We start from the raw sequence: 49,775 nt of genomic DNA, 5'->3' as shown, positions 1-49,775 counted from the left end.
GAGCGGAACTTGAGATTTACGAGCGGAACTTGAGATTTACGAGCGGAATTTGAGATTTACGAGCGGAACTTGGGATTTACGAGCGGAATTTGAGATTTACGAGCGGAACTTGAGATTTACGAGCGGAACCTTCCGCTTAATTCCCTTGACTTTGCACCACTTTCAGTAATTTCATGGAAACAAATACAAGTAACTGGAATTATTTCTGGCCGTAAACGACTCTTGAGACTGAAAATGATCATTTTTCTCCTAAAAAGGGTTATTTTTTTAAAAAAATAAAAATAGAGCTTTGATAGCCAAGTATGAGCGCCTCTCCCTTCACCATATTAAAAGAAAAACCCTCTTAAAATTCGTATTTTTGCCATAGACTAATAGGGAAGAATCATGTACAATGTTTTCAGAATATTGATTATCTTCATAAGACTCAAAAAGGAACAATCAGGGGGGAAAAAGATGAGAAAAAGAAAAGCAGCAGGAATTTTTATGTCTTTGTTATTAACGGCAGGAGTGATGGCCGGATGCGGCGGTGCCGGTGAGAAATCATCAGGTGAAAGCGGCGGAGATACAATTAAGATCGGTGCCAACCTGGAGCTTTCAGGAGGAGTGGCTTCTTACGGCCAATCGATTAATGAAGGCCTTAAACTGGCGATTAAAGAGATTAATAAAGAAGGAATTGACGGCAAACAACTTGAATTGGTGCCGGTCGATAACAAATCTGACGCTGCTGAAGCAACAAACGGAGCAATCAAGCTTGTCAGCCAGGATAAAGTTGCAGCCATTGTTGGAGCGGCCACCAGTACAAATACACTTGGCCAGGTGGAAATTGTCCAGGAAAACAAAATTCCTTTGATTACCCCAACAGGAACAAATCCGACGATTACCAGTGCGGATGGCAAATTGAATGATTTCGTGTTCAGAACATGCTTCATTGACCCGTTTCAAGGAACGGTTGCTGCTAACTTTGCTGCGAAAGATTTAGGCGTTAAAACAGCAGCTGTCCTGATTGACAGCTCAAGCGATTATGCCAAAGGGCTTGCTGATTCCTTTAAGGACGCCTTTAAAAAGAATGGCGGCGAAATTGTCGGAGAGGAAGCTTATGTTGCCAAGGATACGGACTTCCGTGCCACTTTAACAAGAATCAAATCAAAGAATCCGGAATTTGTCTTTTTACCTGGATACTATGAAGAAGTAGGCCTCATTGTCAAACAGGCACGCGAACTTGGATTGGATGTACCATTCATGGGCGGCGACGGTTGGGATTCCCCGACACTTGTGGAAATTGCCGGTGCTGAAGCACTTGAAAATACGTATATTACAAACCATTATTCTTCCAGCGATCCAGATCCAAAGATTCAAGACTTTGTAAAAGCGTTCCAGGCAGAGTATAACAATAAAAAACCTGATGCGTTCGCGGCACTTGGCTATGACACAGGGTATTTCCTTGCAGATGCGATCAAGCGCGCCGGAAGTGCCGATCCTGAAAAGATCCAGAAAGCACTTGAAGAAACAAAGGATTTAGCCCTTGTTTCCGGAACAATGAATCTTGATAAAAACCATAATCCGATTAAATCGGCGGCAATCTTGAAGTATGTAGGCGGCGAACAGCAGTTTGAAACAAAAGTAAACCCATAATAAATCAGCAAAAGCTGAGTTTCAGAGTAGGGGGCCTTGTCCCCCTATTCAAGTTTGTAGGGGGATTACAGTTTTTTCTAGAGGAGTGCGGTTATGGAAATCATTCAACAATTAATCAATGGTATATCACTCGGCAGTATTTACGCATTGATCGCTCTCGGTTATACAATGGTATACGGGATTGTAAAACTGATTAACTTCGCCCATGGTGATGTGTTTATGGTCGGTTCCTTTGTCGGCTTTTACTCGATTACGATTCTCGAGCTTGGCTTTTTCCCGGCGATGCTGTTATCGATGGTTGTTTGTGCTGTTTTTGGCGTATTGATTGAACGGATTGCTTATAAGCCGCTCAGAAATGCGACAAGAATCGCGGCGCTGATCACTGCAATCGGGGTATCGCTGCTTATTGAATATGGAGTCATCTACATACGCGGTGCCCAGCCTGAGGCATATCCGGGTACCGTTCTTCCTTCAACAAATCTTGAATTTGCCGGAATCACAGTCAGCAGCCAATCGCTGTTCATTCTCGCTGTCTCCGTTTTTCTGATGATTTTGCTGCAGTTTATCGTTCATAAAACGAAAATTGGAAAAGCGATGCGAGCTGTTTCCCATGATGCCGATGCCGCAAAGTTAATGGGAATCAATGTCGACCGGACGATTTCCGCCACGTTTGCAATCGGTTCTGCCCTTGCCGGAGCGGCCGGAGTCATATTCGGAACCTACTATACTAAAATTGAACCTTTAATGGGAATCATCCCCGGCTTAAAGGCATTCGTTGCTGCCGTTTTAGGCGGAATCGGCATTATTCCCGGGGCGATGATCGGCGGGCTTTTGCTGGGGGTAATCGAAGCGTTGGTAAGCGCCTCGGGATTTTCCTTGTTGCGTGATGGGGTCGCATTTATTGTGCTTATTCTAATCTTGATTTTCCGCCCGTCAGGCCTGCTCGGCAAAAATGTAAGGGAAAAAGTCTAGGGAGGACTGCACGATGGCAATTTTCAAACAAACAAAAGGCTTTTGGCTTTCAATGGCAGCGGCCATTGCCGTATTTGGCATTATTCAGTTCCTATTCATGAACGAACTTTTAAATATTTTTTATGAAAATACACTATTTACAATTGCGATTAATATTATACTCGCAGTCAGCCTGCACTTGATCATCGGGATTACCGGCCAGTTTTCAATTGGACATGCCGGGTTTCTCGCTGTCGGTGCCTATGCCTCGGCGATCATCACGATGAAACTGGGATTGCCATTTGGTCTGGCCCTGATCGTCGGTGGTTTGGCGGCAGCGGCTGCGGGGCTGATCATTGGCATTCCTTCCCTGAGGCTGAAGGGCGACTATTTGGCGATTGCGACGTTGGGGTTTGGAGAAATTGTCCGGATTTTCCTTTTAAACATTGACTATGTCGGCGGGGCCAGCGGAATGCGTGTTTCACCTTTAACGACATGGCCATGGGTCTTTTTTGCGATGTTGATTACCCTTTTGGCGATCAGGAACTTTACAAATTCAACCCATGGAAGAGCCTGCATCTCGATTCGCGAAGATGAGATTGCCTCGGATGCGATGGGAATCAATACAACCTATTATAAGGTAACTGCATTTGCAGTCGGTGCTTTTTTTGCCGGAGTCGCCGGCGGGCTTTTCGCTCACAATTTCTATATCATCCAACCGTCAAACTTTGGATTTCTCAAGTCATTTGATATTTTAATCTTCGTTGTACTCGGCGGCCTCGGCAGTATGTCGGGTGCGGTGATTGCAGCGATTTTGCTGACTGTCATTTCGACGTTCCTCCAGGACTACGCGGAAACAAGAATGATTATTTACAGCCTTGTTCTGATTGTGATGATGCTTTATCGTCCACAAGGGCTCCTCGGAACAAAAGAAATTACATCTTTCTTTAAAAAACGGAGATCTGTTGATGGGGGTGCGGGAAATGACAGCAAAAACACCGTTGCTTAAAGTGGACAATGCAGGCATCCAATTCGGCGGCTTGAAAGCTGTTTCAAATGTGAATATTGAAATAAGAAGCGGCGAGCTTGTCGGGCTGATTGGACCGAACGGGGCTGGGAAAACGACGTTTTTCAACTTGTTAACAGGTGTGTATGTGCCAACAGAAGGTGAAATCGTCTTGAACGGCGACAAGCTGAACGGCCTCCCACCGTTTAAAATCACGCGGAAAGGAGTCAGCCGGACCTTCCAAAACATCCGCTTGTTCAGTGAATTGTCGGTTCTTGATAACGTAAAGGTTGCCTACCATTCGCTCGCGAAGCATTCGGTTGCGGCGTCTTTGTTTCGCCTGCCTTCACACTTCGCCGGAGAAAAGGATATGGAAGAAAAAGCAATCGATTTCTTGAAAATTTTCAATCTTGAGCGCTTTAAGGATGAGAAAGCAAAGAACTTGCCTTATGGACAGCAGCGCCGCTTGGAAATTGCCCGGGCACTTGCTGCTTACCCGAAATTGCTTCTTTTGGATGAACCGGCAGCAGGGATGAATCCGCAGGAAACGAGAGACTTGATGAATTTGATTGCCTTTATCCGCGAGAAATTCAGCCTGACTGTATTGCTGATAGAGCATGATATGCAGCTTGTCATGGGAGTATGTGAACGAATTTACGTCCTTGACCATGGCCAATTAATTGCCGAAGGTGTCCCTGAAGAAATCCGCAATAATCCAAAGGTGATTGAAGCGTATTTGGGAGAGGAGGTTTCATAATGCTGAAGATTGACGACATCAATGTGTTTTATGGAAATATCCAGGCTCTAAAAGGAGTTTCCCTTAATATTCAACCAGGGGAAATTGTGACGTTGGTTGGGGCCAACGGAGCGGGAAAGAGCACCTTGCTTAAAACGATATCCGGTTTGTTAAAACCAAAACAAGGGAGCATCGTCTTTGAAGGACAATCGATTGTCGGCAAGCCGGCCCAGACGATTGTCAAAAGAGGCCTTTCCCATGTACCGGAAGGCCGCCGTGTTTTCTCCAACCTGACCGTCGAAGAAAATCTTGAACTGGGAGCCTATCTTCGCAAGGATAAAGACGGGATTCGCAAGGATTTCGAGCGCGTATACGATCTTTTCCCGCGCATGTATGAACGGAGGAAGCAGCAAGCCGGAACGCTCTCGGGCGGGGAGCAGCAAATGCTCGCGATGGGCCGGGCGCTGATGGCAAAGCCGAAGCTCCTCTTGCTCGATGAACCATCGATGGGACTTGCTCCTTTGCTTGTGAAAACCATTTTTAAAATCATTGAAGAAATAAACCAGAACGGGACAACCATCCTCCTCGTCGAGCAAAATGCCCATATGGCACTGTCGATTGCCAATCGGGCCTATGTCATCGAAACAGGAAAGGTAGTTTTATCCGGAACAGCGGAAGAACTCCACTCAAGCGACCAAATTAAAATGGCGTATTTGGGCGGGCATTAAGTTTGAACTACATTTACCTGGGATTAACTCCGTTTTTATTTTAAATGAAGTTCTTTTTTGAAAAAAGGAGATTAAAAGAGACAATCTAAGATAGCTTTGGTGATTTTTTTAAAAAATCCTTGATTTGCATTGGTGTATTCCACCAACATATTACAAATAATGAAAATATTATATTGTTAAAATACCCGGTACGGTATAAGAGGAAATTAATTAAGCGAAAAATCAAGGGAATTAAGCGAAACTTCGTGTTATTTAAGCGATAAAATCAGGAATTAAGCGAAAACCATCATTAATTAAGCGAAACGGTAATAGGCGAGATTTCCACCGTTCCAGAAATGTCATCCTACGTCTAAAAAAAAGTCTGGCATAACTTTTTTTCCCTGTTATAATGTTTTATGAAGAAATACAATTCATAAAAAGGTGGCCTTTATGGGGAATACTTGTAGGTTTGTTATTAACGCTGTAGGAAAAGGTGGAGAAACATACTATACCCACTGTCATGATAAACATGAGCTGGAAAAATGGATAGCAAACCATAAAGAGAAAATCATCATGGATGAATTAAAGATAACCGATAAAAAAAAGAATCCACTGTTAAAGTTGGTCTCTCTAATAAAATAATACAACTTAAACGTCATTCAACCACGGAATGGCGTCTTTTCATATTGCAAAGTTTTTAATGTAAACGGTCCCTTTCAAAGCAATATAGTAGTGATCAAAAGGATACCTCTTAAATGTTAGGTGGAGTTCATATTGATAAACAAAGAGTTGCAAAATGCCGGGGAAATGAAAATCTGCTAAAAATTAATCCCGCACAAACGCTATCAATAGGTTTTCTGTGCAGCACCTGGTGTGTACCCAGTGAAAAAGAGGCAGCACCCGCTGCCTCTTTAAACTCTTTAATGCGAAATATTGTGAATGCCGGTATTGGCTTTAACGAGAATTTCGTCAAATTTCTTGGCATCTTCCTTCTTCGAGGAGAGCAGTGTCCCGACAATGGCGCCGATAAATCCAAGCGGAATCGAGATGATGCCCGGATTTGTCAGGCTGATCAGCGGTTCGCCAACGAGGATGGCCGCGCCTTCCGGAGACCAAATGTTTGGACTGATCATCACCAGAAAAATAGAACTGAACAAACCAACCAGCATTCCGCTGACCGCCCCGGCTGTATTGAAGCGTTTCCAAAAGATCGTTAACAAAATAATTGGCAGGTTGGCACTGGCGGCAACCGCGAAGGCAAGCGCAACGAGAAATGCGACATTAAGCTTTTGGGCAAACAGCGCCAGTAGAATCGACAGAATCGCGACGCCGATTGAAGCCCAGCGTGCTGCGACAACTTGCTCCTTTTCGGTAGCCTGGCCGCGGCGGACAATATGGCTGTAGAAGTCATGGGCAAAGGCTGAAGCTCCTGATAGAACGAGACCTGCCACAACCGCCAAAATCGTCGCAAACGCAACTGCCGAAACAAACGCAAACAGAAAATCTCCACCCAGAGCTTTTGCCAGCAATGGCGCCGCCATATTACCGGCAGCATTGGCCGCAACGATTTCGTCATAACCGACAAACGCGGCTGCCCCGAACCCGAGGAAAATCGTCATCACGTAGAAAGCGCCAATAATCCACGTTGCATAAACAACGGACTTCCGGGCCGTAATCGCATCTTTTACGGTAAAGAAACGGATCAAAATGTGCGGCAAGCCGGCCGTTCCTAAAATCAACGCAAGGTTTAATGAAATGTTATCAAGCGGATTGGTAAATTTGTTGCCTGGATTTAAGTAGGCTTCCCCCAATGGAGTAGCAGATTTCATCTGTGTAAACATATTCATCACGCTAAAATCAAATTTGGCGAACACAATGACGGAAATAATGAAGGTTCCGATCATCAACAGCATCGCTTTGACGATTTGCACCCAGCTTGTTGCTGTCATTCCGCCAAATACGACATAAACGGTCATCAATATACCAACGATTAATACCGAATAAACATAGTCAATTCCGAGCAACAGATGAATTAATGCGCCAGCACCAACGAGCTGGGCAATCATATAAAAAATTGAAATCGTGATCGTATTGAGAGCCGCAACACCGCGTACTTTTTTATCGTCAAAACGAGCGGCAATCATGTCTGCCATTGTATATTTACCGAGGTTTCGAAGCGGCTCGGCAACAATATATAACACGACCAGATAAGCCACGAGAAAGCCGATGCTGTAGAAAAACCCGTCAAAACCGGAAAGTGCGACCATCCCGGCAATCCCGAGGAAAGAAGCAGCCGACATATAGTCACCGGCAATTGCGAGGCCGTTTTGCCACCCTGTTAAGCTGCTGTCGGCGGTGTAAAATTCACTGGTCGTCTTTGTCCGCTTTGAAGCATAATACGTAATGACGAGTGTCAAGCCAACAATCAATAAGAATAGTGTAAATGCCAGCATGTTCATGCGTTCTTCCTCCTTGCACCCCTTGTTTCTTCAATAACCTCTTCAACGATTTTGTCAAAACCCGCTGCTTTTTGGGAATAAATAATACAAAGAGTCCATGTCATGATGAATTGTGCAAAGGCGAACACCCATGCCCAGCTGATTGCCCCTACAGCAGGAGTGTTTAAAACCGTTGAATACGCTGTCAAAATTGGCAGAGTGAAATAAAAAGCGAGAAAAAACAGGGAAAAAGGCAAAATGAAATTCTTCTTGCTCTTTAGCAGCCTCTGAAAAGACGAGGATTGAGCAATCTTCGAGTAATCCAATGATGCAGCCCATTGTTCCATTTTTGGATCAGTTGTACTTTTTTGATTTAATCCCATATAAATCCCCCTTTGAAAGTAAAATGCGCAGGTATGTCCCCGGCAAATTAAATACAGTTCCTATTATATTATTATCTGAAAAATTTGTAAATTCTAAACCATATGAAACTTTCGAATGTAGCTAAAATAATGGTTAAAACAGCTTTAATTGCTAGTCTGATAGGTGTTAAAATATGATGGGAGCTTCAAATTTTGCTATGCTGCGATACGGTCTTTTCGCAACATTAATCTGCCTGGTAAGTATTTATGCGGATTTGTTTAAATTCAACGCGGATATTTTTCTTTAATATAGTATTTATAACGGTTATGATTAAATTAAAATGGAAAAATAATCATTTAGGAGTGGTTATGTGAACCAAACAGAAAATCCCGGCAAAGTCGTTACATTTTCGATACCTGTCGTAATGGTGGCTTCGCTCTTGTTATCGATAGTGATGATTATCATGACTGCAATTCTCCACAGTGCTTTTCACGGGACGGCCAACTTTACAGTCAATACTTTAGGATTTATCCTTTTCTTTGTTTGTTTTATGGTTCTTGTCATCGTCCATGAATTTTTCCATATGATTGGCTTTCACTTTGCTGGAAAAGTGCCGTGGAATGAGATAGCATATGGGGTAGACTTCAAAAAGGGGATTGCCTACGCCCACAGCAAGCAGATGATCACGGTAAAAGCGATGAAAATCGCTCTATGGCTGCCGTTTTTAGTAACTGGTCTGCTTCCGTTTGTCATCGGGGTCATGCTTGATGAAGTTTTTCTGACGCTGCTGGGTGCCTTTTTGATCGGCGGCTGTACCGGGGATTTTGCATTTATTTTTAAAATCCGCAAGTACTCCTCCAATACGCTCGTTAAAGACCATCCAACAGAACCGCAATTTACGGTTTATGAATAATAAGAAAAAGGGGACAAGGGCATGGATACAATTGAAACGATTACAACTGAAGAGCTGAAAAAGAAGCTTGAATCTGGTGAGAAATTGGAGCTTGTCGATGTCAGGGAGGATGAAGAGGTCGAGCAGGGAATGATTCCAGGAGCAAGACATATTCGAATGGGTACGATTCCAGACAACCTCGATAAGTTCGACAAAAATAAAGAATACATCTTCATCTGCCGTTCAGGAAGACGGAGCGAAAATGTCTGCTACTATATGCAGGACAAAGGCTACAAAGTCCGCAATATGGTTGGCGGCATGCTCGAATGGGAAGGGGAAACAGAATAATAAACGGAAAACCGGTTCTCGCTGTGAGGGTCGGTTTTATTTGCTTCAGTATCCTCATTAATAAAACCTCATCCAAAACTTCTTGAAATCTGCTGGTTGAAGTGAGCTCAGATCTATGCATGGATATTTCGACCATACCTTGAGAAAGCTATAGGAAACCGTCTTTTATTTTAAAGGAGAGCTTGCATATGTTGAGCTTTTGGGCTGTTTTATTACTGACGTTGCTTCTGTGTTACGCGTTGCTGAAAGATCCTGATATATATTTCTTTTTGGGAGTGACTCATTGGCTTTTTGTCTCGTTAATGGTCCAGCTTCCAATTTTTTTAATGGAATACACTTTTAATGTCATAAAAATTACGAATTCCCCACTCGTTTTTATTACCTACCATATTGCGCTAATCATTACGATTCCAGCTTTGTTTCTGTTCATTTATCTGCATTATAAAGAACAGGCAGCAAGCAAGAAGCTTATTTTGATACTGCTCCAGTTTTTGCTTTGCATTGCGGGCGAGAAGATGTTTGCTGCAGACGGTTTTATCGTATACAAGGAGTGGAATTTCCTTAAAAGCATGATTTATTGGATTTGCATGCTGGCCCTCTACTATATTTTTGCTTTCTTTGTTGAGAGGGCTATCCGAAAGGAGCGCACTCGAAATGCCGCTGATGCCGATCCGCTTTGATGAGAATGAGTGGTTTGTGATTATTACCGGTTTGGGCTTGCTCATTTGCTACAGATGGTTGAAAAAGCCGTTCCCGAAGCTGATACTCCTGACGAACTCTATATATTTCTTTTTTTTTGGATTAACTGTTGACCACACCATAGGGGCAGATTATCCATTTAATTTATACGATACGATGGATCGCTCTTACATTGATATTTTTGATTTAATCATTTACGGCTTGCATTATCCGCTCGATGGCTATTTCTTTTACCTCTCTGTTTACCGGTTCAGGCCCAAAGGTTTACGCACAGTGATATTTGTTTGTGGCTGGTCGATCGTATCAGTGATACTCGAAGTGATTGCCGTTTACTTGTCTGTGTTCCAGTACCTCAGGTGGAACCCGGTTTATTCCTTTTTCTCCTACCTTGTCATTTTTGGAATCAGCTATATTTTTATAAAAAAATTGTTTCATTCCTATCGATCGAAAATTGCTCCTTTTTAGTATAAAAGATGTACCGGCTGTTAATGCTGGTAAAAAAAAGAGATTGAAAGGGAGAGGACTTTGATACAAGTAAAATTGTTTGATCAGGAGCATGAAAAAGATTTAGAGTATGATATGAATCGTTTTTTGGAAAGATTGGATGAAAACAAGATTGTCGACATCAAGTATAACCTGGCAGCAATGCCTGAAGATGACGATGAAGAACAAATCTATTGCTTTTCCGCGATGGTCATTTATCGAGCCTGACATGGGTATCAGGCTCTTTTAATTTAGGTTCATTTTAAAAATTACTGTGTCATTTCTACGTTTCGCTTAATTATAGTGCTGAGCGCTTAATTATTTGTGTGAACGCTTAATTATTCGCGTGAGCGCTTAATTATTGGTCCTGAACGCTTAATTATTAATTGCGCGCTCGTTCCGCTTAATAGTTTCCAATCGATTTCCAGATTCAGACGATAATCAGGCACCTCATCTCGACAATGCGAATGCAGCGGCGTTTTTACCGGCGAGCCGGCCGGTAACAAGGGCGGAGGTGATATTATACCCGCCTGTATAGCCGTGGATATCGAGAATTTCACCGCAAAAATAAAGCCCATCCATCAGCTTGGATGCCATTGTTTGCGGTTCAACCTCCTTAATGGACACGCCGCCGCCTGTTACAAACGCCTTTTCGAGTGGAAGCGTTCCGTTAACTTTAAATTGAAACTGTTTAATGTTTTTCACAAAAGTGCGGATTTTTTCATGGGAAATGACCGCACCCTGTTCATTCGGATCAATTTCGCTAACCTCGAGCAAAAATAACAAATACCGCTCTGGAAGCAAGCCTTTTAAAATATTTTTGACCGCTTTCTTCGGTTCACTTTTGATAAGAGCGGAAATTTCCTGAAAAAGCGGCTCTTCTTTTTTATCAGGAAGTGCATCAAGATTCATCGTTACTTCATCCAGCTTCCATTTTTCCTTCGCTTTAACGACAAACTGGCTGCAGCGCAAAACCGCCGGGCCGCTAATCCCGAAATGCGTGAAGATCATGTCCATTTTATGCGTTACAAGCGGCTTGCCTTTTGGGTTGAGCACGCTTAATGCGATATCGCGCAATGACAAACCTTGCAAGATTTTTTCCTTGATAAATGGTTCTCTCGACGTGATGGGCACCTCGGTTGGAAACAGGTTCGTAATCGTATGCCCGGCTTTTTTAGCCCATGGATAGCCATCGCCTGTCGAGCCTGTATGGGGAACCGACTTCCCGCCTACGGCAATCACGGCTGCATTGGTGTGGATTTTTTCGCCGCTCATCAGCTCAATGGCCGCGGTGCGGTTGTCCTGATAATGAACATCCTTGACTGGAGAGTTCGTTTTGATTTCAACCTTTAATTCGTTCAGCCTTCTTAATAACGCGTCAACTACGGATTGGGCTTTATCTGTAACCGGAAACATCCGGCCATGATCCTCTTCCTTCAGCTTGACCCCAAGCTTTTCAAAGAAAGCAATAATATCTTCATTGTTAAAAATCGAAAACGCACTGTATAAAAAACGTCCATTACCGGGGATATGCTTGATGATTTCGTCGATCGGCAGCCGATTGGTTACATTGCAGCGGCCGCCCCCGGAAATTGCCAGTTTTCGCCCGAGCTTGTCTCCTTTATCGATAAGCAGAACTTTAGCACCCTGTTCGCCGGCCGCGATCGCCGCCATTAACCCTGACGGTCCACCGCCAATGATTGTAACATCGTATTTCATCATTCCACCAACTTCATCAAGATCTACATATTTAAACATTTCCATCTTAGCATGAAAAAAACCGGAAAGTAAAAACCAGCTTTTCCGGCTGCACTGGCGCGGAAGGCAAAAGAGATGTAAACTACTAATAGTGAAATTTTTTATAATATACCACAACTGGCTGATTTTTTTAGAAAAAACCGTTGTGTCATATACAGAGAGGGATTTTATGTCGTCTAAACTTTTACGGGGAACCTTTATTTTAACTTTGGGCACGATACTTTCCAAGGTTCTCGGTCTATTATATGTCATTCCGTTTTACGATATTGTTGGGAAGCAAGGAACAGTTCTGTACCAATATTCATATATTCCATATACCATTTTTATCAGCATTGCGACCGCTGGTGTGCCGCTTGCTGTTTCAAAATTCATTGCAAAATATAATGCACTGGAAGAATATGCGGTAAGCAGGAGGCTTTTTAAATCAGGTCTCGTTGTCATGGCCATCAGCGGTATCATATCATTTTTATTATTGTACTTCGGTGCGCCGGCACTGGCTGAAATGATTATTAATGATAAAGAATTGAATTCAAGTGTCGCCGATGTGGTTACTGTAATCCGGGCTGTCAGCTTTGCCTTGATCGTTGTGCCGTTTATGAGCCTGATCAGGGGGTTTTTCCAGGGCCACCAGTCGATGGGGCCTTCAGCAGTATCGACAGTGGTCGAACAAATTGTCCGGATCGTCTTTCTCTTGGCGGGAGCTTTTATTGTCTACAAAATCATGAAGGGGAGTCTCACATCTGCGGTTAGCGTTGCTACCTTTGCTGCCTTTATTGGAGCAATTGGCAGCCTGTTAGTTTTATTATGGTACTGGTACAAACGAAAGCCGTTTCTCGATGAGTTATTAACGCATGATAAGGGAACGGTGGACATCTCGCTCCCGGAAATATATAAGGAAATCATCGTTTACGCAATCCCGTTTGTCTTGGTCGGGATCGCCAACCCGCTCTTTCAATTTATTGATTTGCTCACCTTTAACCGGGCCATGGCATCTATTGGCCTGGCGAAACAAGCAGAAACTGCTTTGTCAATCCTAAATTATCAGACGCATAAATTGGTCATCATTCCTGTCTCACTGGCAACTGCTTTTTCATTGACACTTGTTCCGAGTGTAACTAAGGCCTTTGTCGAAAATGATCGGGCCAGTTTAAACCGCCAGTTGAATCAAACATTCCAGGTCATGTTGTATATAACTCTTCCGGCCGTTGTTGGTCTGGCCTTGCTCGCAGAACCAGCCTACACGCTGTTTTACCAACATGAACCGCTTGGAACGCAGGTGTTGATGACATATGCACCAGTGGCACTTTTATTTGCACTCTATTCGGTAACAGCCGCGATTTTGCAAGGCATAAATGAACAGCGTTTTACCTTGTTAAGCCTGCTTGTCGGCCTGCTGGTAAAATTAAGCCTAAATATCCCGTTAATTAAGCTGATGGAAACACGAGGGGCAGTTTTAGCAACGGCGCTTGGCTACACAGCAGCAATTTTAATAAATATGTTTGTGATCAAGGCGTTTGCCCGCTATCGCTTCCGGCTTGTATTGAGACGGGGGTTGCTGATCGTCTTGTTTACGGGGCTGATGCTGGCTGCTACTGCTGTTACTTACAATTTGGTGACGTTGGTGCTTAGTCCGGAAACAAAGATTCAATCGGTCATAATCGTAGCCATTTGTGCCGCCGTTGGAGCCGGGGTTTATTTTTACTTAGGCCTGCGCTCCAGACTTGTCTACTTTTTATTTGGCGAAAGAGTGGACAAGATAAAAGGGAAGCTGAGATTGCCGATGTGAATGGATTGCGCTTGACGGTGGGATTTAGATCCCAAGACAGAAAAAAACAGGTTCCCAAATCGGGAACCTGTTCTTTTAGTAACTGAAAGTATCTGTTTCGTCACGGTAGCCAAGCTGTCTCTCAATCCGGTCAAGCCTGCGGTTGATGCGGTCTACTTGCCGGTTAAGCCGTTCAACTTGGCGCTCAAGGCGGTCGAGACGACGATTTACATCTCCTCCTGGATACCCAGGATAGCCCGGATAACCACCCGGATAGCCCGGAGCCGGGAAGTAGCCTTCTGTACCTTGTTGACGATAATTATAATGCATTCTCACCACTCCTAATCATACAATTTTAAAATTATGATATTAGTCTATTCAGAGCCGTTTTTTTGGTGAGTGAAGTTCTGATTTAACTTCACCACAAAAGCCGCTTAACTGGAGGTAAATATGCGAATTGATAAAATGCTGGCAAACCTCGGATATGGAAGCCGAAAAGACGTGAAAAAGCTTTTAAAGGACGGAGCAGTCCTCGTTAACGATGAAAAAATCAAAGACCCCAAGCACCATGTAAATCCGGAAACAGATACCTTGACCCTGAACGGGGAAGTGATCGAATATAAGGAATATATTTATTTAATGATGAACAAACCGCCCGGAGTTATTTCGGCAACAGAAGACAACCGCGATCAAACGGTGATTGACCTTCTCGAAATGGAGGATCAGGTATATGAACCGTTCCCGGTCGGCAGGCTCGACAAGGACACGGAAGGATTGCTGTTAATTACAAATGACGGGCAGCTGGCGCACCGGCTGTTGTCCCCGAAAAAGCATGTACCGAAAACATATTTTGCGGTGATTGATGGAGAGGTCACTGAAGGGGATATTGAAGCGTTTAAAAAAGGCGTTACACTTGATGACGGCTACGTGACAAAACCGGGTGAACTCGTCATTCTTAAATCGGGGTTGAGATCGGATATTGAACTGACAATCACCGAAGGTAAATTTCATCAAGTAAAAAGAATGTTCCAGGCGGTCGGAAAGCGGGTTGTTTATTTAAAGCGGATTTCAATGGGTCCGTTGGTTTTGGATGAAAGCCTTGCACTTGGGGAATATCGCGAGCTGACTGAGGAGGAGATGGAAGGGTTGATGGAACATTGATGGGGACGTGATTCCAGCGTATTTTTTCGGAGGAACTAATCAGTAAAGTTGAGGTAATTGCACTTAAATTAAAATTGTGTTAATAATGTGGAGTTTGCAAGGAAACGCTCTCAGGAGTTCAATCGGATGGTAAAATGTTTTTGTTAGGACCATTCTATTTTTCAGGAGGGATTTTTGTGAGTTTTTCTGGCAAAGTGGTGTTGGTGACCGGAGCTGCAGCGGGGATCGGCAAGGAATCGGTGAAAGCGTTTGCTGATCAGGGTGCGAAAGTTGTGTTAGTTGATTTGGATGCTGACACTCTCCAGGCAACTGCAAAAGAGCTGGAGCTTCAGGAAGGCAGTTATTTGGTAATGGCGGCTGATGTTTCCAAAGAAGAAGAAGTGGAAAAATATGTTCAAAAGACTGTTGAGCAATTCGGTTCGATCGACGTATTCTTTAACAATGCCGGCGTTGAAGGCAAGGTACTTCCCATCACAGACTATCCAGCAGAGACTCTCGATCATGTCCTGAACGTCAATGTCAAAGGTGTATTTTTTGGACTTAAGCACGTATTGCGAATCATGAAAGAGCAAAAATCCGGAGCAGTGATTAATAATTCTTCCGTTGCGGGTCTAGCAGGAAGCCCGAATGTCAGTGCTTATATTGCATCAAAGCATGCCGTCATCGGACTGACAAAAGCAGCAGCGGTCGAAGTGGCCCCATTTGGAGTCCGCGTCAATGCTGTTTGCCCTTCTCCTATAAACACAAGAATGATGCGGTCTCTCGAAAGCGGCTTTTCTCCTGAGAATGCCGAAGCTGTGAAAGAACAACTGACACAAACGATCCCATTAAAACGCTATGGTGAATCTGCTGATGTCGCGAACCTCGTCCTATTCCTTGCATCTGAGCAAGCGTCGTTCATCACAGGTGTTGCCTGCCCTGTCGATGGTGGGCTTACGGCCCAATAAAAATAAAGAGAGGCAAACTTCCTTTTTCAAGGGAGTTTGCCTCTTTTTTTTGGATAAGTTGTATTACACATACAAAGTTTTATACAATTAAATGGGTCATGCCAAAAGATCGGAAATTACATAGAGGTGAAGCAAATGAAGACTACTTCTCCTAAATTAGATTTAACATCTGAAGAGAGATCAAAATTAAGAAAAAATAAAATAAAAATAAAAGAAATAGCTAATCTGGAAATTTCGGATCTTTCCCGATACTTAAACTCGTCACTTGAAAGAGCCAAATATCTCAGAGCGATGGCGATCTGGAAAAGTTATCGAGAGCGATTTGGATATCCTTCGACAAGGCCCACTATTGCCTGGTACGAAAAAGAAGGGAAAAGGAAGTCATTAACCTATATTTGAAAACACGAGGTAAAAGAGGAATCCACGGCTTGGGATCATATATCCGCAGACAGCGTCAAACATCCGTGCAGACGAAAATACATACCAGAAGAATGGCCAGGGATCGCAATCCCTGGCCAAAATTTATTATATTCAAGCTCTTTCTTCAAACAGTTTAATAATTTCAATAATGGTTTCCGAAGCTTTGACCATATTTTCCACGGAAATAAATTCGTATTTACCGTGAAAATTTTCACCGCCAGTGAAAATATTCGGTGTCGGCAGTCCCATATACGATAACTGTGAACCGTCTGTTCCACCCCGGATCGGTTTAATGACAGGCTGGATATCCAAATTCTTCATCGCTTGATGAGCAATGTCGACGATTTCCTTCACAGGTTCAATTTTTTCCTTCATGTTGTAATATTGATCCGTCAGCTCAAGGATGATATTATCTTCTCCGTAAGTTTGCCTTAATTCATTTACAATATTTTTAATCGTCGCTTTTCTTGCTTCAAATGTTTGTCTGTCAAAATCCCTGATAATATAATAGAGGTTCGTCTTCTCGACGTCTCCGTTAAATGAAATCAAGTGATAGAATCCCTCGTACCCTTCGGTATATTCAGGTGCTTCATGAGCAGGCAGCCTGTTATGCAGTTCCATCGCGATTTTTGCTGAATTCACCATTTTTCCTTTGGCGGTTCCAGGATGAATATTATTGCCTTTGATCGTAATTTTCGCGGAAGCGGCGTTAAAGCTCTCATATTCCAGTTCGCCGATAGGCCCGCCGTCCACTGTATAAGCATACTTTGCATTAAAAGCTTTCACATCGAATTTATGAGGGCCTCTGCCAATCTCCTCGTCAGGCGTAAAAGCGACTCTTATTTTGCCATGCTTAATTTCCGGATGCTTGATCAAATAAGCCATTGCCGTCATGATCTCGGCAATGCCTGCCTTATTATCCGCTCCGAGAAGAGTAGTTCCGTCTGTTGTAATTAACGTGTGTCCCTTGTAATCGGCAAGATTAGGGAACTCCTGTGGTGATAACACAATATGTAAAGGGTCGTTTAAAACAATCTCGTTGCCATCGTAAGCTTCGACAATTTGCGGATTGACGCCAGCACCAGTAAAATCGGTTGCCGTATCAAGATGGGCCAAAAATCCAATCGTCGGCACTTGTTTGTCCGTATTTGCAGGCAGGGTGGCCATCACATATCCATTTTCATCAATTGTTACTTCTTCCATACCGATTGCCTTTAGCTCATTCACGAGCATATTTGCAAGTGTCAGCTGCCCGGGTGTAGAAGGACAGATTTTGCTGTCTTCATTCGATTGGGTGTCCACTTTGACATAAGACACAAATCTTTCAATCATTTCATTTTTCACCGTTTGGTCATCTCCCTTTTTTATTGTTATGCTCTTATATTATCACGGTTGGGTATTTTCTTCTCATTAAGGCGAAACCATTTTTACAAAAAAATATATTACACGGACGAATAAGGACACCAATGAAAATTTTGAGCATGTGTTGAGTGGTTTCACAAAAGGGTATGCTACTATAAAAATATCTTGAATTAAAGAGGTGTTTAAAATGAAAATAGAGGTTTGGTCGGATTTTGTTTGTCCGTTTTGTTATATTGGAAAGCGCCGGTTAGAAGCGGCGCTGGCTCAATTCCCACACAAAGATCAGGTGGAGATTGAGTACAAAAGCTTCGAGCTTGATGCAAATGCTCCGAAAAATTCGGGGAAAAGCATTCACGAGTCGCTCGCAGCCAAATATGGAATGAGCGTTGAAGAAGCGAAGCAAGCAAACGCAAATGTAGGCCAGCAAGCAGCAAGTGCAGGGCTCACTTTCAATTTTGATACAATGAAGCCAACCAATACGTTCGATGCGCATCGTCTTGCCAAGTTTGCAAAATACCACGGAAAAGAAGCGGAGGTTACTGAAAAGCTGCTTTATGCATACTTCACAGAATCTAAAGATTTGAGTAATTTCGAAACACTTGCAGACATTGCCGAAGCAGCCGGCCTGGACCGACAAGAGGCCGTAAATGCTTTACAGGACCAAAATGCTTTTGCCAATGAAGTCCGCATAGACGAATCAATTGCACAGCAATATGGCATCAGAGGCGTGCCGTATTTTGTCATTAACTCAAAATATGCGATTTCCGGAGCCCAGCCGGCCGAAACGTTTACAAGCGCCCTTCAAAAAGTGTGGGAAGAAGAAAACCCGGCACCAAAACTGCAAGATCTTTCAGCAGATGGGGCTGACGATGCATTCTGTGCTGATGGCAGCTGTGCTGTTCCACCCAGAGAGAATTAAGAACAACAAATGCATGAAAACAGTCGCCCTAATTCGGTATTTGAATTAGGGTTTTTTTACTATATGATTGTATTAGTTGTGAACCCACGCTTAATAAGGATATATAAGGGTATAAAGAGTAAGAGATTATTAAAGAATGAGAGGGAAATTGTGTGACGGAAAAAATTTTTATGGCATTGGCATTAATTGGTTTTCCACTTTCGGTCATTGGAACACTTATACATTGGCCCAGTACTTTATTATTTATTATTTACTGTTTAACTATTATTGCGTTAGCCAGCTTTATGGGAAGGGCAACAGAAAGCCTTGCGATTGTAACCGGTCCGCGTATCGGCGGCTTGTTAAATGCCACTTTCGGTAACGCGGTCGAACTGATCATTTCAATCTTTGCCTTAAAAGCCGGTCTCGTTGGCGTGGTGCTTGCTTCCCTGACGGGTTCTGTGTTGGGTAACTTGCTGTTGGTTGCCGGGTTATCGTTTTTTGTAGGCGGTCTTAAGTTCAAGCGCCAGGAATTTAATGTATTTGATGCGAGACATAATTCCGGGCTTTTGATGTTTGCTGTTGTCGTTGCTTTTGTGATCCCGGAAGTATTTTCAATGGATATGAACGAAACAAAGACATTGTTTCTCAGTGTCGGAATATCAATCATTTTAATTGGGCTTTATCTGGCTGCTTTATTTTTCAAACTAGTCACGCATCGCGGTGTTTATCAACATGATAACAAAGGAGCGGAACATCATGAAGAGGAACCGGAATGGGGAAAAGGAAAATCACTTGCTATTTTATTAATTGCGACCCTTGCAGTAGCATATGTTTCCGAAAATCTCGTCCATTCGCTTGAAGCCGTTGCTGAAACGTTCGGCTGGACCGAATTATTTATTGGGGTCATCATTGTCGCAATCGTCGGTAATGCAGCTGAACACGCGTCCGCTATTATTATGGCTTATAAAAATAAAATGGATATTGCTGTTGAAATTGCCGTGGGTTCCACGCTGCAAATTGCGATGTTCGTAGCACCTTTGCTTGTTTTAATATCGCTTTTATATGCTAACCCAATGCCGCTCGTGTTCAGCCTTCCGGAATTGGTGGCCATGGTGTCGGCGGTGCTGTTGACAATCGTCATTTCAAACGACGGTGAATCCAACTGGTTTGAAGGGCTCACCATGCTGGCGGCGTATGTTATTATTGGTATCGGGTTTTTCCTATTGTAATAATAAGTTTGCATGTTTATTTGTGAAAATATTTTTTAAAAGATAAGAACCATAACACCGTCCAAACTCTGGACTGTGTTATGGTTCTTTGACTTTACGAAGGATAATTTTAACCATTCAAAATGCAGGAGGGATCACCCCATTTACCACATTTTTTTGAATCTTGATTACTTCCTCGGGATCGATAATATGGTTTAGGAAATTGCCAACTCCAGATTGTTTTTGGATGACAATGACAGCCTCTGTACATTTAGGAAGAATATCATTTGCCTGATTACTTTTCAGAGGAAACATGCTGAGAGGAAGATTTTTTTCCACAATCTCATCTACGTTCCAAACAGCAGCATCAGCCTCTCCGCTCTGTAACATATGAGGTATCTGCATATAGCCAACTTCCAGGAACTCTACCGGCAAATGCCCAAACTCGGCTTGAGTCAGTTGGTACTGATCAAGTGAGTCTTTATCCACACAAACTTTCATACCTTCAAAAAAATTGTCATCAGCCCCCAGAGGTTTGAATATCACATGATTGGAAACGTGAGTACCAGGGCCAAATCCATGCCAAATTTCCAAATCCGGGTCATTTTCACAAAGGGTCTCCCCGGATAACCTTGAACAAACAATGAAATCGTTGCGTTTTGCTTTCAAAGCTTTGGCCCGCGAAACCACACCGCGCATAAATGCCAATGAAGAAGGAATATTTTGCGCTGTGAAAACTTGCTTAAGGCCTGTCGCCATCCCGGCTAATAAGTTTGTATATGGTAAGGCCAACGCACCAAAAACAACCTCCCGGCCAGTTGCCTGCCAAAGAACAGGGTAGTCGATTGCTTCGATGTGGGTGCCCTTGTGCCCTTTACTTTCAAGTTGTAATGCCCCTATGTCCACCAAAGTTTGTACCGCTGCCTGAATGGTACCATTGCCGACTCCAAACTGAACGGCATAATCGGTGATTCGCGGGATTCGGTCGCCCACTTGAAACTGTAAAAACTCCCTGGCTAATTCAGCAGCTACTGCGCCTTGTTTACTAAACAGGGATTGAGATAACTTGTTGTTCAACATAAAGTCACTCCTATATAAATAGATAAATAATAGTTTTTAAGTCTAAAGAAATTATACCAAATAATAGTAATGTAGCATAAAAACAAAATCCTGTAAATTGTTGACACTAAATTTTCATAAATTCAGATTTTTTTAAAATTTTCTATTGACTCATTAAACAGAATACTGTAAATTGTGGATATAACAAGGTGATGCAGTCGAGTACATGAAAGCTCTCTCAAAAGAATTTCGACGCAAGCCTATTAAGGAGGGAAAGTATGGCAAATACTTGGCCGATTTTTGGTTTAGATCCAATTGCAGCAAAAATTCTATTTTGTTTAGTGTTTGGTGGTTTTAGTGCGTTCCTGATGAATAAATCTATCGCGACCTTTCATGATGGTTTACGCCCAGTTTTACCAGAATTTATTGAAGGGCGTATGGGCCGGGCACAGCTGACCAGTATTTCACTGGCCATCGGCATTGGATTTGTATTAGGATGGGCGCCATTTACATTAACTACTGGACTTATTCTTGTTGGTCTCATTCTTCTTCCTGTTGACTCAATTGGAGCGGCTGCTCCCAAATGGTGGATCGCTGTTCTCGGCGGTGGCGCATGGGGTGCTTTGGTATCCAGTAGCTTGGAAGGGATACAAACTGCTTCAAAGTTACTTCCGGTCGATATTTTGGCAGCGCTTGCATCGTTGGCTACTCCTTTGACTTTTGCTTTCGTCGCCTTCCCGGTGGTGGCAGTTGGTTACCAGTTTGGCTGGAAGAAAGGCTTGATTGCATTGACTGTGGCTGTTATCGCCCGCCAACTCTTGAGTGCTTTCGGAACTTTCAAGCTAATGGGAAATGAGGTTACTCTCAGTCCTGATGGAGCGGCTATGTTGTTTGGAATGGGTATGTTAATTATCTTTGCCATTCAGAAAGATAGACGGGTCAGAAAAGAGATGCAATCCGAGGTGGCGGCAACAATCGAAGTAGACGAGGACGGTGAAGGATTTTTCGGTGAGCGATCTGCGAGAATTTATAAGAGCCTGCCATTACTCGCAATTCAGGGAGCGATCATTGCTTTTGGGATCAGAGCAGGAATCGTCGCCTGGCAACCGACGGACGTCATGTCTGCAGCTGCTGGAAAGATGATTGAATCAGGAATTCTCTCATTAGCGTTGGCATTTGGGTTCTTGCCTCTTATTGCAACGACTGCCTTAACCACAGGAGTTTATGGGACGGTGGGACTCTGTTTTGCAGTCGCTGCTGGCTATTTTTCACCAAACCCATATGTGGCACTAATTGCTGGTGGGGTTGTCGCTGGCTTGGAAGTAGTTTTCCTAAGACAAATTGGAAAGCTTCTCGATCAATATCAGACATTGCGCGAATCCGCAGAAAGTCTGCGCCTTTCCATGGATAAAGTTGTGACATACGCGCTGTTAGCTGGATCAATGGTAGCCGGTAATCAATTAATCCCGGGCGGAACAGGTTACTTCCTTGTAGCGGGTCTGTTTGTTTTAAATGAATTTTCCGGACAGAAATTGATGCCGATGGCAGCGGCTCCTGCTGCAGCGATCATCACCGGTATCCTTGCGAACATATTCGTATTAATCGGCTGGATGTAATGCTTGAAAGAATCAGGAACTCCATTCGCTTTCCATTGAATAATGGTGATCGGTTTACGAGATTCCTGATTCCTTATTTTTTATAAAGTTCTATTGATTCCATATCAATTTTAAAGGAGTGAACTGTATGTCTGACAGCAAAAAAATTCGTATTGTCAGTACCGGATTTGCAAAGCAGGCCATTGCGGATGCAGCCAAAAAAGCGGGTGGGGATCTTGTCGAGATTGAAATCAATTCTGATATGGCTGGAGCCCGCAAGGTGAAGAACGGCGAAGCTGATTATTACATCGGCTCTTGCTGGAGCGGCCAAGGCGGGGCACTTAGCATTGCGATTGGAGTGCTCGGATACAGCAATTGTGCCATGGTGACAACAGCTTCTGGACATCCGACGCCGGAACAAATTAAGGCCAGAGTGAATGAAAAGGACTGGAAAGCTTTTGGTATCAACGCGGCTCATGCAGCATCAGCTGTACCCCATATCATCAATGCGCTATTGGAAAAGAACGGTCTGAAGTAGATATTTCTTTTCAGTAAAAGCGATTTATTTACTAAAACATTTAAGTCGAGGTTATATAAATGCAAGAAAACAGGAACAGAAATAAACAAAGCGAGGCCAAACACATGAGCCAATTTACGAGGAGGGATTAGGATGTTTTTAGACATGACAATGCAAAGGAACCCTGACCTGATTCGTACTGCAGCATTGTTGCACCAGAGCGGAGAGATCCCAGCCAATACGTACGTACTCGATGTGGATGCCGTTTATGCGAATGCCGTTGCTATTCGGGAGGTTGCCGATATATATGGAGCCAAACTCTACCAAATGACTAAACAGCATGGCCGAAACCCGGTTGCTGCACTTGCAGCAGAGGCGGCAGGAATTAAGGGGGCTGTATGTGTGGATGTGGATGAAGCTATTGCTCTCGCTTCCTACGGTGTCACAATCGGCCATGTAGGCCACTTGCAGCAGATTCCCGAGCATTCCCTGGCAGAAGTACTTTCTTATAACCCCGAAGTTGTTACTTGTTTTTCAGTGGAAAAAGCGCTTCGAGTTGGAGAGGAAGCTGCGCGGCTTGGCAAGGAACAGCAGGTGCTGTTTCGTGTCCGTGCTACACGAGATGACCAGGACGATTTCCACCCTGCTCAGGAAGGCGGGATTCGCCTTGCTGATTTGGAGCAGGCCGTCCATGCTTTAGACGGAGCCCGAGGAGTCCGCCTGGTTGGTGTGACGACACATCCAAATTTATTATATCAGGCGGACCGTGGGGAAGCCTTGCCTACCAAAAATCTGAAGACGCTGCTGGAGGCCGCGGAAATTTTACGACGGTGTGGGGTCGATGTCCGACAGATAAATGCTCCCGGTGTGACATGCTGTGCGACGATTCCCGGTATGGTGCAGCGTGGTATCACACATGTGGAACCTGGAAGTGCCTTGATCGGGAACACGCCTCTGCACTCTTCAAAGAACCAATCTGAGATCCCGGCGATGTGTTACGTCACCGAGGTCAGCCACTTAGTAAAGGACGGTGCTTTAACGATCGGTTACGGATTTTATCCGCGCTCTCACATGAAAGAAGCTCTGGTCGGATCGAGCCCAGATGAGTTAATGGAACAACGATACCCTGCCAGTGCATACCCGGCAGAGGCGATTGATTATTACGGCAAACTGGTTGTCCCCCCAAACATGCCGATGCCAAAGGTGGGAGATAGCGTTATATATGCTTTTCGTTCCCAGGTTTTTACCAGTAACTCTTTTGTGGCGCCCCTGGTGGGTTTGCGACAGGGGAAACCGCGGCTGGCGGGGCTATGGAACGCCGTTGGTTACCCGGTAGACCGGCAGGGCAGACCACTATGCCTGGAAGAAGGGGAGAAATTTATTCAACAAGCAGGATTTAATTCCAGCATAAAACTTTAAACCGGCAGGGCAGACTTCCATGCCGAAAAGAAAGGGCGAAATTGAATGTATAAGCAGGATTCCAATTCAAAAATTAAACAACCGTACCGTACCCGTTACCTTGAAGACGTACTTTCCCAGCCACAAGTGCTGCGTGCTCTCATTGAAAATCATAGCGCTGGGCGGGGACCTTTGGACAAATGGGGAAATGAGTGGGAACAAGCCGGTAAACCACTAATTGTCTTTACAGGGATGGGGGCTTCCCTGTTTGCGGCTGAACTGGTCCAGGCTTACTTAGCAGAAAATGGAGTGTTTTCACTGGTGCTGCCAACTTCAGACTTGGTGGATCGCCTGTCCGGTATCCCGGAGGACGCTTTATTGTTCGCAATCTCACAATCAGGAGAGAGTATTGAGATGACAGAGTTAGTGGACATACTCGGACAACGGCGCCTTTATGCCGTGACCAACGTTCCAGGAAGTTTTCTGGCCCGATCAGCATATGATGTTGCCTTCCTTGGTTTGCCTCCCGATCTGTCGGTAGCTATTAAAACATATACAGGCACTCTTTGTCTGCTCTTGCTGCTGGCTGCCCGATTGGTCGAAGGTAAAGACAATAATATGTCTGACCGGCTCCTTCAGGCTGCGGTTATCATCGAAAATCAGCTATCAGCCTGGGAAAGCGAGGTCATAAATCTTGCGGCTCGCCTGGGGCGCCCTCAGTTTACAAGCTTTCTTGGCCGGGGTTACGACCAATATACGGCCAGTGGAGCCGCTCTGTTGTTCAAAGAAGGTGCAAAGATTCCTGCTGAAGCAAGCTGCGGTGGGCAGTTCCGTCATGGTGCCGTAGAGGTAGTTGACCATGAGCATGTGGCGATTTATTTTGTTCCACCTCATACAGACCGACGATATAAACGTGTCCAGGCCTCTGTTAAGGAGCTCTTAAGTTTGCCTGGCAGGGTAGTGACGGTGGGGTGTGATTTGCCAATCCAATTAAATGAGAAATATTTATCCCACTTAGATGTCCGAGAGGTAGATGATCCCATCATTGCAGCCGTTACTGAAATCGTCCCGGTGCAATTGCTTACTGCGTATTTAGCCCGGTTAGCAGGATTAGAAGCTGGAGATTTCCGCAATACCACTCCTGTTATCAATCATGATGCATAAATGTTGCCAGCAAGAAATCAAGTGAAAAGGGATGATGATCATGTATAAGACACTTCATGCGATAAGCTGCAGGAGACGTCAAAGCTTGGAGGGAGCCAGCTATGACAGTTAAACTTTCACCTTCGATGGCCTGCGCTGATCCCAGTTCATTAGGACGTCAACTGACGGAGCTGGATGAGGCTGGCGCGGACTTGTTTCACTTTGACGTGATGGATGGCCGTTTCGTGCCCAACTTTGGTTTCAGTAATGACATTATTCGTGCTCTTCGGCCACTGACTGAGGTACCCTTTGAGGTGCATATGATGGTCGAAGATCCCGAAAGATACTGCAGCGACTTTGTGCGAGCAGGAGCAGACATAGTGGTTGTCCACGCGGAAGCGACTCGGCACTTGCACCGTACTTTGCTTGAAATACGCCAACTCGGTGCGAAGGCGGGAGTTGCCATTAACCCGGCCACCCCGTTGTCTTCCATTCAACATGTCTTGCCACTTCTCGATATGGTAGTAATTATGACAGTAAATCCAGGGTTTGCAGGTCAACCTTTTGTACCTGAGGCTGTTCCGAAAATCAAGGAACTCCGGGAGTTAATGAAGTCCCAGAACCTGCAATTTGATATCGAAGTAGATGGGCACATTGGAGCGAATACAGTTCCGGCCTTGCTTGAAGCGGGAGCAAACCTATTTGTATTGGGAACGGCCAGTATCTTTAAGGCGGGTTCAAATCCTGCTGAACTATTGCCGAATTTCAGAACAATTTTAGAAAATATACAAACTGAAAATATAGGATAGATGATAGTAAAACATGAGTAAGTGGTTCGATTATGAATCTATTAATGTCAACACTATTAAAGATGCGAAACTATCGAAAAATATTAATTAAGGGTCATTACAGATATTTGTATCGCTGTAATGACCTTAAACCTTTATGAGCAGGGCCAGAATCTGAAAAATTGGTTTGTGAAGCTTGTTGTAATTATTCAATAGGAGGTTAAGAAATGGATAAAGCAGAGTTAAACGAGAGGCTGGAATTGCTTCTGTCAGGCGGGGTTATTACCGCAGAAGCTGCAGCTATTACGGGAAAGGCCTTTGAAAACTTAGGATCAATGATGAACAAAACAGCGATTTTGCAAAGCGAAATGTTATTCACCCATCTTGCTTCCGCCCTTACAAGGCTGGAAAGAGGGGAGAAGATTGAAGGACCACCTGAAGCACTTTTAAATGAAGTTAGCCGTACAGGTTTTACTGAAAAGATCGAAAAAGAAATTGAATTCATAGAAAGGCAATTCGGAAATGCTTTACCTGTTGAAGAGAAGAATTATTTACATCTTCATTACGCATCAGTATTTCAGCAAAACTTATTAGAGAATAAAGTTTAAACATGGGTATTGGAACCAGATTATTTGTGTGATCACAACAATTTTATAGTTTAATAGTCAGGGGGACTGAAAATGAGCAAGAAAATACGGACTGTAACCGGTGATTTACCGCCTGAAAAATTCGGACAAACGATGATACATGAACATGTTGTATTGGATCTGTCTCATATCAGAAACGATGATGATCCAATTCTATCTAACTCTGATATGTTAAACAGAGAATTGGAGCGTCTAAAGGCTGCCGGATGCGGCGGTATTGTTGAAGTCACAAACCATGGTATGGGAAGAGATGTAATATCCTTGCACGATATTTCTTTAAAACACGGTTTGCCAATTGTCGCTGCAACGGGATATTACATAGAAGCATACTACCCTCCAGAAGTATTTGAAAAGAGCGAAAATGAGATATTCGAACTTTTTGTTTCTGAATTAACGGATGGTGTGGGAGAGACAGGCATCCGTGCCGGTATTATTTCCGAAATCGGAAGCAGCTTGAATGAAATGACAAGAAATGAAGAAAAGGTATTTCGTGCAGCATGCCGGGCCCAAATTCAAACCTGTGCTCCTTTAAGCACTCATTGTGAACTTGGAACGATGGCTTCAGCACAATTAAAACTTTTTATTGACATGGATGTTGATCTTTCGAAAATTTCTATTGGCCACCAAGATTTAAATGGGAATCGTGAAGAATACGAATATTTATTGAAATCTGGAGTCTATATCCAATTTGATACAATCGGCAAAAACAACTATCGCCCTGAAAAAGAAAGGATAGAAGATTTACTGTATTTATTGGATAAGGGTTACGTAAACCAGTTGATGTTATCATGCGATATTACGAAAAAATCTTATTTAAAAGTAAATGGCGGTTTCGGCTATGAATACTTATTCACAAATTTTTTGCCACAGTTAAGAGATCTAGGCATTTCAGAAAAGGAAATAACAACAATGATGGTTGATAATCCACGCCGCTTCTTGTCTTTTTAAGAAGTGAAAGAATGTACCGGTGTATACAAATTAAAGAATTTATCCCTTGCAACAGAAGCGAAAGGCAGTGATCCAACATGAAGAAAAGAGCAATTGTATTGATTCTTGATAGTCTTGGAGTCGGATATATGGACGATGTAAAAGATGTCCGTCCCAGAGATATTGGTGCCAATACTTTTTATCATATACTCGACCAAGCCAAGGAAATCTCTATCCCCCAATTTGAAGAATTAGGGATTAATAGCATTGTAAATCATCCCCGTTTAGAAAAAAGAAGCGGGATCGCAAGTTACGGGAAAATGAACTTGAAACACTATGGTGCGGACAGTTTTCAAGGCCATAATGAAATCATGGGGACCGACCCTAAAGTACCTTTTACAACACCTTTTTCAACGGTGATGAATGAAGTGAAAGAAGCATTGGAACACGAAGGATACCACAGCGAAATTCCTGATCCTGATTTTCCGTATCTGCTCGTAAACGGTTTAGTAATCGTGGCCAATAATATCGAAACAGATTATGGCCAAATTTATAATGTTACTGCTCCTTTAGACGATATTTCTTTTGATGAGGTTTTAAAAATTGGGAAAATCGTTAGAGCAAATGTAAAAGTCAACCGAGTCATAGCCCTTGGCGGGGAAAACATCTCAGTGGAGCAAATTCAAGAGGCTGTTGAAATGCGTGAAGATGGATTGGTCGGCGTGAACTCTCCGAAATCAGGTGTGTATGAACAAGGTTATAATTGCCTTCACTTAGGGTACGGCATCAATCCAGATACTCAGGCTGCAAATATTTTAGTTCAAAAAGGGATACCAGTTACTTTAATCGGAAAAATGCAGGATGTAATTAATTGTGACGGAGCAAATAAAATTCCTGCAGTTGAAACGGACCTTGTGATGAAATCTGTCCTCGAGACGATGGATAATATGGAAGAAGGATTTATTGCAGCGACCGTTCAAGAAACCGATATAGCGGGTCATTCACAGGATGTGGATCTTTATGCTGAAAAAATCATGTTAGTAGATCAATATTTAAAGATTTTGTTGGCGCAAATGTCGGAAGAAGATTTACTGATCTTGAGTGCGGACCATGGAAATGATCCGACAATAGGCCATAGTCAGCATACTCGGGAAAAAACTTTTTTACTTGCATACGGAAAAAAACTCAAAAACGTGGATTTAGGTGATCGCGACAGTCTATCAGATATAGCCGCGACAGTAACAGACTTTTTTGAAGCAGGCCTCCCGGAAAACGGCGAAAGTTTTTATCCATTGTTGAAAGACAATTCAATGATTCGGAACTATTAATTTAGACATTAGCGAAAAAGATAGCGGTGTGACTCCAAAAACTACTTAAATATACGCAACAAGAATTTGGAGAAGCACTTTTTTTGTGTTTTGAACCGACAAGACTTTAAAGTGGTTCTAATATAAAAATTTCATGAGGTGCTATACATGTATCGGATTGTTTTTCTCGATATCGACGAAACAATATTAAACTCTCAAGGCCAATTGGATGCCAAACTCCTTGGGACGATTCAAGAGGTTCAGAAAAAAGGTATTTTAGTGGCCCTGGCAACGGGCAGGTCTTTGGAAGGTGCCAAAATTTATGGTGGGCAGCTGGGAGTTTCTACATTTGTTACCTACAATGGGGGATACGTTATTTCACATGACCAAATAGTTCATGATATCAAAATCCCTTCCAAATTGGCATACAATTTATGCAACAAGACAAACGAATTAAATGGAATATTTATCCACTTTTCTTATAGCTCTTCTCTATCCAACCATGCCCCGCCGGAAATCGAATACTTGCTCCCTAAAGCGATACCGTCAACTGTAGCTGATACAAATCATGATGCCCACCGATTAGTCCTTTATCTTGAAGCAAATCATCGGGCCTCTCTACAAAAAGAAATAAATAATGCTGCCATTTTTGATGAAGGAGACCGATTAGAGATTTTTCCAAAAGGCTCGAAATGGTCGGGTATTTCACCTTTAATCAAGCAACTGGGAATTTCTCCGAAAGAAGTAATAGCAATCGGGAATGGAACAAATGACATAGAAATGTTGGAGGAAGCAGGATTGGGAATTGCAATGGGAAATGCTTCTGAACTTGTAAAAAAGAGCGCTAATTGGGTAACAGCGGACAATGATCATCATGGAGTTACCTTAGCCTTAAGAAAGATTTTTAAGTTAAACATAAATGAATTAATATTTTAATAAAACACAGTACTGACCCGTTCTCTTAATAATTAAGCTGTCCATTTGTGGCAGCTTTATTTTTGTTCGATAGAGCAAAAGATGCTAAATACGGATTTTGATAGAGGAACATTTGTGAAAAATGAAGAATTAAATTAATAGCCGGTCTTAAGCAAATCTTAAATTGGAGGAGAAAAAATGAATCCTGCTATACAAATCTTTGATTATCATTTGTGGGCGAACGATGTTGTATTTAAGCATTTAAAAGAACTTCCTTCTGAAATCTGTTATCAACAGGTAAAAAGTGTATTTCCATCTTTATATGATACTCTTTTTCATATGTACCAAATTGATTATGTATGGTTAAGAACGTTAAATGGGGATAGTTTTGATCATATTATCAAGGATGTAAACCAATTAACAGATACAATTCAGGAAAAAAACCTTGATCTGCTGGATGAGAAATTTGTTCAAATAGGCAATGAGTATCGTAAATTAATTCGTGAAATCGAAGACTTGCATGAGAAAATTAGTATTCAGCATCCCCGCTACGGAAAATTGACTACAAGTTATCTTGAATTATTGCAGCATGTCGCAAATCATGGAACATATCACCGCGGAAACATCACCGCTATTTTGCGGCAGTTAGGATATAAAGGACCATCCACTGATTATGTATGGTATTTGTTTGAACAAAAGAAATGAAGTGCAGCGGGATGCGAGGTGATGTCCACATCACCTTGCTGACGCAAATCATTTATTTCGTTCGCTGTGAATATAACCATTACAATGCGGTCACCTTTACTGAGACCTCTATTTTCAATCCCTTGAAAATCTCCACTCACATAAGAGTCTCTTGCGCTCACTATCTTTTAGATGAGAAAAATTCAAAAATACATATTAATCATTTTCAAGTATCAATGCTGCCATAACAAAGCATAAATAGACAGGATTTTTTTGAACAACGGCTGTTAGAATGAATCAAGGAGTGAGCGATATGAAATGGGTTGAGTCATTACAGAAAGCGATTGACTACATGGAGGAACATTTACTGGAAAGTATTACGATCGAAGGAATAGCCAAGCAGGCGAATGTATCTCCTTTTCACTTTCAGCGCACGTTTACGCTATTGACAGATATTTCTGTTGGTGAATATCTACGCCGCCGCCGTTTATCATTGGCCGCTGAAGAATTGTCCAGGACAAATTGCAAAATAATTGACCTTGCCTATAAATATGGCTATGACACTCCCGAGGCTTTCACAAAAGCTTTTCGAAGGCAACATGGCGTGACTCCAAGTGAGATACGAAAGCATATTGGAAAGCTACAATCTTATAACCGCCTGATTATTCAGGTGAGTTTGAAAGGGGCAGAACCAATGAAATACAATGTAATTGAAAGAGAAGCTTTTCGAGCAGTCGGGATGAAACGAGAGTTTTCACTAATCAATGAAGAAAACCTGGTGGGGATTCCAAAGCTTTGGGATGAAGTTCATGAGAATGGAATAAACGATTTATTGGTGAAAATGAACAACGGACAAATTAAGGGTGTACTTGGTGTTTGTGTTGATAAAAGCAAACAATCGGATCAGGTTATGGATTATTGGGTGGCTACAGAATACAAAGGTGACGTTCCTGATGAATTATCAAGCATTGAGATCCCGGCAGCAAAATGGGCTGTATTCGAAGTTCACGGCCCGATGCCAGATGCGATGCAAAAGGCGTGGAAACAGATTTATTCGGAATGGTTGCCATCCAGTAAATATGAGCTTGCCGATTCACCGCAACTGGAAGTATACACAAACGACAACCCCTCAAACCCGGATTATTATTCTGAGATCTGGATTCCAGTGAAATAATCTGGATCTTGAGAAGTTCTTTTGTACGACTAACTAATTAATGAAGAGAAAATTATGATGATAAAAAGAAACAAGGTTTGTGCGTTGGTTGAAAAAATCCGCTTGAACCTCCAGTTACGTGAGGGAGTAGAATCGATATAGATATCACAAATGTATACTGGAGGGAAATTTTTATGGGAACAGATAAGCAGTATTTGATTGGAGAATTTTCAGAGATGACCGGCACTTCAATACGAACATTACACTATTATGATGGAACTATCTATTTAGTTCCAATTTTTTATTTTAAGCGAAAAACAGCAGGACCAAATAGACTTTAAATAGGGAATACATATAAAGTTTTTTTGAACATCATCGAAAAACACAAATTAAAAACTGAAAATAATTAATATTTACAATTTACTGAATTGATTGTATAGTATACCTGTATACAGGTATACAGAGTTTTCTTAATAAAGGGAGGAAGACTATATGTATGAATTTGATTGCGATGTTCTGGTAGTAGGCGGGGGTGTGACGGGCGTTGCTGCTGCCACTGCGGCAGCACGTAGCGGTGCAAAAACGATCCTGATTGAATTAAAGCCATTTGTCGGAGGTAACGCCACTACAGGACTATGTCTTCATAATTACATTACAAAATTCGGGCGTCAGGTCGTGTTTGGAATTGCTCAAGAAATAGTTGACCGGCTGATCAAAATGGGTGGGGCTGTAGGGCATATTCCATATGGAAGTTTTGTTCATTCTGTCACTCCTGTAGATGGGGAAATGTTTAGGATCCTTTCTACGCAACTTCTGGCTGAAGCGGGTGTCACAGTATTATTAGGTGCAAGCGTAGTTGGAACTGAAACGGATGAAGGGAATATCACTGGTGTCCAGGTGGCTGTAAAGGGAGGAATACGTCACATTAGGGCTAAAACTTATATTGATGCAAGCGGGGATGCTGATGTAGCTGTGTCTGCCGGAGCAAATTATACAAAGGGCGATCGTAAAACCGGAAAAATGCAACCGGTTTCAATGGTGCTTCGTTGTTTTGGTACTAACAACAAGGAAATTGCTGAGGCTATTGCTGTCTCCACACCCGCAATGGCCACGCGCAGTGATTATCCCGAACCTATTCCGGTTTATTTTAATGGAACCTTTAGTCAATGGAATGACATTATCCGTGAGAATCAGATATTTCCTAATGAAAATCATAAGGTGTTTTTTAACACAGTCTGGCCAAATCATATCAACGTAAATACCTCCGCTGTGATTGGTATCGATGGCACAGATCCTTTGTCACTATCGCGTGCTACTGTGGAATTAACCAATCAAATACATCGAATTAGTCAATTTCTAAAAGAAAATGTGCCAGGGTTCCAAAACGCATACTTTGTTCCATCAGCATTTGCCGGGGTAAGGGAAACCAGAAGAATTGAAGGGCTGTATGAAATTAGCGATGAAGATGTGACCACAGGGCGCAAGTTCGAAGATACGGTTGGACAAGTATGTTTTCCTGTCGATATTCACGATCCTGATACCGGGCAGGCTACTTTTTATCAAATCGGGAATGACGGGGCATTTGATATTCCATACCGTGCCATGATTCCAAAAAATCTTGAAAACATCATTGTAGCGGGAAGATGCATTTCAGCTACTTCTTTCGCTCATGGGGCAACAAGAAACATGGCACCGTGTTTGGTTATGGGTGAAAGCGCCGGCGTTGCTGCAGCGCTTGCCGCGAAGCAAAACAGTGCTATGCCTGACCTGGATATTAAGACACTACAGGCTACTCTTGAAGAACGGGGTGTCTACCTTGGAAACCGCGTCACACAGTAACAATTGTTTTTTCGCATGGAGCCGCAATCGTTTAAGCAGGAGGAATTAAGCAGATGGACAACTCTAAAGAACCACTAATCATAGAAGACGAGCTTAATATAGATTCACCCGGGGATTTTCCTCCATATATGCCGTTGCGCGAAGCTGTCTTTCAAACTCTAAAAAAATCGATTTTAAATGGATCATTAAAACCGGGCCAGCTGTTAAGCGAGAACAAAATAGCAGACAAATTGTCGGTCAGTCGTACACCAGTACGTGAAGCACTCAGGATTTTGGAGACGGAAAACTTGGTCACCACACTGCCTGGAAGGAGAATCATAGTCTCAATTCCTAACATTCAGGATATTGAGGAAATATACCAAATTCGATTATTAGTGGAATCAGAGGCTTTACGAAGCATTGCGTCAGAGAATGATTTAATTATTCAACAGCTGGAAGAATGCTTAAAAAATGCTGATACGCAGCTACGGGCAAACGACTTAACCGGATTGGCGAATACAAATTCAGAGTTCCATTCTATCCTTGTTTCAGCACTGGGAAACCGTCGGTTAGAACAGTTTGTAGATACTGTTCAGGATACGATCGTCCGTTACCGTTTATATTCTTTGACAAATCTCAGATGGGCGGAAGAATCAGAGGCTGAGCATTGGGAAATTGTTGAGAGTTTAAAAAACAATAATCCAGAAAGAGCGATCCAGGTTCTTGATAAGCACCTTATGACTGCAAAAAAAGTATTGATTGCGATGACTTCCAAAAATGAGGAATGAATTTTCAAAAGCAGGGTTTGGAATGGAGGTGAATTTTCCAGTTCTAAAAAATTCGCATAATGTCTATTACTCGATGGGGTGACTGATGATATAAAATGAAAAAATAATATTAAGGGAGGAAGTAGAAATGTCAGTTCCCGAAGAAAAGGTGACACAACCAACACAGATAATAACCAAAACGCCATCTAGTTTCTGGCAATATTTGATTTCTTTTGGCCCTGGAATAGTAATGGTTTTGAGTTGGTTAGGTGCAGGAGACTTAGTAGATATGTCCGTTTCAGGTGCCCATTACGGATATAATCTCATGTGGGGGCTGGTTTTAGCCTTAGTCTTAAGGTATATCTTAGTGAATGTTATTTCTAAATACGCCCTTTGCAACGTACATCAAGAAACCATTTTCCAGGGTTATAAACGATTATATAAATATTTGCCCTTGTTTTTAGGTGTCGCTAGTCTTTTTCTGGCGCATTTTTATGCCGCATATCTTCTTAAAGGAGCTGGGGAAGCCCTCTGGCAACTTAGCAAGGTAGGGAACACATTTGTATGGTCGCTTGTTGTAGTCGTAGTTTCTCTTGCCTTACTTGGGAGAGGAATTTATAACTATATTGAAATTACGATTAAGGGAATTCTTATTTTAATGGTTGTCAGTTTAGTAGGAAGTGCCATATGGGTAGGTCCTGATGTTCCTGCAATTGTTAAAGGCACTGTAGCTTTTAGTATTCCTGATAATGTTGGAGGGGTAGATACTCTCGTTTTTGTTGTCTCTTTAATCGGCGCTGTAGCCGGATCTTTATCAAATTTGATTTATCCTTATCTGTTTAAGCAAAAGGGCTGGGTTGGTCCCTCTTATTTAAAACTTCAGCGTTATGATCTCTTGTTCGGTGTACTAATGATTATTATTATCGACCTCGCTGTATGGACTCTAGGTGCAGAAATACTTAATCCCCAAGGTTTGACCATTTCGAGTGTAGCTGACATGGCCCAGATGCTAACAACAACATTAGGTGCACTTGGTGGTATCCTGTTCTATGTTGGCGTTTTCGGAGCTTGTTTTAGTACAGTAATTGGATATGCACTTGGTTTCGGCAATCTTTTTGTTGATGCCATTTACACTACCTTTCCTGAAAGGGGGAAGAAATATAACGAAGAGTTTAACAAAGACCCACTTTTCAAATTTACTCTTCTCATTACGGTAGTATTGCCCATTATTTGGGCTCTGCCATCAATGCCTGGTTTTATATACTTAACTATTTTAGTTAATGCGTGGCAAATCTTGCTTTTACCTATCGTTTCGATAGGACTGTTGATTTTAACAAACCGTAAAGAGCTTTTAGGAAAGTACGTAAATAAGTGGTGGGAGAACGTGCTTTTATTAATACTTATCGGCTTAACCCTGTGGTCAACATGGCATCTAATAAACAGTTTATTTTAATTTGAAAGCGGTTTCAAATAATTAAGGTGAGAAAATCTACGAAGAAGTAAAGTAAAAGAATTTTGATTATAAGCATAATTATAGAGTGTCCCAAAATTCTTGAATTTTGGGACCTTCTCTTTTTGTTAAATGAAGCCTTCCGGAGGCTCTTTTAAATAAATGCCGCTTCATGAGAAGGGTAGGCTAATAGGAAAATAGTAATCAAAAACGAATAAGATTTAACCAACAATTCAGTACTAAAGTAAGGTTTGCCTTCATGGTAATTTTGGTAATATTATCTTATGGTATTAAATGGTTATCAACATTTACATATAATTTATAAGACTTAAAAAGAGGAGGGCACTCAATGGATATAAATCTTCTGGAGGAAATTGAGAGGAGAGCGAAGCGTCAGAAGTACCTCTGGATGATTGATATTTTGGAAGGTTACAAGTCCAATATAAAGCAGGGCAGTAACCACTTCGAAGACGGAGTGAGTATTTATCGAAGTGCGCATGGCTGTTATGCAGCCAATTGGCAAGGCCAATCCCGGGAGGCTTATGAAATGATTGCAGGCGAATTGAGTCAAACAGCGAATCAGGTTTATACTTTAGAAGACGAACTCATTCAGGAAATTGGGACGGAAATACGCAAATTGCGTAAAAAAGCCGAGGCCCTTTCATGAGCCGCATCCAAATCAACGTAGATGAGTTGGAGGAATTTGCAGACCAGTTAGGAAAGGCTGAGAGGGATTGCACCCAGGCACTTAATGCTGTAACCTGGCATTTTAACTCGTTGCTGGCTGACTTCCCAGGCGTGTTACCCTGTGGGATTCATGATCTAGAAGCCGAGTTCAAGCAGGCTATCAGACAATATAGAGACAAACTGGATGACGCACAGCGTTTGATCAAAATGACGGCGGCTGAAATGGAGAAGGCCGATCAAAAGATGGCAGGTGCAATCGGCGGGTTTCTTCTCGAAATGGTCGGCTGGTATGATCTTCAGCGGGTGTACAGCGAATACGACCCTGTCACTGGAGAAAAACTTTCTGCAGGTGATCGGGCATTGGCGATTGGGATGCTCGCACTTTCCCTCTTCCCTCCGGGGAAAGCTGTCGGAGTTGGAGGCAAAGCAGCGGTTAAAGGAATTAATGCAGGAATTGAAGCAGCCTCCAAAAGTGGTTTACCTGCCCTTGCCAAAAATTCAAAAGCCTTTATGGCGATGAAAAATGTTGTGAATCCAAACAAAGTTTCAGAAGCTTTTCGTGTTGTATATAACCGAGTCGTCCAAGGACCACTGGCTGCCACGAAGGTATGGTTTGATCAGGTTATGAAAAAGCTGGGAGATCTGCCTGTCCCGGCGAATCTTCAGGTACAGCTTGCCGGAGTCGGTCCGATGCGGACAACCGTTCGGGAATCGTTGGAAGGTGCGAAGGAATCGGTTGTTCGGATGGTGAATGATGGGAAGAGTGATAATGTAATAAATGTTGTTAATAAATCTACAGATGTTTCTAAAAATCCTAAGTATTATACAACGGAAGGAGAAATTATTTGGCCCCCAAATAGAGGGTTTATTGGCGAGATTCAAGATATTACACTTGAACCAGGGACACGAATAGATAGATATGGTTATGAAGGAGGGACTTTTGTTTCTCCTGTTGGAACTCCTTATGAAATGAGAGCGTTAGCCCCAGGAACAAATCAAAAGCCATATAATGTGTATGAAGTCGTAAAACCAGTTAACGTCCAATCAGGAAGGATAGCACCATGGTTTGATGAGCCAGGGTTAGGAATTCAGCACGAGTTTAATAAATCTATAAAAGAATTAATAGAAGAAGGAACTTTAAGAAGGGTGGAAAAGTAAATGAAACTTAATGAGTTGGAACAAAAACTATTATCTAATAATATACCGAAGGATTTGTACAGTCTTCGTGGTGGGTATCCTAATGAAGCATTTTGTATAAATAAAGAAAGTCAAATATGGGAAGTATACTATAGTGAGAGAGGTATTAAATCAAATTTAAAAACTTTTAATTCTGAAGAAGATGCGTGCAATTATTTCTATAATTGGTTGATTAGCTCTTTAAAAGATATGGGGATCTTGAATTGATGCATTATCTTAAACTAGTTAAATGCACTTCAAGGTTTATGTTTTATAATACACTTCATCGACCGAATGCATTTATGTTCCGGAGTAATCATTTTTCAATTTAAGAATCATGGAAAAAAAAAGAGGAGGAATCGAAGCGACTTCTGACGTTTCAACAAAGTATATTATTCTTGAGGGATCAAATTGGAGCAAAAACTAGACTTAATAAGACAAAGTTATGAGATGTTGTTGAAAGTATTAAACGAACAAAGAGATACGGATCTGCAATATATAATACAGCAAATAGAAACATCAATTCATTTAATAAATGATTTTTATATGAACCCGAAAAGTGCAAATGAGCTTGAAACAGTAATGATCGAATTAAGTAGAATTTATAAAATGAAGTGAATCATGGTACTAAAAATAGTTCGAGACCAGATTTTTATATCAGCGGGCATAGTATAGAAGTTAAGAATTATAAATTGACGACATCTTCTGGTAGAAAAAACTTAATAAGGAATGTCTCAAAGCAAATAAATAAGCGGATAAGTGATTTGCCAGAAAAAACTAATCAATCTGTTATTATTGATGTGAGAGGTCAAAGTGTCTCAAGGGATGTGTTGAGAGACATTAAACAAAAGATAAATGAAAGAACAAAAGGCGTAGCAGAAATTATATTTAAAATGGATTAGAGGTGAAGTTTATATGGCTGTAGGTTTATTAGTAGATTGTTTTTACTACGAATTAGGGCATAGCGATTTTGTACATTCATTCTTTTCAACAATCTCATATCATTTGGAAAAAGAAGGATGGGGGACAAAATACCCATTATTGATGAATGAGTTATATAACGACAAATTAAATTGGGTTGATGTCTCAGTTGCAAAATCTAATTTAATAGAAATTGAACAAGAACTTTCAAAATACTCGCCAGAACGTGTTGTATGGGATATTGATGACTTATCAAAAAAACCACCGTGGGGGGATAAAATCAGTCCAAAAGTAACAAGCTTAGCGGATTATTTTGCAACTGCTAACGGAAAGACGTTTTTTGAAGTGATTTGTAATACTATGGATGTAGCAGAAGAAGATAAATGTGATATAAAAATTCAACAAATTTAATTATTGTAAAACCATGGGTATCTCTCTCATGGTTTTTTGGACTGAGTACACTCTTCACTCTTTAATCGGACAATGAAAATGTCTTATTTTAAGCCCAAAGAGATATTAATATTGAAAGGGAAAATAATCTATAGAGGAGAATCGTATAGAAGGGAATGGTTCCCAACTAAAAGTGCAGTTCAACGTGCTTACAGTTTTTCAAATCCATATAGTGTAACATGAACTTGCATATTTTCTCAGTTTAATAGTTTCTCTTTATTTCATAGAGCTTGGACACTGTAGTTGGAGGGGAATTACTTTGACTCGTGGAGAATTGGTTGCATTTATAGAAGAAAACTCGGATATTGACGATTTTACTGGAGGTATCAATGAAACCGAAGTTATAAGACTTGAAGATGAACTCGGGGTTGTATTCCCGGAAAGCTATAAATGGTTCTTGAAATCTTATGGTTCGGGCGGGCTATTCGGAGTCGCAATACTAGGTTGTGGAAAATCACAAATTCCTTCAGTTATATCAAATACTGAAAGATTTCGAAAACTGGGCTTACCCGAAGAATACGCCGTAATAGAAAACTGTGAAGAATTTGTTTATTGCCTTCATACCAGTTTTATTTCTAGTAATGAGTGCCCGATTATTTCTTGATAGGGTTGCCGGGTACAGTGGCAAGCGAGCGAACAATTTTCATGAGTTTCTGTCAAATAGGCTGCTCGAAGCAAAAGAGAATTGGGAAGAAGATTTTTAAAATGCCTTTATTTTCTTGATTGGCGTTTTGTTAGGAAGTGCGATTGAAAAATATATTAAAAAAAGCACCGGCCTTCTCATCAAATTATTAGAAGGCCGGTGCTCTGTTGTGTATGCTGCATTCAGCTCGATTATGAGTATTCATAATTCAAACCGTCCCAACCGAATCCCCATCAATCAATGATACATAAATCCGCTCATTTTCCAGTGGTTCGTTCGCAATTAGTTTGAGTAAGTTTTCGGCAGCAAGGGTTCCCCATTTGCGTTTGGAATAATCAATGGTCGTCAGGCGCGGATCCATATATTGTGAAACCTCAATATTATCAAATCCAATGATATGGACGTGTTCACCGATCCGATAATCCGTTTTTGATAAATAATTATACATCCCGATTGCCATCTCATCATTCAAACAAAAGACAGCCACGGGTTTGCTGTAATCCGCAATGATTTGCTGTGCAGCCCGCTCTCCCGCAGGTTTATTAAAATCGCCCTCGATTTCCTCATAATCAATATCTTGATAGCGTTCGATTGTCTGCCTGACAGCTTGGAGGCGTTGATTCGAATCATAAGAAATACGTGGTCCCGTGACGGCATAAATCTTCCGATGCCCTTTATCAATAAGGTGATCGATTGCTAAAGTGGCTCCGGCTTTATTATCAAGCAGTATTTGATTGATATTGGGGTGGTCAAGTTCCCTGTCTAAAACGACCAATTTATGGCCGAGGTCCGCATACTTAATCAACTCAGCGCTTGAAAAAGTAGCATCAAGGATAATGGCACCATCAATCATTCTTTCAGGAAGAAAACGATGTGATTCTTTGCCGCTGCACACAATTAACTCGTACCCTCTGCTGGTCAGTGCTTCTTGCATACCCTGCAGAAGCTGTCCGTAAAAGGCCCCGCTATAATCAGTTAAAAACACGCCAATAATTTTTGTTTCCCGTTTTTTCAACGATCGGGCTGCAGCATTTGGAATATAGTTCAGTTCTTTCGCGATCGCAAGAATCCTTGCCGATGTTTCTTCTGTCACCTTCGGGCTTCCGTTTAAGGCATACGATACGGTTGAGATTGAAACGCCAGCTTGTTTCGCGATATCTTTAATACTAACCACGATACCTTCTCCTATCTTTACAAAAAACGTTTCTTTTATTATACCTTGTTTTTGGTATCTTCTAGTAGAATGTTTATGCAAACCGTTTTAACAAAAAGGCGACGGTCGCTATCTGCCGCCGGCGCTTTTTACATGTAAATCTCTACAACATTGGAATCCTCCGTTAACTGCTGGTCCAGGATGTATTTGCTTATCCGCACCCCGCTCTGACGGTAGCGGTTAAACACTTTCTCTGCGGAAACCGGATGCCCATTAATCACAATACGGCTTACAGCATTGCCGCCAAGGTGATACACAAACGTAACAGGGCGGTCAAGAATTTTAAAATGAAACTGCAATCCATTTAATTTATCCGGTAAAACCGGGTCAATGTTTAAGTCGCCTGCTGCTAAACGGATACCTAAGCAATTGGAAATCAGCTGGTTCATATAAATTCCCGGGCCGCTTGAATAAATGCGCCAGCCGCCTTTCACGGGAACGGAACCATCCCGCAATTCGTCAAAGCGGTTCTGAGCTTCATAGCGCGTCATAAATTTCCCGTCTGAACTGCTGAAATAGGCATTGCTTTGCCGCCGTTCCGCATTCGCCAACACCTCTTGGATCCCGACTGGGTTAATCGTCTCAAGTCCTTTCCAAACCTCATCAACCTTGCCGAGCTTTGCCATTGCTTCCACGAAACGAATATGGGCATGCACGTATTGCAGTCCTATTTCACGGCCAAAATTCGCTGCTTGCTCCGCCCGTTTAAAATGGGTGCTGACTCCGCCTTCATATTTGGCAGGGCGGTCCATCAGCCTGACGCCATCGGCATGATAAAGCTTTTCCTTGATGACTTGATAATGTGCTTCAGCCTGTTCAGGTGTCAAAAGTTCCCCGATCATGCTTCTTGTCATCGGAAGCAGCCGGTATTGGACGCCTGTTTTTGAATCAGTAGGGTGCAGCATGAATTCTGCTTTGCCGGGCTCTTCCATAAACACAAAGCCTGGAATGACATCGCTTTGGAGAATGTAACGTTTGAAATCGGCTTCGATGCCTGAAGATAAAGCTTTAAGTTCATCCGCTTCTTGTTTGTCGGCTTCTTCCAAAAGCTGTGCCAGCTGTTTGAGAACCTGATATGTCAAAGCAATAGTCCAGCTGCTGACCAAGTATTTTTTCAATTGCGCATTGGCAGGCTGCAGCGTGTCGTCCCAATCGCCATCGCCATACGATGATAAAAATGTATCGTGGAGAAAATGCCATTTAATATATTCGATTTCTTTCTTCGCATGGTCAAGAATGGTCGCTTTTTCTTCGGAAAACTCAAAGCTTCCGCGTTTTGTATAAGGGACTTTTTCTGCTAAAATGCTGTAATCCTTTGTCGCGGCAATATAGTCACCGAGCACTTTTAATGGCCAAACAATGATATCTCCATGGCTTTCCTCTTGCTGGATTTTGTAATACTGATCAAACATAAACCATTGCGGCCAATTGCCGTCATCCGCATATTGGTGGGCATAAACGGTTTTGATGATATCGCGCACAGCTTCATATTTTTGTGTCGCAAGAAAATACTCGGATGGTCCCTGGCAAACGTCCCTTGTGCCCCACGCCGCACCGCCATATTGCTCGAGGCCGTGAGGGACAGAGTAGTGAACAAGCATATTGTGCGTATACCACCAGGAAAGATCATTTATTTTCTCAATTCCATCTTTATGCTCCAGGCGGAATCCGTTCATCACAGATTGATAGAACAACCGAAAGCGTTCAATTTCCGTTTGAGCTTTACGCTCTACAAAAGGCAGGTCTTCACCGTTCAATGCTCCATGGACAATCATCGTCCATTCACTTGCTTCACTTAATTCAAGTACGACAAGGGACGCAGAATGACCGGGAAGATTCTCGGCAAATTTTCGCTCATCTAAAAGATTCATTTGCGAACCCTTTACCTGCAAACGATAGGTCAAGTCAGGGTAGGCTTCTTTACTGTCTGAACCCGCACCTGCTGAAAACGAGATCGTATTCCCATCTTGTTCGATCTGGAATGGGGCCTCGTATTCATTGTTGTTCATCGAAACTTGGTTTGTCACCAAATACCGGTATGATTTGCCGCTCACAGACCGGACCTGCAAGTGCAATTCCGGCGAATCGACGATTGTAAAGTTGGTGATAATCAAAAAATCATTGTCCGTTTTGTAAAACCAGCGCGCACAGTTAAATCCCATTTCAAACATCGATGGCAATGTTAATAACCGGTACACACCATCAACCTCCACATAAATACGCTGGCCGGAGGTTTTCATGACATTCAGCGGATTGCGGGCATTTGTCAGCATTTTATTGAACGAAGTGTTGCCAACCACCAGCTGGGAATTAAAAATTCCATATATATAAGATGTCGAAGTAAGCACATTTTCTTTATTATTGATATTTTCCCCGGACATCAATATATGGCCGTGCGGACGTTCAACGAGCAGTTCTTTTTCTTTCAAAACGACATGCTCATGCGTTTCGGTAAAAAACGAGAGGAGAGTCGAGCCGTCCCATTCTTCTTGATGACGATTAGGAAAATACTGATCTATGTCTTCTTTTTTCATTGCTGTTGTTACTAAAGGTGCTCCAAAAACAGAGGAAAGAGTTACTTTCTCTTCTATTTGCCCGGTTGGCTTGGTTTCTGATTTGACCAGTTCCCAAGCCTTTAAAATGATTGTTTCGTATTCCAGAGAAGTAATTGCCTCCGGATGGTCCTCGTCAAATAGTCCATAAAAGACAAACCGCGATGATCCTGATAATTTGATCCGCTCTGATTGCAATGCTGTGTAGGCAAATTCGTATTGATAAACCTCATTATCCAAGGAATCTTTCGTCAAGACTTCCGGCTGGTTCGTTTCCTTATAGGATAAACCAAAGAATTGAAAGCCATCTGTAGAATAGCCAATTGCTTTTGTTAACGCACCCTGCTGCAGATAGGGGAAAGTTCTCGATTGAGGCTGGTTTTGCCGTGAACATACGACGAAGCCCTTGTCTTTATCTTCAAAAATCGTGTGATCAATGTATTGCGATACGAAGGCTTCGTTTGAACGGATCGCTCCTTTTTCAGCCATTCCGAGATCCTGTCCATATATGACATCAACTTCAGCATCTTGTCCCTCTACTAATATATCCCAGAACCAGATGCCTTGTTCAGTCAGGATGAAAGTGACTTTGTAGTTAACGTCACTGACGGTGCCTTCCCAAATCACTTGATTTTCGTTATAGCGGACCGAGCTGCCTGACTGAACACCAAGGAGAGAATAGACCTTAATGCCCGATTCCTGATGAAAACGCAAATAAAGATTATTTAAAGATCCATCGATTGGATTGGAGAGCCACTGGTTGATTATAATGTTTTTATGGGTTGCCTCATAAAGATCACCGCTATTTAAAAAGGTGAAATTGTAATTGCCTGCTTTAATCTGAAACTTCGCTTTGTTCATTGTTGTCCTCTTCTTTCCATTGTTTACTATTGTACTAATTGAAATGGCATCGCCTGGCCTTGTTGACTGTTGGGTCCAACGTATGCGATAAACGCCCCGGGATCACTTTTAAATTGTAAGTCGGAATGATAATAGCGCAGTTGCTCTTCTGTAATCGTAAACGAAACCTTTTTCGTTTCACCTGGCTGTAACATAACCTTATCAAAGGCTTTCAGCTCTTTTAAAGGGCGAACCACTTCACCGGCAAGGTCTTGTATATAGAGCTGGACTATTTCTTCACCAGCCATTTTTCCTGTATTGGTAACCTCAACAGTAATCGATAAAGGCTGTTCCAGATTCATAGAGTCTCCCGACAGCTTTGCTTCACCGTAAGAGAAGGTAGTATAGCTTAAACCGAAGCCAAACGGAAGAAGAGGTTCATTTGGTATATCCAAGTACTGTGACACATAGCGCTCCTGGGCATCAGGTGCGTCTTTCGGGCGGCCGGTATTAAAATGGTTATAGTAAACTGGAACCTGTCCAACTGAATAAGGGAAGGACATCGTTAATTTTCCTGAAGGATTGACATCACCAAACAATAAATCGGCAATCGCAGCTCCTCCCTCGGTTCCCGGATACCATGCTTCAAGGACTGCATCCACTTCATCAATCACACCATGTAAATCAAGAGGACGTCCATTAAACAATACGGCAACGGTCGGCTTCTGCAGTTCCTTTAGCTTTGTCACCAATTCAAGTTGAACCTGCGGTAAACGGATATCTGCCCGGCTGCCAGCCTCTCCGCTCATCTCGGAGTCTTCCCCGAGTGCAAGGACAATGATATCCGCTTTACTTGCAGTATCAATCGCTTCGTTCAATTGTTCCTCATTTCCTGTTTCTATTCCGCATCCTTTTGCCGTTAGAAGGAACGAGGAGCGGACTTTTTCTTTTATACCATCGTACAGCTGGACGGCTTGTTCCTTTGAGCCTAACCATGACCACGGTCCCAAAATATCTCCGCTTTGTGCAAAAGGGCCGATTATCGCGATTTTCCGGTCTTTTTGGAGCGGGAGTACACCGTCATTTTTTAAAAGCACACACGATTTAGCGGCCAGTTCCCTTGATGCCTGTCGATGCTGTTCACTCATAACAATTTCTTTTTCCAAGCTTTCATCAGCCGCCCGGTAAGGATTTTCAAATAAACCGAGTTTCGCTTTTAACCGTAAAATACGAAGGACGGCTTCATCAATAATAGATTCATTAACATCTCCGTTTTCAACAAGCTTCCGTAAATGTTTAACATAGCATGCCGTCATCATCTCAATATCGACACCGGCTTGAATCGCTTTATAGGCAGCTTCCGCTTCATCTGTGGCAACGCCGTGCGGAATCAGTTCTTTAACGGCGCCCCAGTCGGAAATGAGCACACCGTCAAATTTCCACTCATCCCGAAGTAAATCGCGCATCAGCCATTTGTTGCCGCTGGCAGGGATCCCATCAACCGTGTTAAACGCGGTCATCACCATTTCAACGCCTTCATCGAGTGCAGCCTTGTATGCTGGTAAATATGATTCTCGCAGCTGGCGTTCCGACATATTGACGGTATTATAATCGCGTCCGCCTTCCGGAGCACCGTAAGCAGCGAAGTGTTTCACACATGCGGCAACCCGGTTATTGTCAGTTGCCAAATCTGATCCTTGAAAGCCACGTACAAACGCTTTTGCAAATTGACTGTTTAAATAAGGATCTTCTCCTGTAGACTCCATTACTCTTCCCCAGCGTGGATCGCGGACCAGGTCAACCATCGGTGCAAACGTTACATGCACTCCGGAGACAGCCGCTTCATGAGCGGCGATCTCGGCACTCTTTTCCGCAAGCCGTAAATCCCAGGAACAGCCGATTGCAAGTGGGACAGGAAAGATCGTTTTAAAGCCATGGACAATATCCGCCATAAATAATAGAGGAATGCCGAGACGATTGTTTTCTAAATGAGTTTTTTGAATATTGATCACTTCATTTGCCCCTGAAGCCCCGAGAACGGAACCGCTGTTATGCACAATCTCTTCAGTAATGCCTAATTCAGCGATCGGGCCTGTTATTTGTCCTTTGTTGTTGGAACCTTGGTAAAAGGGGGTGGCCAGTTGTATTAATTGAGAAATCTTTTCGTCCAGCGTCATTTGCTGGATCAGGGAATTAAGTTGATCGTCGTGCATGCTGAGACCTCCACTATTCTTTTCTATTAAAAATGATAGAAACGTTTCGAATATAAGTATAGTTGGATTATAAGCGCTCTATTTATGATAGTCAATTAAAAATAGAAACGTTTCGATGAGGGGAAAAATCATTTTAACCACGACATAAAGGTTTTTTTAAGTAGAATTCGCAAATTTCGTTCTTAAAAAGTTCATACTTTTAAAAAATTCCTATTGAAAACGATTTCAACCTGTCTTATAATAGCCCTATCGAAACGTTTCAATGAAAGTATCTGTAAAGCGGCAAGTTTTTAAGATCAATAGAAACGTGGTAGAAATCAGCAGGAATTATATTTTTTTGTTGGATTTCGAAACGTTTCACCAAAGGGGGAATTCTACAAATCTACGAATGATTGATTCAAATAATAGATTTCTTAGAACTATCTTGATTGATTTGTATTACTATTATTAAAATAAAGCGACAGCATACAAAGCGATGAAAAATTTAAAAATTCCACATTACGGGGGATACAAGCATGAAACCAAAGTTTATTAGCTTAAGAAAAAAGATCATCACAGCAGCGATACTCGGATCAGTCGTTATTTCCGGAGCACTGGCTGGTTGTTCTTCTGATTCCGCGTCTTCAGGCGATAAAGAGAAAACCACGATTAATGTTTGGGGAATGGGAGAGGAAGCAAAATCCCTTCCAAAAATTGCTGATCAGTTTGAAAAAGAAAATCCAGACATTGAAGTGAAAGTTCAGGCGATTCCATGGGACCAAGCCCACAATAAGTTGCTGACAGCAGTCGCATCCAAGAAAGGTCCGGATGTATTGCAAATGGGGACAAGCTGGATTCCTGAATTTGCTTCTGCTGGCGCCTTATTGGATTTAACACCGCATTTGGAAGAATATCCGGAATTTGCAGCCGATAATTTTTACGAAGGTTCAATTGAAACAACAAAATTTGAAGATAAAGTAGTCGGTGTTCCTTGGTATGTCGATACCCGTGTCCTATACTACCGCAAGGATTTACTGGAAGAGGCCGGATACAGCGAAGCACCAAAGACATGGGATGAATTGAGAGCTGCTGCGAAAAAACTATCAGAACGCGGCGATAACAAATATGGAATCAGCATTGATGCAAAAGAGCAAAGTCTTGCATTCATGTTTGCCCGCCAGAACGGTTCCCAATTAATAGACGGCAATAAACCGCTTTTCAATGAAGCTCCATTTGTCGAAAGTGTAGAGTATCTAAACGGATTCTTTGAAGATGGCTCTGCTCCTGTTGATGATATTGGCCTGGACATCATTCAGGCATTCAAAGGAGACGGCATTTTGCCAATGTTTATAAGCGGTCCGTGGATGGTTAAATTAATCAACGACCAGGCGCCAGAGCTCGAAGGCAAGTGGGCAACAGCTGTCCTTCCTGCCAAAGAAAATAATACTTCAATGCTTGGCGGCTCTGATCTATCAGTCTTCGAATATACCAAAAACAAAGATGCATCATTGAAGTTTCTGGCATACATGAGCAAACCGGAGACACAGGTTAAATGGCTTGAAATCACAAATTCACTCCCTGCGAATAAAGAAGCATGGAATAGTGAAGTTTTAGAGGGAAATGAGTATTATAAAGTATTTGGTGAGCAACTAGAAAATGCCCAGCCAATGCCGGTCATTGCATCGTTTGAAAAAATCGCCCAGACATTCTTAAGCAGTTTTGAGAAGATCTACCGCGGTGGAGCAGATGTTCAAAAAGAAATGGATGACTTTAATAAAAAGGCAGAAGAATTGTTAACTGAATAAATCTATTTACTTATTGGACTAGCAGGGTTTCCCTGCTAGTTCACTATATTGACCAAGGCATAGAAGGAAGGAACTTTCCATGAATAGCAGTACCTCAAAAAAAACTCCATATTTCTTCGTTGCACCAGCCATTATTCTGTTGACCATGTTTTCAATTTTTCCAATCTTTGTTGCTTTCATTATCAGCTTCACAGACATTGATTTAGCAGGATTGGCTGACTGGTCGACGATTAGCTTTGTTGGTTTAAAGAACTATAAAGATGTTGTCAGTGATCCAATCTTTTTAAAATCAATCTTCAATACACTGTTTTATGTTGTTTTCGGAGTACCACTCGTCATTATTTGTTCGTTAGCGATTGCACTTCTTATCAATTTTGGAAAGGCCCGTATTTTCAAAGCCTTCCGTGTCGTGTTCTATATGCCTTCGATTACAAACGTTGTTGCCGTTGCGGTTGTATGGACCTATTTATACAATCCGCAACTCGGACTGTTCAATTATGTATTAAATCTGCTGCATCTGCCATCCGTGCCGTGGCTGCAGGATCCAACGATGGCAAAGGTATCATTGATCGCTTTAGCACTGTGGCGAGCGATTGGGCTCAATATGATTATTTTTCTGGCGGCATTGCAAGGAATCCCGAAAACGTATTATGAAGCAGCCCAGCTCGATGGGGCGAATGGATGGAAGCAATTGACGAAAATAACGATCCCATTACTGCGTTATGCGATTTTCTTTGTCTCGATTACAACGATGATTGGCTGGCTGCAATTCTTCGAGGAACCATTTGTCATGACAAACGGAGGGCCGCTTGACAGTACGACTTCGGTAGCTTTGTTTATTTATCGCAATGGTTTCCAATTCAGTAATTTTGGCTATGCTGCAGCTGGCTCATTTATCCTGTTCATTGCGATTATTGTGATTACATTGATCCAATTTAAATTCCAAAAGAGAAATACTGATTACTGATTGAAGAGAAGAGGTGAAACCTGTGAAAACCAATGTACTGAATAAACCTGGATTAGACCCTTTGAAAAAAGCAAAAACCGCGCAATGGCTCGTCGGTATCATATTGGCAGTGGGCGGCATTCTCATAACGGTCCCGTTTATCTGGATGATTTTATCGGCCTTTAAAACAGAAAGTGAAGTAATGCAAATCCCGCCGACCCTCTGGCCTAACGAATTTACGTTGGAAAACTTTCAGAACCTGTTTGAGAACATGAACTTTGCCGTTTATTTAAAAAATACGATTGTCATCGTTCTTTGGTCGTTCGTCGGCTTGTTTTTAAATGCGATGGCTGGCTATGCCTTTGCAAAATTTCAATTTAAGGGAAGGGACAAACTGTTTTTTCT

At 42.3% G+C, this 49,775-nt stretch carries 49 protein-coding genes (1 of these 49 only partly in view); 40 read left to right on the top strand and 9 right to left on the bottom strand.

Annotated elements, in window-relative coordinates:
• Positions 1 to 453 precede the first annotated feature (453 nt).
• The 6 genes from CU633_RS12795 (at position 454) to CU633_RS12770 (ending at position 5,674) form a co-directional block, all read left to right on the top strand.
• Complete coding sequence (locus tag CU633_RS12795; protein WP_101660972.1) at positions 454 to 1,632, top strand: ABC transporter substrate-binding protein; 1,179 nt, start codon at positions 454 to 456, stop codon at positions 1,630 to 1,632.
• A gap of 93 nt (positions 1,633 to 1,725) precedes the next feature.
• Positions 1,726 to 2,604: a branched-chain amino acid ABC transporter permease gene (locus CU633_RS12790; RefSeq protein WP_101660971.1), complete on the top strand. Its 879-nt coding sequence runs from the start codon at positions 1,726 to 1,728 to the stop codon at positions 2,602 to 2,604.
• A gap of 13 nt (positions 2,605 to 2,617) precedes the next feature.
• Positions 2,618 to 3,592 carry a branched-chain amino acid ABC transporter permease gene (locus CU633_RS12785; protein WP_101660970.1) on the top strand — a complete coding sequence of 325 codons (975 nt, stop codon included), beginning with the start codon at positions 2,618 to 2,620 and terminating at the stop codon, positions 3,590 to 3,592.
• A complete protein-coding gene (locus CU633_RS12780; protein WP_101660969.1) occupies positions 3,567 to 4,346 on the top strand; it encodes an ABC transporter ATP-binding protein in 780 nt (259 codons plus the stop codon). The genes CU633_RS12785 and CU633_RS12780 overlap by 26 nt, the downstream gene beginning before the upstream one ends.
• Positions 4,346 to 5,053: an ABC transporter ATP-binding protein gene (locus CU633_RS12775; protein WP_101660968.1), complete on the top strand. Its 708-nt coding sequence runs from the start codon at positions 4,346 to 4,348 to the stop codon at positions 5,051 to 5,053. The genes CU633_RS12780 and CU633_RS12775 overlap by 1 nt, the downstream gene beginning before the upstream one ends.
• Before the next feature lie 429 nt (positions 5,054 to 5,482).
• A complete protein-coding gene (locus CU633_RS12770; protein WP_101660967.1) occupies positions 5,483 to 5,674 on the top strand; it encodes a hypothetical protein in 192 nt (63 codons plus the stop codon).
• 278 nt (positions 5,675 to 5,952) lie between these two features.
• On the opposite strand, the gene CU633_RS12765 is transcribed toward CU633_RS12770, so the two are convergent.
• Both CU633_RS12765 and CU633_RS12760 read right to left on the bottom strand, forming a co-directional pair.
• A complete protein-coding gene (locus CU633_RS12765; protein ID WP_101660966.1) occupies positions 5,953 to 7,491 on the bottom strand; it encodes a solute symporter family protein in 1,539 nt (512 codons plus the stop codon).
• Positions 7,488 to 7,853 (bottom strand): DUF485 domain-containing protein, encoded by a 366-nt coding sequence (locus CU633_RS12760; RefSeq protein ID WP_257958717.1) that lies wholly within the window; start codon positions 7,851 to 7,853, stop codon positions 7,488 to 7,490. The genes CU633_RS12765 and CU633_RS12760 overlap by 4 nt, the downstream gene beginning before the upstream one ends.
• A 350-nt stretch (positions 7,854 to 8,203) precedes the next feature.
• Between CU633_RS12760 and CU633_RS12755 the strand changes: the two genes are divergently transcribed.
• The 5 genes from CU633_RS12755 to CU633_RS12735 all read left to right on the top strand — a co-directional run bounded on the left by CU633_RS12755 (position 8,204) and on the right by CU633_RS12735 (position 10,483).
• Positions 8,204 to 8,746 (top strand): DUF3267 domain-containing protein, encoded by a 543-nt coding sequence (locus tag CU633_RS12755; RefSeq protein WP_257958716.1) that lies wholly within the window; start codon positions 8,204 to 8,206, stop codon positions 8,744 to 8,746.
• Positions 8,747 to 8,767: 21 nt separating this feature from the next.
• Complete coding sequence (locus CU633_RS12750; RefSeq protein ID WP_101660965.1) at positions 8,768 to 9,073, top strand: rhodanese-like domain-containing protein; 306 nt, start codon at positions 8,768 to 8,770, stop codon at positions 9,071 to 9,073.
• 188 nt (positions 9,074 to 9,261) lie between these two features.
• Complete coding sequence (locus CU633_RS12745; RefSeq protein WP_101660964.1) at positions 9,262 to 9,753, top strand: hypothetical protein; 492 nt, start codon at positions 9,262 to 9,264, stop codon at positions 9,751 to 9,753.
• A complete protein-coding gene (locus CU633_RS12740) occupies positions 9,728 to 10,237 on the top strand; it encodes a hypothetical protein (RefSeq protein WP_101660963.1) in 510 nt (169 codons plus the stop codon). Before CU633_RS12745 ends, CU633_RS12740 begins: the two co-directional genes overlap by 26 nt.
• Positions 10,238 to 10,297: 60 nt before the next feature.
• Positions 10,298 to 10,483 carry a sporulation protein Cse60 gene (locus CU633_RS12735; protein WP_101660962.1) on the top strand — a complete coding sequence of 62 codons (186 nt, stop codon included), beginning with the start codon at positions 10,298 to 10,300 and terminating at the stop codon, positions 10,481 to 10,483.
• A 222-nt stretch (positions 10,484 to 10,705) separates the two neighbouring features.
• Here the strand turns inward: CU633_RS12735 and CU633_RS12730 are convergent, their stop codons facing one another.
• Positions 10,706 to 11,974, bottom strand: a complete 1,269-nt coding sequence (locus CU633_RS12730) for an NAD(P)/FAD-dependent oxidoreductase (protein WP_101660983.1) — start codon at positions 11,972 to 11,974, stop codon at positions 10,706 to 10,708.
• A 208-nt stretch (positions 11,975 to 12,182) separates the two neighbouring features.
• On the opposite strand from CU633_RS12730, the gene CU633_RS12725 reads away from it, so the two are divergent.
• Entirely contained in the window at positions 12,183 to 13,799 is a 1,617-nt protein-coding gene (locus tag CU633_RS12725) for a putative polysaccharide biosynthesis protein (protein WP_101660961.1), read from the top strand.
• A 75-nt stretch (positions 13,800 to 13,874) separates the two neighbouring features.
• On the opposite strand, the gene CU633_RS12720 is transcribed toward CU633_RS12725, so the two are convergent.
• Positions 13,875 to 14,108 (bottom strand): hypothetical protein, encoded by a 234-nt coding sequence (locus tag CU633_RS12720; RefSeq protein WP_101660960.1) that lies wholly within the window; start codon positions 14,106 to 14,108, stop codon positions 13,875 to 13,877.
• A 120-nt stretch (positions 14,109 to 14,228) separates the two neighbouring features.
• Between CU633_RS12720 and CU633_RS12715 the strand changes: the two genes are divergently transcribed.
• The 3 genes from CU633_RS12715 (at position 14,229) to CU633_RS12705 (ending at position 16,285) form a co-directional block, all read left to right on the top strand.
• On the top strand, positions 14,229 to 14,939 hold the full coding sequence (locus CU633_RS12715) for a pseudouridine synthase (RefSeq protein WP_101660959.1): 711 nt from the start codon (positions 14,229 to 14,231) through the stop codon (positions 14,937 to 14,939).
• A gap of 176 nt (positions 14,940 to 15,115) precedes the next feature.
• Positions 15,116 to 15,886 (top strand): SDR family NAD(P)-dependent oxidoreductase, encoded by a 771-nt coding sequence (locus tag CU633_RS12710; protein ID WP_257958712.1) that lies wholly within the window; start codon positions 15,116 to 15,118, stop codon positions 15,884 to 15,886.
• Positions 15,887 to 16,021: 135 nt separating this feature from the next.
• On the top strand, positions 16,022 to 16,285 hold the full coding sequence (locus CU633_RS12705; RefSeq protein WP_101660957.1) for a hypothetical protein: 264 nt from the start codon (positions 16,022 to 16,024) through the stop codon (positions 16,283 to 16,285).
• A 132-nt stretch (positions 16,286 to 16,417) separates the two neighbouring features.
• On the opposite strand, the gene pepT is transcribed toward CU633_RS12705, so the two are convergent.
• Positions 16,418 to 17,650, bottom strand: a complete 1,233-nt coding sequence (gene pepT, locus CU633_RS12700) for a peptidase T (protein ID WP_101660956.1) — start codon at positions 17,648 to 17,650, stop codon at positions 16,418 to 16,420.
• Between the two features lie 205 nt (positions 17,651 to 17,855).
• Here pepT and CU633_RS12695 point away from each other — a divergent pair, with 205 nt between their 5' ends.
• Positions 17,856 to 18,587 (top strand): DsbA family oxidoreductase, encoded by a 732-nt coding sequence (locus tag CU633_RS12695; RefSeq protein WP_101660955.1) that lies wholly within the window; start codon positions 17,856 to 17,858, stop codon positions 18,585 to 18,587.
• Between the two features lie 170 nt (positions 18,588 to 18,757).
• Complete coding sequence (cax, locus tag CU633_RS12690; RefSeq protein WP_180954957.1) at positions 18,758 to 19,798, top strand: calcium/proton exchanger; 1,041 nt, start codon at positions 18,758 to 18,760, stop codon at positions 19,796 to 19,798.
• A 117-nt stretch (positions 19,799 to 19,915) separates the two neighbouring features.
• Here the strand turns inward: cax and yhfZ are convergent, their stop codons facing one another.
• Complete coding sequence (gene yhfZ, locus CU633_RS12685; protein ID WP_180954955.1) at positions 19,916 to 20,854, bottom strand: GntR family transcriptional regulator YhfZ; 939 nt, start codon at positions 20,852 to 20,854, stop codon at positions 19,916 to 19,918.
• Positions 20,855 to 21,114: 260 nt separating this feature from the next.
• Between yhfZ and CU633_RS12680 the strand changes: the two genes are divergently transcribed.
• The 20 genes from CU633_RS12680 to CU633_RS12575 all read left to right on the top strand — a co-directional run bounded on the left by CU633_RS12680 (position 21,115) and on the right by CU633_RS12575 (position 39,783).
• Positions 21,115 to 22,452, top strand: a complete 1,338-nt coding sequence (locus CU633_RS12680; protein WP_101660952.1) for a YhfT family protein — start codon at positions 21,115 to 21,117, stop codon at positions 22,450 to 22,452.
• Between the two features lie 127 nt (positions 22,453 to 22,579).
• Complete coding sequence (locus tag CU633_RS12675) at positions 22,580 to 22,969, top strand: DUF2620 family protein (RefSeq protein ID WP_142383412.1); 390 nt, start codon at positions 22,580 to 22,582, stop codon at positions 22,967 to 22,969.
• A gap of 132 nt (positions 22,970 to 23,101) precedes the next feature.
• Positions 23,102 to 24,367 carry an alanine racemase gene (locus CU633_RS12670; protein ID WP_101660951.1) on the top strand — a complete coding sequence of 422 codons (1,266 nt, stop codon included), beginning with the start codon at positions 23,102 to 23,104 and terminating at the stop codon, positions 24,365 to 24,367.
• Positions 24,368 to 24,412: 45 nt separating this feature from the next.
• Positions 24,413 to 25,510 (top strand): SIS domain-containing protein, encoded by a 1,098-nt coding sequence (locus CU633_RS12665; protein ID WP_101660950.1) that lies wholly within the window; start codon positions 24,413 to 24,415, stop codon positions 25,508 to 25,510.
• A gap of 101 nt (positions 25,511 to 25,611) precedes the next feature.
• The gene (rpe, locus tag CU633_RS12660; protein WP_101660949.1) at positions 25,612 to 26,298 is read left to right on the top strand and encodes a ribulose-phosphate 3-epimerase; all 687 of its coding nucleotides are present in this window, start codon (positions 25,612 to 25,614) and stop codon (positions 26,296 to 26,298) included.
• A 206-nt stretch (positions 26,299 to 26,504) separates the two neighbouring features.
• Entirely contained in the window at positions 26,505 to 26,885 is a 381-nt protein-coding gene (locus CU633_RS12655) for a PRD domain-containing protein (protein ID WP_101660948.1), read from the top strand.
• A gap of 72 nt (positions 26,886 to 26,957) precedes the next feature.
• Positions 26,958 to 27,872: a phosphotriesterase family protein gene (locus CU633_RS12650; RefSeq protein ID WP_101660947.1), complete on the top strand. Its 915-nt coding sequence runs from the start codon at positions 26,958 to 26,960 to the stop codon at positions 27,870 to 27,872.
• 77 nt (positions 27,873 to 27,949) lie between these two features.
• Positions 27,950 to 29,179, top strand: a complete 1,230-nt coding sequence (locus CU633_RS12645; RefSeq protein ID WP_101660946.1) for a phosphopentomutase — start codon at positions 27,950 to 27,952, stop codon at positions 29,177 to 29,179.
• A gap of 147 nt (positions 29,180 to 29,326) precedes the next feature.
• Positions 29,327 to 30,094 (top strand): HAD family hydrolase, encoded by a 768-nt coding sequence (locus CU633_RS12640; RefSeq protein WP_101660945.1) that lies wholly within the window; start codon positions 29,327 to 29,329, stop codon positions 30,092 to 30,094.
• Positions 30,095 to 30,271: 177 nt separating this feature from the next.
• Positions 30,272 to 30,778: a DinB family protein gene (locus CU633_RS12635; protein WP_101660944.1), complete on the top strand. Its 507-nt coding sequence runs from the start codon at positions 30,272 to 30,274 to the stop codon at positions 30,776 to 30,778.
• Between the two features lie 292 nt (positions 30,779 to 31,070).
• Positions 31,071 to 31,931, top strand: a complete 861-nt coding sequence (locus CU633_RS12630; RefSeq protein WP_101660943.1) for an AraC family transcriptional regulator — start codon at positions 31,071 to 31,073, stop codon at positions 31,929 to 31,931.
• Positions 31,932 to 32,104: 173 nt separating this feature from the next.
• Positions 32,105 to 32,251 (top strand): MerR family DNA-binding transcriptional regulator, encoded by a 147-nt coding sequence (locus tag CU633_RS23645; protein ID WP_257958710.1) that lies wholly within the window; start codon positions 32,105 to 32,107, stop codon positions 32,249 to 32,251.
• 151 nt (positions 32,252 to 32,402) lie between these two features.
• The gene (locus CU633_RS12620; protein ID WP_101660942.1) at positions 32,403 to 33,749 is read left to right on the top strand and encodes an FAD-dependent oxidoreductase; all 1,347 of its coding nucleotides are present in this window, start codon (positions 32,403 to 32,405) and stop codon (positions 33,747 to 33,749) included.
• A 53-nt stretch (positions 33,750 to 33,802) separates the two neighbouring features.
• The gene (locus CU633_RS12615; RefSeq protein ID WP_101660941.1) at positions 33,803 to 34,516 is read left to right on the top strand and encodes a GntR family transcriptional regulator; all 714 of its coding nucleotides are present in this window, start codon (positions 33,803 to 33,805) and stop codon (positions 34,514 to 34,516) included.
• A gap of 127 nt (positions 34,517 to 34,643) precedes the next feature.
• Positions 34,644 to 35,948, top strand: a complete 1,305-nt coding sequence (locus CU633_RS12610) for an Nramp family divalent metal transporter (protein WP_101660940.1) — start codon at positions 34,644 to 34,646, stop codon at positions 35,946 to 35,948.
• Between the two features lie 346 nt (positions 35,949 to 36,294).
• Positions 36,295 to 36,612, top strand: a complete 318-nt coding sequence (locus tag CU633_RS12605) for a DUF5082 domain-containing protein (RefSeq protein ID WP_101660939.1) — start codon at positions 36,295 to 36,297, stop codon at positions 36,610 to 36,612.
• Positions 36,609 to 37,790, top strand: coding sequence for a glycohydrolase toxin TNT-related protein (locus CU633_RS12600; RefSeq protein WP_101660938.1), 1,182 nt, complete (start codon positions 36,609 to 36,611; stop codon positions 37,788 to 37,790). Before CU633_RS12605 ends, CU633_RS12600 begins: the two co-directional genes overlap by 4 nt.
• Positions 37,791 to 38,036, top strand: coding sequence for a hypothetical protein (locus tag CU633_RS12595; RefSeq protein ID WP_101660937.1), 246 nt, complete (start codon positions 37,791 to 37,793; stop codon positions 38,034 to 38,036).
• A 687-nt stretch (positions 38,037 to 38,723) separates the two neighbouring features.
• Positions 38,724 to 39,140 (top strand): immunity 70 family protein, encoded by a 417-nt coding sequence (locus CU633_RS12580; RefSeq protein WP_101660935.1) that lies wholly within the window; start codon positions 38,724 to 38,726, stop codon positions 39,138 to 39,140.
• 298 nt (positions 39,141 to 39,438) lie between these two features.
• The gene (locus CU633_RS12575) at positions 39,439 to 39,783 is read left to right on the top strand and encodes an SMI1/KNR4 family protein (RefSeq protein ID WP_257958707.1); all 345 of its coding nucleotides are present in this window, start codon (positions 39,439 to 39,441) and stop codon (positions 39,781 to 39,783) included.
• Positions 39,784 to 40,030: 247 nt separating this feature from the next.
• Here CU633_RS12575 and CU633_RS12570 read toward each other — a convergent pair whose 3' ends face one another.
• The 3 genes from CU633_RS12570 to CU633_RS12560 all read right to left on the bottom strand — a co-directional run bounded on the left by CU633_RS12570 (position 40,031) and on the right by CU633_RS12560 (position 46,640).
• Positions 40,031 to 40,996 carry a LacI family DNA-binding transcriptional regulator gene (locus CU633_RS12570; RefSeq protein ID WP_101660934.1) on the bottom strand — a complete coding sequence of 322 codons (966 nt, stop codon included), beginning with the start codon at positions 40,994 to 40,996 and terminating at the stop codon, positions 40,031 to 40,033.
• Positions 40,997 to 41,124: 128 nt separating this feature from the next.
• Entirely contained in the window at positions 41,125 to 44,448 is a 3,324-nt protein-coding gene (locus CU633_RS12565) for a GH36-type glycosyl hydrolase domain-containing protein (RefSeq protein WP_101660933.1), read from the bottom strand.
• Between the two features lie 26 nt (positions 44,449 to 44,474).
• Positions 44,475 to 46,640 carry a glycoside hydrolase family 3 N-terminal domain-containing protein gene (locus tag CU633_RS12560; protein ID WP_101660932.1) on the bottom strand — a complete coding sequence of 722 codons (2,166 nt, stop codon included), beginning with the start codon at positions 46,638 to 46,640 and terminating at the stop codon, positions 44,475 to 44,477.
• Between the two features lie 515 nt (positions 46,641 to 47,155).
• Here CU633_RS12560 and CU633_RS12555 point away from each other — a divergent pair.
• From CU633_RS12555 to CU633_RS12545, 3 genes are all read left to right on the top strand, one after another.
• Positions 47,156 to 48,424 (top strand): sugar ABC transporter substrate-binding protein, encoded by a 1,269-nt coding sequence (locus CU633_RS12555; RefSeq protein WP_101660931.1) that lies wholly within the window; start codon positions 47,156 to 47,158, stop codon positions 48,422 to 48,424.
• A 79-nt stretch (positions 48,425 to 48,503) separates the two neighbouring features.
• A complete protein-coding gene (locus tag CU633_RS12550; RefSeq protein WP_101660930.1) occupies positions 48,504 to 49,391 on the top strand; it encodes a carbohydrate ABC transporter permease in 888 nt (295 codons plus the stop codon).
• Positions 49,392 to 49,413: 22 nt separating this feature from the next.
• On the top strand, positions 49,414 to 49,775 hold the start of the coding sequence (locus CU633_RS12545; RefSeq protein WP_257958705.1) for a carbohydrate ABC transporter permease. It continues 496 nt past the right edge of the window; 362 of the gene's 858 nt are visible here — the first part of the coding sequence; its start codon is at positions 49,414 to 49,416; its stop codon lies beyond the right edge, outside the window.

The organism is Bacillus sp. V3-13, assembly GCF_002860165.1.
In the GTDB taxonomy this organism is placed as follows: Bacteria; Bacillota; Bacilli; order Bacillales; family Cytobacillaceae; genus Bacillus_BJ.
Note: the sequence above shows the minus strand (reverse complement) of the source record. Positions and strands in the feature narration are given on the sequence as shown.

Bases quoted from the DNA above. Each gene is read 5' to 3' on its own strand.
- CU633_RS12730 (WP_101660983.1), bottom strand. From the start codon at position 11,974: ATGAAATACGATGTTACAATCATTGGCGGTGGACCGTCAGGGTTAATG.
- CU633_RS12610 (WP_101660940.1), top strand. From the start codon at position 34,644: ATGTCAGTTCCCGAAGAAAAGGTGACACAACCAACACAGATAATAACC.
- CU633_RS12705 (WP_101660957.1), top strand. From the start codon at position 16,022: ATGAAGACTACTTCTCCTAAATTAGATTTAACATCTGAAGAGAGATCA.
- CU633_RS12620 (WP_101660942.1), top strand. From the start codon at position 32,403: ATGTATGAATTTGATTGCGATGTTCTGGTAGTAGGCGGGGGTGTGACG.
- CU633_RS12560 (WP_101660932.1), bottom strand. From the start codon at position 46,640: ATGCACGACGATCAACTTAATTCCCTGATCCAGCAAATGACGCTGGAC.
- CU633_RS12760 (WP_257958717.1), bottom strand. From the start codon at position 7,853: ATGGGATTAAATCAAAAAAGTACAACTGATCCAAAAATGGAACAATGG.
- CU633_RS12740 (WP_101660963.1), top strand. From the start codon at position 9,728: ATGCCGCTGATGCCGATCCGCTTTGATGAGAATGAGTGGTTTGTGATT.
- CU633_RS12565 (WP_101660933.1), bottom strand. From the start codon at position 44,448: ATGAACAAAGCGAAGTTTCAGATTAAAGCAGGCAATTACAATTTCACC.
- CU633_RS12580 (WP_101660935.1), top strand. From the start codon at position 38,724: ATGGCTGTAGGTTTATTAGTAGATTGTTTTTACTACGAATTAGGGCAT.
- CU633_RS12615 (WP_101660941.1), top strand. From the start codon at position 33,803: ATGGACAACTCTAAAGAACCACTAATCATAGAAGACGAGCTTAATATA.
- CU633_RS12750 (WP_101660965.1), top strand. From the start codon at position 8,768: ATGGATACAATTGAAACGATTACAACTGAAGAGCTGAAAAAGAAGCTT.
- CU633_RS12680 (WP_101660952.1), top strand. From the start codon at position 21,115: ATGGCAAATACTTGGCCGATTTTTGGTTTAGATCCAATTGCAGCAAAA.
- CU633_RS12725 (WP_101660961.1), top strand. From the start codon at position 12,183: ATGTCGTCTAAACTTTTACGGGGAACCTTTATTTTAACTTTGGGCACG.
- cax (WP_180954957.1), top strand. From the start codon at position 18,758: ATGGCATTGGCATTAATTGGTTTTCCACTTTCGGTCATTGGAACACTT.
- CU633_RS12715 (WP_101660959.1), top strand. From the start codon at position 14,229: ATGCGAATTGATAAAATGCTGGCAAACCTCGGATATGGAAGCCGAAAA.
- CU633_RS12650 (WP_101660947.1), top strand. From the start codon at position 26,958: ATGAGCAAGAAAATACGGACTGTAACCGGTGATTTACCGCCTGAAAAA.
- CU633_RS12745 (WP_101660964.1), top strand. From the start codon at position 9,262: ATGTTGAGCTTTTGGGCTGTTTTATTACTGACGTTGCTTCTGTGTTAC.
- rpe (WP_101660949.1), top strand. From the start codon at position 25,612: ATGACAGTTAAACTTTCACCTTCGATGGCCTGCGCTGATCCCAGTTCA.
- CU633_RS12675 (WP_142383412.1), top strand. From the start codon at position 22,580: ATGTCTGACAGCAAAAAAATTCGTATTGTCAGTACCGGATTTGCAAAG.
- CU633_RS23645 (WP_257958710.1), top strand. From the start codon at position 32,105: ATGGGAACAGATAAGCAGTATTTGATTGGAGAATTTTCAGAGATGACC.
- CU633_RS12770 (WP_101660967.1), top strand. From the start codon at position 5,483: ATGGGGAATACTTGTAGGTTTGTTATTAACGCTGTAGGAAAAGGTGGA.
- CU633_RS12595 (WP_101660937.1), top strand. From the start codon at position 37,791: ATGAAACTTAATGAGTTGGAACAAAAACTATTATCTAATAATATACCG.
- CU633_RS12720 (WP_101660960.1), bottom strand. From the start codon at position 14,108: ATGCATTATAATTATCGTCAACAAGGTACAGAAGGCTACTTCCCGGCT.
- CU633_RS12645 (WP_101660946.1), top strand. From the start codon at position 27,950: ATGAAGAAAAGAGCAATTGTATTGATTCTTGATAGTCTTGGAGTCGGA.
- CU633_RS12790 (WP_101660971.1), top strand. From the start codon at position 1,726: ATGGAAATCATTCAACAATTAATCAATGGTATATCACTCGGCAGTATT.
- CU633_RS12785 (WP_101660970.1), top strand. From the start codon at position 2,618: ATGGCAATTTTCAAACAAACAAAAGGCTTTTGGCTTTCAATGGCAGCG.
- CU633_RS12630 (WP_101660943.1), top strand. From the start codon at position 31,071: ATGAAATGGGTTGAGTCATTACAGAAAGCGATTGACTACATGGAGGAA.
- CU633_RS12670 (WP_101660951.1), top strand. From the start codon at position 23,102: ATGTTTTTAGACATGACAATGCAAAGGAACCCTGACCTGATTCGTACT.
- CU633_RS12655 (WP_101660948.1), top strand. From the start codon at position 26,505: ATGGATAAAGCAGAGTTAAACGAGAGGCTGGAATTGCTTCTGTCAGGC.
- CU633_RS12765 (WP_101660966.1), bottom strand. From the start codon at position 7,491: ATGAACATGCTGGCATTTACACTATTCTTATTGATTGTTGGCTTGACA.
- CU633_RS12635 (WP_101660944.1), top strand. From the start codon at position 30,272: ATGAATCCTGCTATACAAATCTTTGATTATCATTTGTGGGCGAACGAT.
- CU633_RS12605 (WP_101660939.1), top strand. From the start codon at position 36,295: ATGGATATAAATCTTCTGGAGGAAATTGAGAGGAGAGCGAAGCGTCAG.
- CU633_RS12780 (WP_101660969.1), top strand. From the start codon at position 3,567: ATGACAGCAAAAACACCGTTGCTTAAAGTGGACAATGCAGGCATCCAA.
- CU633_RS12600 (WP_101660938.1), top strand. From the start codon at position 36,609: ATGAGCCGCATCCAAATCAACGTAGATGAGTTGGAGGAATTTGCAGAC.
- CU633_RS12795 (WP_101660972.1), top strand. From the start codon at position 454: ATGAGAAAAAGAAAAGCAGCAGGAATTTTTATGTCTTTGTTATTAACG.
- CU633_RS12775 (WP_101660968.1), top strand. From the start codon at position 4,346: ATGCTGAAGATTGACGACATCAATGTGTTTTATGGAAATATCCAGGCT.
- CU633_RS12555 (WP_101660931.1), top strand. From the start codon at position 47,156: ATGAAACCAAAGTTTATTAGCTTAAGAAAAAAGATCATCACAGCAGCG.
- CU633_RS12550 (WP_101660930.1), top strand. From the start codon at position 48,504: ATGAATAGCAGTACCTCAAAAAAAACTCCATATTTCTTCGTTGCACCA.
- CU633_RS12695 (WP_101660955.1), top strand. From the start codon at position 17,856: ATGAAAATAGAGGTTTGGTCGGATTTTGTTTGTCCGTTTTGTTATATT.
- CU633_RS12665 (WP_101660950.1), top strand. From the start codon at position 24,413: ATGTATAAGCAGGATTCCAATTCAAAAATTAAACAACCGTACCGTACC.
- CU633_RS12640 (WP_101660945.1), top strand. From the start codon at position 29,327: ATGTATCGGATTGTTTTTCTCGATATCGACGAAACAATATTAAACTCT.